Here is a 43,602-nt window from a genome sequence, read left to right as displayed (position 1 = left end):
ATAGAAGTACCAATGCTTCAGCAGAGTCTTTTAATGCGAAAATCAAAAACTTTAGATTGCAACTAAGAGGGGTAAAAGACAGAGCCTTTTTCTTATTCAGATTATCCAAACTTTTTGCATAGCCCCCAACTTTTGCGCCTGATCCACTTTTTGCCTAGCCCCAACTTTTGCGTCTGCTCCCACAAAAGTTGAGTTGTGATAACTCAAAAAAAAATCCTTTACAAAATTGTAAAGGATTTGATGTGGTTTCTCCAGGAATCGAACCAGGGACACATGGATTTTCAGTCCATTGCTCTACCAACTGAGCTAAGAAACCATTTTACTTCTTGGGTTTGAAGTTGTGCAAAAGTAAGAATAATTTTCCGATCTTGCAAATTTTATTTAAAAAAACGATTTTGAATAAAAAACCACCTTTTACAGGTGGTTTTTAGTGGTTTCTCCAGGAATCGAACCAGGGACACATGGATTTTCAGTCCATTGCTCTACCAACTGAGCTAAGAAACCAATCTTTTTACTTCGTTGTTTTAAAGTGATGCAAAAGTAGAGAGTTTTCAGATATAAAACAAGTATTAATACTACTTTTTTAAATAAAAATTAAAACTTATTGATTCTCAATTGAATTATTTTCTTGTTCTTTCCTAATTTGCTCGCTCATTTCTTCTAATACAGGCTTAATGGTACTTTCAGGTAGATCACTAATTCTAATATACATAAGACCGTCAATAGCATCATTGAAGTTGGGATCTACATTAAATGCAATTACTTTTGCATTTTGTTTAATGTATTTTTTAATCAGAACGGGTAGTCTTAATTCCGGTTCTAAGTCATCAATAATTTTATCCAATTTATTAAGGTCAGATTCCATTTCATCAAAGAACAGATTTTTATCTCTATCTCGAAGTTTTACTTTATATTCATTCCTAGGTGTAATATATTGAGCAACGGCAGAATCATAATAATTAGAACGCATAAATTCAATCATTAAAGACTTAGAGAATTCAGAGAATTTATTAGAAATGCTTACTCCTCCCATTAGAAATTTATGATCTGGATTTCTTAAACAAACATGAACTATTCCTCTCCATAGAAGAAAAAGAGGTAGTGGTTTTTGTTGATATTCCTGACAAATATATGCTCTACCCATCTCTATCACTTTTTTAAAGAATGGATGAATCTCTTGTTCGAATTCAAATAGGGAACTAGTATAGAAACCTTTGATCCCAAGCTTTTTCATAACTTCTTTCCCGAGTGCCATTCTATAGGCGCCTACCAGCTTCTCTTCCGCATTGTCCCAAAGAAAAAGATGATGATAGTGCTTATCATATTCATCTAAGTCAAAGGGTAGGTTGCTTCCTTCGCCTACTGCACGAAACGTAAGTTCTCTTTGTCTTCCTATTTCCCTCATAATAGAAGGAATTTCCTCGTAGGTGGTGAAGTAGACTTCATAGTTTCCATTACTGAAAAACATTTTATCGGTCCCTTTAAGTTTATTGATATCTATAAGAATATCTTCTTTAGGAGTTTCGTCGATGATATTTTGAACAATATTTTCTTCTCTCAGTAAAGGAAACTTGATAGATAAGTTTTGGAGGTTAATACTTTGTGCTAAGGATTTTCTTTTTTCATAATATGATTTCATCATGTATACCTTGCGTTTCAGAAATTCCCCCAATTCTTCAATGGTTTCCATTTCTTCCATAGCTTTTACACTTATGGATCTTCCAATTCTAATTTTAATGGGTTTTTCCCTTTCATTCATCATTTCGGAAGGGAGCATCAATGTTTGCAAATCCGGATGAATTTTTGCTACCTGATAAAAAATCCGGCTATTTTTGGCATGGAAGTACATAGGAATTACAGGTACTTTTGCTTTTCTTATCAACTTTAATGCTGGCTTTTCCCATTCTTTATCTAAGATTTCGCCGTAAAGATTATTTTTATTAGAAACCTCACCAGCAGGGAAAATACCTATACAGCCGCCATTTTGCAAATGTTTTAAGGATTCCCGCATACCGGATGAACTACTATAGGCTTCTTTCTTATTCTCAAAAGGGTTTACAGAAATAACAAAGGGTTCCATGGGTTTTATTTTTTCTAAAAGAAAATTACCCATTACTTTGAAATCTGGACGTACTTCCGATAAGATCTTGCACATTAAGATTCCATCAATGGCACCAAGAGGATGATTAGAAACGAGAATAAAAGGACCTGTTTTTGGAATTTTTGCAAGGTCTTCCTCAAAAGCTACATAACTTAAGTTTCTTTCTCTTACAAATGAATCGAAAAAGTCTTTTCCTTTTTTGTCCTTTAATTTATCGTATAACTTATTTACTTGATTTATTTTAGCAATACTCATTATTGCAGAAGCTATAGGATTCTTGAGAAATCCTATTTTATGCAAGCCGGAAGCTTTAATCAAATCATTTTTCGAAATTAAACCCATGTGTGTTTAGTCGCAGTTAGTTTTTATTGTGTCACCATTTGAAGTGTATTTTTTGAAATTTGTTCCAATAATACATTTTTTTGATGGTAAAATTTATCAATGTTATCTATCTTCGCATTTCTTACAGTGAATAAAGATACATTTTTTATAACTTCTGTTTTAAATACTTTTTGAAGTTCATCATTAAGCTCATTAATATTCCCAAATTTATCTTCTAAGCATAGAGCTAGGGAGATTGCTGAATTTTGCATTAATGAAACTTTTATTTTATTTTTAGATAGATATCCAAAAATTAAACTCATATGATCTTCAGCGATAAATGAAAAATCTCTTGTGGAAATTTTTAATAGAGTTTGTCCTTCTTTTAATATATAAGATTCTTCATTTTGATTTTTTTCCGAAAAGCCCACTTTTGTTCCTTCTTTTACAGGGTCCACAAATGACTTCACATAAAATGGAATGTTTTTTTGTTGAAGAGGCTGTAAGGTTTTGGGGTGAATTACACTGGCTCCGTAATAAGCCATTTCAATGGCTTCTTCATAGGAAATATTGGAGAGAAGAGATACATCTTTAAACTTTCTTGGGTCTCCTGTCATAACGCCGGGGACATCTTTCCAGATTGTCATTGCCTCTGCATTTAAACAATAGGCGAAAATAGCAGCAGAGTAATCTGAGCCTTCTCTACCTAAAGTTACTGTAAAATTATTATCATCCGAACCAATAAAACCTTGCGTTACATAGCAGGTTTCAGAGCTTAAATGAGATATAAATTCCTCAGTTTTTGTCCAGTCAACCACTCCTTCTCTATAAGAATTGTCTGTTTTTACATAATCTCTGGCATCCAACCATTGATTAGTAAACTGGATTTCGTTAAGATATTCGCTTACGATTTTAGTCGAAATCATTTCTCCACAGCTCACGACTTGATCATATACAAAATTATAATTAGGAGATTTGTTTCTTCTTAAAAAAGAATCGATATCATCGAAAAATAAATTAATTTCGGCAAAAACAGGATGGTTTTCGGGAAATAATCCTTTTGAAATTTCGATGTGTTTCTGTTTAATTGTTTCAATTTCAGTTTGATAGTTTTCTTTTTTGAAATAAAGTTCTACCACTTTTTCCAATTCATTAGTTGTTTTACCCATAGCTGAAATGACGAGCAAACATTTAGCAAATCCTTGGCTTTTCAAAACCATGGATACATTTTTTACACTTTCAGCATCCTTCACAGATGCTCCACCAAACTTGAAAATTTTCATTAAATTGTTAAAAATAAAATTGTTATATAAAAATTATATGAGTTTTTTACGGAGGTCAAAATTATACATTTACAATGAGATATGAAATAGTGAAATGAGGAGAGGAATTAAGATTTTATTAAAATTAAAAATGGATAAAAATAATCTTAGTTCATTGGGTTAATTGGGAAAAAAATTTCTTTAATATTTTTTTTATTAAGAGGAGATAAAGGTTGTACACCTTTGTATTCCAGTATTTAAAGTCTTTTATGATAATTTTTTTCTTAATGTTATAAATTTTACGAAATTTGGAGAAAACATAAAACGTACAATATGTCAGATCAATCATTGCAGACTTTAGGAGAATTTATAATTGATAAGCAAGAAGATTTTCAATATTCCACAGGGGAACTTTCTCGTCTTCTAAGTGCTATAAGGTTGGCTTCAAAGGTTGTAAATAGGGAAGTAAATAAAGCTGGAATTGCCGATATTACAGGTAAAGTTGGGAATCAAAATATTCAAGGAGAGGAACAGCAAAAATTGGATGTTCTTGCTAATGATATTTTTATTACAGCATTATCTCAAAGAGAGGTAGTTTGTGGTATTGCTTCGGAAGAGAATGACGATTTTATTGATATTAAATGCGGAGAAAATGGTCATTTAAGTAAATATGTTGTGCTCATTGATCCATTGGATGGATCTTCCAATATTGATGTGAATGTCTCAGTAGGAACTATTTTTTCAATCTATCGAAGAGTTACCGAGCCGGGAACACCTGTGCAGTTAGAAGATTTTTTGCAGAAGGGAATTAATCAAATTGCTGCAGGGTACGTAATTTATGGTTCTTCAACCATGATTGTGTATACTACAGGAAATGGGGTAAATGGATTTACACTGGATCCGTCTTTGGGAACATATTATCTTTCTCATCCCAATATGACATTTCCAAACACGGGAAAAATTTATTCTATTAATGAAGGAAATTATATCAAATTTCCACAAGGAGTAAAAAATTATTTAAAATATTGTCAAATGGAAGAAGGAGATAGACCCTATACTTCCAGATATATAGGTTCACTAGTCGCTGATTTTCATAGAAATATGTTAAAAGGAGGAATATATATATATCCATCTTATTCACAAGCTCCTAATGGAAAACTTAGGTTATTGTACGAATGTAATCCCATGGCTTTTCTAGCTGAGCAAGCTGGGGGGCGGGCGACGGATGGGTTTAGAAGAATTTTAGAAGTTGAGCCTACGGAGCTTCATCAAAGGATTCCCTTTTTCTGTGGAAGCATCGAAATGGTTGAAAAGGCAGAAGAGTTTATGCGAATCGATAGGGTAAAATAAATGAAGGCAGAATATTCAAAATATATATTACAATTTAAACGCCCGAGTGGAACATCTCGCGGCGTTTTACATGAAAAAGAAACCTTTATCCTTGAAGTTTCTGAAAATGGTAAAAAAGGAATAGGAGAATGTGCGGTTTTTAGAGGATTAAGCTTTGATGATAGATCAGATTATGAGCAAAAGCTAGAATGGGTTTGTAAAAATATCCACCTAGGATATGAGAGCCTAAAAGAGAAATTAAAAGAATATCCTTCTCTTTGGTTTGGTTATGAACAAGCTATGTCAAATTTAAAGCATGGTGTTGATCTTTATTTTCCAAGTGAATTTACTAAAGGGAATAAATCTATTAAGATTAATGGATTGATCTGGATGGGCGATTTCAATTATATGGAAGATCAAATTCATGAAAAATTAGAAAAAGGATTTAGGTGCATAAAATTGAAAATTGGTGTAGACTGGAAATCAGAATATGATATTCTTAAGAAATTAAGACGAAAATTTTCAAAAGATCAGTTAGAACTTCGGGTCGATGCTAATGGTGGATTTGATCAATCTGAAGCGAAGATTGTTTTAGAGCAGCTGTCAGAGCTTCATATTCATTCTATTGAACAGCCTATTAAAGCAGGAAATTGGAATGATATGGCAAAGTTATGTTATAATGCACCTACACCTATTGCTTTAGATGAAGAATTGATTGGAGTAATTCATCTTGATGATAAGAAAAGGCTTTTAGAAATCATAAGACCGCAATATATTATTTTAAAACCTGCTTTGATTGGCGGCTTTTCAGGAGCTGATGAATGGATTGCTCTGAGTCGGGAATATAATATTGATTGGTGGGTTACTTCAGCACTTGAAAGTAATATAGGGCTCAATGCGATAGCGCAATATACTTATGTCAAAAATAATCCTATGCCTCAAGGTTTGGGCACAGGAGGTTTATTTACCAATAATTTTGATACTCCATTGTATTTAGAAGGAGAGCGGTTATTTTTCAAAAAATAATGGTAATCTAGATGTTGACCATTTCCTAGATTACCAGTGCTTCTTGTTTGTAGATTAAATCATACTTCGTTTGCAACGAATAGTGCTTTTTTGAGATTCCTCAAAAAGTAAGATAATCTTACCTTAATTTTTTTCATTTTTTGAATTTTATTTGACCATGTTAATTCTCTAATGATTGATAAAAACAAATTGTATGCCATATTAAAATTTTTGTAATTTTTATATGACATTTTATGATGTCGTGAAAGTTTTATGTCAAATAATGTGTGTAGTATACTAAATAAAAATGTTTTTTTATTTAATAGATATTTTTTTTAAAGGATGATTTTGTTTTAGATTTTCATCAAATTATAATACCGTAATAGGGATATCAAAAAACGGACCAATTTACTTTTTATATCATGACATGGAGAAATAAATGTTTGGTTGATATGCAATAATTTTAGAACTTAATATCAAAACGACCTATAGCAAAGCATTTGGTCAATTAAAACTTTTATAAACTCTAAATTTTCCATAACTTTGCACGGATTTTTTCGTACAATACAATAAAGCGAATTCAATGGAAGAAGAAAAAAAATCACTCAATTTTATTGAGCAAATTATAAAGGATGATTTAGCAAATGGTCTGACAAGAGAGCAGATCCGTTTCCGTTTTCCTCCCGAGCCCAATGGTTATTTACATGTAGGTCATACAAAAGCGATCTGTATTAATTTTGGGTTAGGAGAAAAATATAATGCTCCCGTAAATCTTCGTTTTGATGATACAAATCCTGAAAAAGAAGAACAGGAATTTGTAGATTCTATTAAGAAAGACGTTGAATGGCTAGGGTTTAAATGGGACAAAATTTTGTATGCATCTGATTACTTCCAGCAGCTTTATGATTGGGCTGTTCAGCTGATTAAAGAAGGTAAAGCATATGTAGATGAGCAACCTTCTGAAGTGATTACTGAGCAAAGAAAAAATCCTACAGAACCTGGAGTAGAATCTCCTTATAGAAATCGTCCTATTGAAGAATCTTTAGAATTATTCGAAAAGATGAAAAATGGAGAATTTGATGAAGGATCAATGTCACTTCGGGCTAAAATTGATATGGTATCGCCTAATATGAATATGCGTGACCCTGTTATGTACAGAATTTTGAAAAGGCCACACCATAGAACGGGAACGGCATGGAAAATTTATCCTATGTATGACTGGGCTCATGGAGAATCAGACTATTTAGAGCAGGTATCACATTCTTTATGTTCATTAGAGTTTGAAAACCATAGACCTCTTTATAATTGGTATTTGGAGCAGGTTTATGATAAAACGAAAGTAGCTCCTAAGCAAAGAGAGTTCGCGAGAATGAATGTCTCTTATATGATTACCTCTAAAAGGAAATTGCAAAGATTAATTGCTGAGAATGCGGTTACTGGATGGGACGATCCTAGGATGCCTACTATTTCCGGGATGAGAAGGAAAGGATTTACGCCTGCATCCATAAGAAATTTTATTGAAAAAGTTGGGGTTGCCAAAAGAGAAAACCTGATAGAGCTTCAGTTATTAGAGTTCTGTGTTCGTGAGGATTTAAATAAAATAGCTAAACGAGTTATGGCTGTAGTAGATCCTGTTAAATTAGTGATTGAAAATTATCCTGACGGACAAGAAGAATGGTTAGAAACCGAAAATAATCCGGAGCAGGAAGACGCAGGAACAAGGAAGGTACCCTTTTCAAGAGAGTTGTATATAGAGCGGGAAGATTTTAAAGAAGAAGCCAATAATAAATTTTTTAGACTAAAGTTAGGAGGTGAAGTTCGCTTAAAATCAGCTTATATTATTAAAGCTGAAAGGGTAGAAAAGGATGAAAATGGTGAGATCACGACAATTTATGCAACTTATGACGAGAAAAGTAAGTCGGGTAGTGGTACTGAAGAAAGTTTGAGAAAAGTAAAAGGAACATTGCATTGGGTGTCTGCGAAGCATGCACTTCCTGTTGAGGTAAGAATTTATGATAAATTATTTACGGTAGAACAACCTGATGCTGAAAAGGATGTGGATTTTCTCAATTTCATAAATCCAGATTCCGTACAAGTTGTACAGGGTTTTGCTGAACCTGGATTAAAAGATGTTGAAGTTGGAGAACCACTTCAGTTTCAAAGAATTGGATATTTTACTAAAGATCAGGATTCCACAGATGATAAGTTGGTATTCAATAGAACGGTAACGTTAAAAGACTCCTATAAGCCGGAGTAAAGAAATGATTTATATCAATATAAATGAACAGGGCTTAGTCACGTAAGTCCTGTTTTTTTATGGATTTGTAAAGTGAAAAAATAAGCTTAAATTAAATATAATAGAGAATATTATTTTAAATAGCGCGGGTAATGTAAAATTTTGTGCTTTCTCTCCCTAATAAAAAAACTAAAAATAAGATTGTGAAACTAATAGGAATATATACAAATTCATTTAAGGGACTTTCTCAGGAAAGTTGGATGTTGGCATTGGTTATGCTTATCAATCGTTCTGGTTCGATGGTTTTACCCTTTCTCGGAGTTTACATGACTGATCATCTTCATTTCAGTATCGAAAATTCAGGAATTATCCTCAGTTTTTTTGGAATAGGTTCCGTTATTGGTTCTTGGCTTGGAGGAATGATAACAGATAAAATAGGAGAATATAAAGTCCAATATGTTAGTTTGTTATTGAGTGTTCCTTTATTTTGTATGATTCCCTTATTTACGACAGAAGTAGGATTGGCGAGTATTATTTTAATTCAGAGTATCGTAAGTGAGACATTTCGACCTGCCAATTCAGTAGCCATTACGAAATATGCAAAACCTGAAAATATCACAAGAGCATTTTCATTAAATCGGATGGCGGTCAATCTAGGGTTTTCAATAGGCCCGGCTTTAGGTGGGATTTTATCAGCAATTTCCTATGAATTTCTATTTTTTAGTAATGCTCTCACCGCTTTAGTAGCAGGCCTTATGTATATAAGGTTTTTCGGGAAGAGAAATAAATCAGGAGTATTAAAAGAGAAGGTAGTTAAAGAAGACATTCAGATTAACAAAGAAAAATCGCCTTATAAAGATCATAAGTTTTTAATATATTGCTTATTCTGTATGTTGTTTTCGATTTGCTTTTTTCAGTTATTTAGTACGTTAACTATCTTTTATAAAGATACAGCACATTTGAGTCAGCAGAATATAGGGTTTATTTTAGGATATAGTGGTTTTCTTATTGTATTATTGGAAATGGGTTTTGTGCAAATCGCAGAAAAGTATTTTAATCTTGCTTTTACCATGTTGATTGGAACACTTATTTGTGGAATTTCATATGCTATGTTGGCCTTTGATTATACCATGATCACACTTCTCATTTCTATGACATTACTTTGTATCGGTGAGATTTGGACATTACCTTTTGTGGCTACTATTACAGCTTTACGATCGGGTGAAAGAAATAAAGGGGCTTATATGGGATTAAATGGGATGGCATTTTCAATCTCATTCATTATTACTCCTTATATTGGAACTTTAATTGCCGAGAAATTTGGATTCAACCTTTTATGGATAGGAACGGGTATTTTAGCGACTTTTATAGCGATTAGTTTCTATTTTATCATCCCGTGGATGATTAAGAATAAAGAAGAAGTAAAGGAGGGATAATACTACATTCCTTAGATTGTGTAGAGATTTTTATTATTGGTCTTGATCTTTATTGAGAATATTTTGAATAATCATTTGGGCATGGATCCTTGAATTTTCGATAAACCAAAGGTGGGTATCTTTGCCTCCACAAACGACTCCGGCAAGATAAAGATTTTTAACATTGGTTTCCATTGTTTTCGGCGTATAAAAAGGACTCATACAATCTCCTTGAAGTTTAATACCGGATTCTTTTAAAAAATCAAAGTCTGGAAGATAGCCTGTCATGGCAAGTACAAAATCATTTTCAATTTCATGGATATCTCCATTTGGGTCTCTGAAGATTATAGAATTTTCTTTAATTTCAATGACTTCGGAATTAAAGTGAGCTTTAATACTTGCTTCTGCAATTCTATTTTCAATATCGGGCTTTACCCAATATTTGACACTTTGTGAGATTTCAGAATGGCGGATGATCATGGTGACTTCGGCTCCTTTTCGATAAGTTTCGAGAGCAGCATCGACCGCTGAATTACTTGAACCAATTATGGCGATTTTTTGTTTAGCGTAAGGGTATGGTTCTGTATAGTAGTGTTTTACTTTGGGTAAATGTTCTCCAGGAATATGCATTAAATTGGGAATATCATAGAAACCAGTAGCAATAATAACAGATTGGGCATAATATCTCGATTTTGAAGTTTTTACTGTGAATACATTATTTTCTTTGGCGACTTTTATTACTCGTTCGTAGAGATTGATATTAATTTTTTTCTGTCTTGCAATTCCTTGATAGTATTCTAATGCTTCTTGTCTGCCAGGTTTGGGATGAGTTGAAATGAAGGGGATTTCTCCTATTTCCAATTTTTCTGCGGTAGAGAAGAATCTCATATATAAAGGATAGTTGTAAAGGGAATTGACAATGGTCCCTTTTTCTATAATTAAATAGGATAAAGTATTTTTCTGGGCTTCAAGTGCACAGTTTAGACCAATTGGGCCACCTCCGATAATGAGAATATCCAAAACTTCCATACTCAAATTTAATAAAAGATTTTTTTATTATGAGTTCAATGATTATCTAGAATGAATTTTTAATGAGATATTTATAGGCATGGATATTCTAAAAAATACCTCTACCGGGTAAAGGTTAAATTATAATTCTATTTACTGAGCAATGACTTAGGAGGTGGCTCTAACCTTTGGCCTTTTGCTTATACTACAATTAATCATTCAATAAAAACAAATAAAATGATAATAAGCTGTTATTCTTTCTTATAAGAGGCTTGGTATTGCAATTGAATCCCTATAATTTGATGTTGATAGATTATTGTTTTATTCTATTTTTTTTGTATATTTTTAACAATATTGTAATAAAATGTTAAAAATATTTAAAAGAAATACTATCATCTCTAATTATGATACAAATCATAATATTTTCTTTCTTTATTCTATACCTTTGAATTGTAAGTATAAGATATTATTGTCATACATACTTATATCACACCACATCACAAAATTTAAAATTATGAAATCAATTGTTTTATTCCTCTTATTTTCGACCTATTTGGTCGTCAGTTGTAAAGGAGATATTCCAAGTTCTCAAACACCTAATAATAACCTACCAGCTAATGATAGTGCATTATTGGATATACCTAAAACGTCTTTAGATTCTTCAAATATTTCTCACCCGTCTGATACTATGCCTCCTCACGTGGATTCTATAAAAAAGAAATAGTTTTTGCAAGCTTTTTAGAATACCTAAAGACGGTTTTATTATTGAAAAAGATTAAATTTCTTAGAGTAGAAAATTTTAATACGATTCTTTTTAAGAACGAATGAGTATTTGTTCACATTGAATTTTGTTTCAGCTTTCTGTTGCTTTTTTTTCACTATTTGGTGAAAAATTGTAATAATAAATTATTTCATTTCTGCATTAACATTTGATTATAATTTACTAGGACGATTTGATAAAAATTAATCATATCAAAATCAACACATCATGCTTATCAATGAACAATTTTTAAGTTCCGTAGGAGCTGAGACAATAGAATATAATAATGGTGAATATATTTTTCATGAAGGAAATTCACCAAGGTTTTACTACTTTATATTGGAAGGTGAAGTAAAACTAAATAATTTTAATCAAGATGGGAAAGAACTGATCCTTAATATATTCACTCAAGATCAGAGTTTTGGCGAATTCTGCCTCTTCACAGAGAAATTATATACAATAGGAGCTGTAGCTATAACAAACTGTAGAATTATGAGGCTACATAAAGAATGCTTTATGGATACCTTAAAACATAATCCTCAACTCTATTTGGATCTCTGCAAAAATATCTCTGAGTGTATGGATTATCAGTATACAATGCTAAAGAATAATTCTTCACTAAATCCTAGCGAAAGAATTATGGGAATTATGCTTCATTTTAAAAGTTTTGAAGAAGATCAATTTCCTTTCTCATTTAAAATACCTTTTACCCGACAGCAATTGGCCAGTTTCACAGGATTGCGTATAGAAACGACAATTAGAACAATAAAGATAATGGAAAAAGACAAAATAGTAAAAATGAAAGATCGAAAAATTTATTTTTATGCTATTCAGTTTATTATATTTTTTACAATTCTATACTAGTCAGGGATTGTAAACCTATCATTTAATATTAATTATAAAAAAAATTAGTTATGAACACTAGAAACTCAGGAAGTCATTCTTCCCATAATTCAAATAATGAAAGATCGACCTTAGAAGAAGTGTATCAATTAGGTTACGATCACGGTTTTAATGATGCATCCGATAACGAAGATTATGATGATGATTTTTCAGATTATGAAAATTATTATGATGATTACGAAGACGATGACGAAGGAGGCTATGATGATTATGAAGATGATAATGAAGAGGACAATAATGAATATAGTACTAGAGGTAGAAGTAATAATCAAGATCAACAAAGAGACAGCCAAGGAAGATTTACTTCGGGTGGTGGATCTCGTAGAGGTTCAAGTTCAAACTCTCGAGATAGATCATCTTCGGGAGGTGGAGCATCCCGAAGAGGTAGTAGTGGTAAAGCTGAACGTACAAGAACCAATAGAATGGGAAGTGAAGCTTCTCATAGTGGTGGAAGATCTTCAGGATCCCATAACAACAGCTCACAAGGAGGAGGATCCCATTCCGGAAATAGTACTTCTAGTAGAGGAAGAGGTTCAAATTCTCAAAATGGTACATCCAGAAGAGGTTTTGCTTCTATGAGTAAGGCAGAGCGTACCAGAATTGCCCGTATGGGAGGTCAAGCTTCTCATGGAGGAGGGAGATCTGGATTTGGAGGCAGACGTAATTCATAATTCTTATTTCACGATTACCTCTTTATTGATTGATAAAGAGGTAATCTTTTAAAATCATCCAAATATTATTACATATTATGGCAACTAAAACATCAGATACAAATGCTTCCTCGTCAGTGATTAAAGATCCAAAGAAAATAATGACGGAAGGAAATACAGCAATACAAGAAAGTGAGATGAAGGATACTTCTCTTCATAAGTTCTTTATTACTACTCTTAAAGATATTTATTTTGCCGAAAGCGAAATTGTTGATGCATTGGAAAAAATGCAAAGTGCAGCTACCACAGAAGAACTGAAAGAAGCTTTTGAAGATCATCAGTTCCAGACAAAAAAGCAAATAAAGCGTTTAGAAAAAATTTTTCAACTCCTTGATGAAAAGCCTGAAAAAAAAAGAATGTGCAGCAATCAAAGGAATTATAAAGGAAGGAGAAGAAATTATAAAAGCCACTGAAGATGGCTCCATGACACGTGATGCGGCACTTATTATTGCTGCTCAGAAAGTGGAACATTATGAGATTGCTACTTATGGCGGACTTGCTCAACTTGCGATTACAATGGGACATGATAAAGTAGCAGATCTTCTAGAGCAAACTCTTCAAGAAGAAGAGGATACAGACTATGAACTCACCGAGATCGCTGAAACCTATATTAATTTCGACGCTATACACGAAAGTTAGTTTATAATAGTAAGCCATATAGAGTAGAGGGCTCTATATGGCTTATACAACTATTGACATTGAACACTTATGGATTACAGAAAAATAATAAAAATATTGAAAGAAGAGCATTTTGAAGAAGTTAAAAATGAAGGAGATTGGTTTGAAGAGGGAACTGTAATTTTTGCAAAGGAAATAAAGGAAGATATTTTTTTATTATTCATTATTCTACATGATACACCCATTGATACTATGAGGGCATTAATTGCCCATTTTGATGGCTTCAATTGTATTGGAAAGAAAGAACCTGTACAACTTATGTTTTATCTCTCTATTAAAGATGAGGAAGACTTTCATTATTTTAAAAAATATACCACTCACAAATAATATTAAAAACATGAAACATAATCCATTGACAGATAAGAAGATATAACAACTTGAATCTTCAACAACGTCAAATGAAAAGGAAATGTTAACCAGTAATCAAGGGATAAGCATTAGTGATAATCAGAATTCTTTAAAAGCAGGCAATAGAGGGCCAACCTTACTCGAAGATTTTATTTTAAGAGAAAAAATTACCCATTTCGATCATGAAAGAATTCCTGAAAGAGTTGTTCACGCACGTGGGTCTGGTGCACATGGAGTTTTTATTTTGAAGAAAAGTTTAGCAAAATATACGAAAGCAAAATTTTTATCAGAAGTAGAAAAAGAAACGCCTGTTTTTGTGAGATTTTCAACCGTTGCAAAAAGTAAAGGAAGCACTGATTTAGCGAGGGATGTAAGGGGTTTTGCGATAAAATTTTATACAGAGGAAGGGAATTATGATTTGGTGGGGAATAATATGCCGGTCTTTTTTATACAGGATGCTATGAAGTTTCCTGATCTAGTACATGCCGTAAAACCTGAACCGGATAATGAGATTCCACAAGCAGCTTCTGCCCATGATACTTTTTGGGATTTTATTTCTTTGATGCCGGAAAGCATGCATATGATCATGTGGTTGATGAGTGATAGAGCAATTCCAAGGAGTTTTAGTAGAATGGAGGGTTTTGGAGTTCACTCCTTTAAGTTTATTAATGAAGAAGGTAAAGTCCATTTTGTGAAATTTCATTTTAAGCCCAAACTAGGAGTACATTCTGTAGCTTGGGATGAAGCTCAAAGAATTTCAGGTGTAGATCCGGACTTTCATAAAAGAGACCTTTGGGAATCTATTGAAATGAAAAACTTTCCGGAATGGGATTTCGGAGTACAGTTAATTCCTGAAGAAGATGAGGACAAATTTGATTTTGACCTTTTGGATCCCACAAAAATTGTTCCTGAAGAAGAGGTTCCTGTAGAAATTGTAGGAACTCTAATTTTAAATAAAAATCCAGATAACTTTTTTGCAGAAACTGAGCAAGTTGCTTTTCATCCCGGACATCTTGTTCCTGGTATTGATTTTAGTAATGATCCGCTATTGCAAGGAAGATTGTTTTCCTATACAGATACTCAGTTATCACGATTGGGGTCTCCCAATTTTCATGAAATTCCGATTAATAAATCACTTAATACGGTTCATAATAATCAGCGGGATGGGCATATGAGACACCAAATTGTGAAAGGAAAGATTAGCTACGAACCCAATTCTATAGGGGGTGGTTGTCCGTTTCAGGCGACGATGTCCGAAGGAGGCTTTACCTCTTCTCCAGAAAGAGTATCAGGAGTAAAGATAAGAGAGAGAAATAAAAGCTTTGTAGATCATTATTCACAGGCAAAACTATTCTATAACAGTCAATCCGTCCCCGAAAAAAATCACCTTCAAAATGCTTTAATCTTTGAATTATCAAAAGTTACTATTCCGGAAATCAGAGAAAGAATGGTAGGGCAATTAAATTATATTAATAAAAAATTAGCTGAAAAAGTGGCTGAAAAAATAGGTGTAGAAGTTAAAGACGTGGAATTTCCCAATCAAAGTCTTCCGGCAGAGAGCAATCCCATTGAGTTGCAAAGTGAAGAAAGGGAGGGGCACACTCAAGTTTCGGACGCCTTAAGTATGAAAAATACAGTAAAAGATACTATTAAAGGACGAAAAATTGGTTTTATCATGACTCATGGTGCTCATGGAAAAATGGTAAATGACTTAAAAAATAAATTAGAAACGGAAGGAGCTTCAGTGGAAATTATAGCACCTAGTTTAGGGGCTGTAAAAATGGATGATGGGTCATTATTAGTTCCGAAACATTCTCTTACCAGTACGGCAAGTGTTTGCTTTGATGCTATATGTATTGTTGCTGGGGAAGATTCGGTAAAAGGACTTTTACATCCTGAGCATCAACATCTGGTTTTGCATTTTATCAACGAAGCTTATAAACATTGTAAGGCTATTTATTTCGGAAAAGCAACCGAACCTCTGTATATGAAAAGCAACGTTAGCTTAAAAACACATATAGATCCGGCCATTGTTGTTCCGGAAGATGAAAATACTTCGGATAAATTTATTGATGCTATAGCTAAACATAGAGTTTGGGAGCTTGAATCGGATAGAAATTTTCAACAGGTAAAATGAAAATTTCATCCTAAATATTAAAAATATGGAATTTCAAAAAAATCTTTTAGAATATATCAGTCAGTCTTTGATGATAGCAGGTGATACTATTGCTGTGGTAGAAAGTGTTACTTCCGGTTGTCTGCAGGTAGCTTTTTCTCAAATGCCTAATGCTTCTCTTTTTTATAAAGGAGGAATGACAGCATATGCTTTATCCGAAAAAGTACGATTACTCAATATAGATCATCACGAAGCGGAAGAATGCGACTGTGTGTCCGAAGATATAACCGAGACGATGGCTTTAAATGCTGCCCAACTTTTTGAAGCTGATTGGACTATTGCTACAACAGGCTATTGTACACCTAATCGCAGTTCATCGTATAAAATTTTTGCTTTTTTCTCATTTGCGTATAAAGGAGAAATTGTGTTAACAAAAAAGCTAGAACTTCATCCTAAAACCCAAGGTTTAGACGCTCAATTGTATTACACAGAGTTTATTTTAGGATGTTTTAAGAGTGAGGTTAATCAGTTGTTAATTTTAATATAGATAAGTCATGGAACGTAAAAATCAATATGTTCTGATTACAGAAGCTACTCAAGGGGCTGGATATGAATTGGCAAAATGGTTTGCAAAGCAAGGGTATGATTTGGTAATGGTGGCGAGAAATCATGATGAATTAAAAGTAAAAGCTGATGAATTCAAAAATTTGGGAGTTCATATAATTACGACCGCAAAAAATCTTTTTATTCCGGAAGATGTATATTCTTTATATTCAGAATTAAAGTTAAATGGAATAAGTCCTGAAATTTTAGTGAATAATGCAGGGCAAGATGTGTGTGGAAAATTTCAAGACACGGATATTTATCGTGAGATTGATATTGTGAATTTAAACATTGTTTCCGTTATTATCCTCACCCGACTATTTTTGAAAGACCGTTTATCCAAAGGATCAGGAAAGATTTTAAATCTAGTTTCTGAAGAGAGCAAAACTTCCGGATCTTGGCGTTCCGTACATCATGGCACACAAGCCTTTATTATATCGTGGTCAGAATCTATGCGTCAAGAATTGAAAGATAGCGGAATTTCAATCACTGTTCTTTTATCAGAGCTGGCAGATGCTGATTTTTTTAATGAAGTTGATATAGATATGAATGAAGATATAGATCGTGTAATCTCACTAAAAGAAGGTGTGATTAATGACTTTAATACTTTAAATATAGAGAGATGATAACATAATTTCGGGATTTAAAGATAAATTTTACCATGAGAAAATTAGAGAATAAATCAGCTCTTATCACGGGCGCCGATAGTGGAATAGGAAAGGCTGTTGCCCTGCTTTTTGCAAAGGAAGGAGCAAATATTGCTATTATTTATCATTCTAACCATGAAGATGCCGAAAAAACAAAGTCTGAAATTGAAAGTCTTGGTAGAAAATCTATTATTTTTCAAGGAGATATTAATGATTATCAATTCTGTAAAGAAACTACAAAAAAAGTTGTTTCCGAACTTTCGGGAATTGACATTTTAGTAAATAATGCAGGGGTTCAATTTCCTTCCGGCAACATTGAAGATTTAAAGGAAGAGGATATAAGAAAGACTTTTGAATCTAATATTATAGGAATGATTCTCTTAACGAAAGTTGTTTTTCCTTATTTAAAATTAGGTAACTCTGTAATTAATACTACTTCTGCAGTTGCTTATCAAGGACATCCTGAATTGTTGGACTATTCCGCAACGAAAGGTGCTGTTATTTCTTTCACACGGTCTTTGGCTTTACAAGCAAAGCCTAAGGGAATTCGAGTGAATGCGGTTGCTCCTGGACCTGTAGCGACTCCTCTTACCAAGAAAACTTTTGGAGAGAAAGAAGAGAATCCCGATAAACCACCATTAGAAAGGAATGCTTCTCCAGAAGAGGTAGCCTCAAGCTTTCTTTTTTTAGCAAGTGATGAGGCAGCCCAAATCACGGGACAGGTTATTCACCCAAATGGAGGGTTAATAGTCAACGGATAAAAATGTACACTAAATAAATTAATTATGAAAACAACAGCTTTTATTTTAGGAATTTTGAGTTTATGTACTTTAAACTCTTGCAAATGTGATTTTGAGGAAGAAGAACCCCAATATAAGTACGAAGAAAATGAAAAAAATAACAGGAAAAATATGAAATCTAAAAGTGATACCCTACATATTAAATAAATCTTTCCTAAAAAATTAAGTCATGTATAGAGATGGAGCAAGGAAAAGCATATGGCAGGAAGAAGTTAAAAGGTATTCTTCAAAAGCAGACTTTCAGCAACTTTATGATGTGATAATTGTTGGCGGAGGAATTACCGGGATTTCAACTGCCTTAAAACTTCAACAAGCGGGTAAAAAATGTATTCTTCTGGAAGCTGCAAATATGGGTTTCGGAACAACAGGTGGAACCACGGCACATTTAAATGATTTTTTCGATACAACTTATACAGAGGCTATTAAGGATTTCGGATTGAGTAATGCCAAATTATTTGCTGAAGTGGGAAAAGAAGCGATTGAAATGATCGAAACCAACATTAAGAATTTCACCATCAACTGTGACTTCGCCAAAAAGGCTGCATATCTTTTTGCTCTGAATAAAGATCAGCAAAAAAAATTGAAAGATATTGTAGAAGGAGCATCAAAAGTGGGGCATGAGATGAAATACGTTAATGAAATTCCTTTTCCGATCCCTTTTGAAGAAGCTGTAATTATTCCGGATCAAGGACAGTTTCATCCTATAAAATACTGTAGAGGCTTAGGTGATGTTTTTTTAAGCCTTGGAGGAATTATTCAGGAAGATTGTCTTTGTGAAAGTCATGATGAACATGAAGATTTTGTGATGTTGAAAACTTCAAAAGGGGAGGTTAAGGCCAAATATCTTGTATATGCCACACACATTCCACCAGGATTAAATGTTTTACATTTCACAAATGCAGCATACAGAAGTTATGCTATTGCTTTTAGTTTAAAAGATAATCATTACTCCTGGGAGCTAGGGTATGATCTTAACGAACCTTATCATTATTATCGAATTCAGGAAATAAATGGTGAAAATCTTCTGATTGCGGGAGGTGAGGATCACAAAACAGGTCATGAAGAAAATACAGGAGAGTGCTTTTCTCGATTGGAGAATTATGTACGACAACATTTTAATGTTGAAACGGCTTATTACAGTTGGTCCAGCCAATATTATGAACCTGTAGATGGATTTCCTTACATTGGTAAACTGCCGGGAAGCAACGGGAAAATATTTACGGCTACGGGATTTAGAGGAAATGGAATGATCTTCGGAACGATAAGTTCACAGATTTTAACTGATTTAATTATACTAGGAAAAAGTAAGTATGAAGAAATATTCAGCCCTTCCCGAATAAAACCTATAGCGGGATTTTCTAATTTTGTAAAAGAGGGTAGTGAAGTTGTATTTGATTTTATGAAGGATAAACTTTTTACCAAAAAAATTATTTCCCTAAGCGAAATTAAGTCAGGCGAAGCCAAAGTTATACAATACGAGGGTGAATCTTATGCTTTGTATAAAGAAACTAATGGGAAAGTTCATCTTGTAAAAAGCACCTGTCCTCATGCATTATGTGAGGTTCGTTGGAATAGTGCTGAGCTTTCTTGGGATTGTCCTTGTCATGGCTCGAGGTTTAATGTTAATGGAAAAATGTTAACAGGCCCTACCGTTAAAGGTCTTCAAAAAATCGAGGAAAATCCGGAGCCCTAAATAGCATGCATATTTTAATATAACATGTTTAATACTTATAATATTCTCCTTGTCTTTATGCTAATAAATAGACTATTAGCTTAGAATATCCACGAGTTTTTTAGTCAGATTTTTTCTTGAAAACTGTTCAATGTTTTGAATATTTTGAATATTTTGCCCCTGCCTCCAAAGCTCAAACTTTTCTAGAATAAAAATTTTAATAATTTCAAAATCGTTGTAATTAAAATGTTTACCTGCATTAGTTTCTTTTAAGATGATATCCACGTCGGCGTTAGAGGGCCCAAATGAAATAATTTGCTTTCCCGTTGCTAAATATTCAAATATTTTTCCGGGTATAATACCTTTTGAAGATTCATTCGGAAAATTGGTAATAAGCAACATATCTGACGCCTGCATTTCCTCAATTGCTTTATCATGAGAAAGATACCCTAAATTCAAAATATGATTGGCTATATTAGAATTTTCAAGAGATGTTAAAATTTTATCATCAACTCTTCCTGCAAATTTTAGAATAAAGTTTTCTGCAAACGAAGAATTAGTACGTACTAAATCTTCCAGTACTTTCCATAAATTTTCGGGATTTCTAAGCTGTTCTAGCACTCCAATATAGCTCAAAGTAAATTTTGTTTTTTCACTTTTTAGAAGTGTTTTTATTCTAGAAGAATCAGTTTCATCAAAACCGTTGGTAATACAAATTGCATTGGCTCCGGCCTTACGGAAGTTTTCTGCATCTGTATAACTTGTGGCTAAAGTAATATCTGCATGTTTGAAGACATTAAGTTCTAAATTTCGATGCTTTTTATCCGCACTCTTAGTGAGTTTTAAATGCTTGTAATATGAAATTTCTGTCCAAGGGTCCCGGAAATCTGCAATCCATTTCAAATGAGGAAATTTTGTTTTAAGATCTAAACCAATCAAATGTAATGAATGAGGGGGCCCTGAAGTTACTACAAACTCAATTTGATTTTCTTGTAGATATTGTTCTAAAAATTTCACAGAAGGTTTTACCCAAAAAACTCTTGCATCGGGAATGAAAAAATTTCCGCGTATCCAAATCGAAAGTTTTGATTTCCAACTTTGATTTTTGCCCACATCAAACTGTCCGGCTTTAAATTTTTTGTTACTTTTATTTAGTTTTTCTGCTAATTGGTAGGGTTCCCAGATCTTTGTTCTTATTATTTCAATATTTTCAGGAACATCTTTCAATAAGCTTTCATCCAGCAATGGATAGCTAGGATTTTCAGGTGTATAAATGACGGGTTTCCAACCAAAATCGGGTAAATATTTAGCAAACTTTAGCCATCTTTGAACACCAGGACCTCCCGCAGGAGGCCAGTAGTAGGTGATGATCAGTATTTTTTTCTGTTCCATGAAGCTATAAATATAGAACTTTATATTTTTTAATTATGCAGTCTCTTCTACAAGTTCTTTTTTCTTTTTGTTCATCCAGAAAATACCTAAAATGCCCAATCCTATAAACAGTCCAAAGGAAAATAAAGAAAGCCATTTACCTTTTTCAATAACTTCAGGTTCAAAAATCATTCGGATACGATGATTTCCTTCGGGAATGTGTACGGCTCGAAGGAAATAATCAGCTTTTATATAAGGAACTTCCTTTTCATCAATAAACATTTTCCAACCATGAGGATAATACACTTCAGAAAATATGGCAAGCTGTGGTGTTTTTGACTGAGATTTAAATTCCAGTTCATTAGGCTGGTATTTTGTTAAATTAATGAAAGCTGTAGAATCTGTTTCTATTTTTTTTCCAGTAAAATATTCTTTATCTGAAGCTGAAATAACTGCTGTTTTTTTATTGTCAATCAAACCTATAGACTTGATTTCTTCGTTCGGAGTATTGACAAATTTAAGGTTACTTACAAACCATGCATTTCCATTGGCATGGGGATTCGGTATGGTCTGTGGTTGTTCAGGACCTCCTACAACCCAATATTTTGCGTTTAAAAGATTAAGTAGATTAGGCACTTTTACAGAATCCATTATTTGGAAATATTCATTGATTACATCATCATATCTCCTTAATTTAACTGCATGATAACCACCAATAGAAGATTTGAAATAAGACGTATTTGTTTCACTAAATGTTCCCAAAATATTGTTGAAGATTCTGTAATGGGTTTTATCTTTTTCAGCAATGGTTTCAAGTGTTTTGTTAACATTCACATTAGCTAAAATAGATTCAAGATTGGGATTTCCTTGAACTTTTTCAGTTAAAAGATCTGAACTTTCCGTTTGAAAAGGATGTTCAGCGAAAATTTTATCAACATAATTATCATCATTTAGATAACGTTTATTTACAGTCCAAAGATCAAATAAACTGACTACTCCTATGATAATCAAGGCTATATTCTGGCTTAGCTTATGCTTTAATGTCATAAATAAAGCAACCGCAGTAATAGCAACATACATAAAAGCTTTTATTGCATCAATTTTGAATAGCTTAAACCTTTCATCAGTTAAATAATCAAGAAGAAAAGGAGGGAGATATAGTTTTTCATTCTCTGTATAAAAACCTAATAAAGGCTTTCCGAAAAGTAAAAGAATGAGTATAAGTCCTAAAGTACCACCACTTACATATAGAAGTATTTTTTGTTTGTATTCTTGAGCAAGTTGTCTGTCTGTAAAGAATCTATACAAGCCTAGCATGGCTATGAATGGAAACAATAACTCTACGACCACTAATATAGATGAAGGCGCTCTAAATTTGTTATAAAATGGAACGAAATCGATAAAGAAATCCGATAAAATAATAAAATTACTTCCCCAGGCTAATAGTATAGTTAAAATAGAAGCACTCAAAATCCAATAGCTATATTTTTTCCAAGCAAAGAAAAATCCTAAAAGAGCTAAAAAACAAACGATGGCTCCTTGGTAAGCCGGGCCGGAAGTTCCAGGTTGATCTCCCCAATAGGTCATTCCGCCAAATCCTTTTGAAATTCTGTCCATTTCTGCTTGAGAAGTCACATTATCCTGCACTAATTCTTGGACTCTATTCATCATTTCTTTCCCTTCCGGCTCTTGGCTTCCGCCGCCCATTAATCTTGGAATGAAAAGATTAAGCGTTTCTAATTTTCCATAACTCCACATCAGGATACTTTCTTTATCCATTCCGGATTTTGTTGGAGAATGGCTGTCATTTGCCAGAATTTGTTTTCCACGGACGGTTTCTTTCACATACTCTGAATTGGCCAAAATTCGTTGAGAATTCATTCCAACCCCAATAATACAAGAAGCCGCAATAATTCCTGAAGAGATTAGAAAGTGTTTTAAAGGTGTTTTTTTCTGAATAGTTCTAACTAATTCTGATAAGAATAAAAAACCTAGTGCAAGGAAAAGATAATAGGTCATCTGTGGATGATTGGCGGCTATCTGTAACCCCATAAATAATGTGGTTACAATAAATCCCCAGATATATTTTTTTCGGATGTAAACGAGTATAATTCCTGCTAAAAGAGGGGCAAAATATTCAATCGTATTGACTTTACCGTTATGCCCTGCAGCAATGATAATATAAAAATAGGTGGATAATCCAAAAAAGGTAGCCCCTAATAAAGCGTATTTCCAATTTCTCACAGCGACCATTCCCAATAGGAAAAAACCTGCAAAAAGAAGAAAAAGATAATTAACAGGTCTTGGTAGAAAATTTAAATAACTATCAATTTTTTTGATAATATCTCCTTCAAATCTACTTCCCATCTGATAGGTAGGCATTCCTCCAAACATAGAATCACTCCAATACGTTTCTTTTCCGGTATCTGCTCTATAATCGAGAAGTTCTTTTGCTCCTCCTCTGTATTGGACGATATCATGCTGGAAAAGTTGTTTTCCTGTAAATACAGGAGTAGAATATAAGAATGCTAAAACTATAAATACAACTAATGCAATTGAAATATAAATTAAGTTTTTATTTTTCGCCATATTACTGGTTATTATCTTTTATTTTTTTGCAAATTAATATCTTTTTTCATTATTATCTTTCACTTCCTCATAATCTACCGTTTCGGCATCCCAATTGATTTTTTGTTTTGGATTATTATTTGAGTTTTTGATATCCTGTTGCGGTCTATTAGGATTATTTTTATTAAGATTAAAAAGATAATTATGGAAAGTCTTAAAGAAAATCCTTTTAAGAATATTCCATACAAAATAGATAATGATGGTGGCGAGTACTAACTCAAAAATGTACTTCATAATTTTAATTTAAATCTTCAACATTATTTTGCAGAAGGATTAACCATTACAGAAGAATTGGAAACACTTTTCATAGATTGAGATTGTTTTCCATCAGAAATAGTTTCAATCTGAGTTGTTTTCACAGTAATATTCTGATTGGTGATCCATCCTGTAGCCTGGTCGAATTTAATGGTTCCGTTTTGTACCAATTCACTGCTAAGGCTATGGGTAATCTCTCCATCTTTTTTCTTTTCTGTTTTTTTAGGAATTCCTCCGGTAAGAGAAACTTCTGCTACACCATTTCCTACACTTTTTAAAATGTAGTTTGAGGTTATTTTAATTTTACCACTAGGATCTGCATTCTCACTTTTAGTCCATTTTTCTCCAATTTTCGCTCCTTTTTTAGGGATGAGAATTAAATTCTTATTTAATTGGTCTTTTAGAACTTCTGCATTGAATGTTTCTTTTAAGCTAGCAACAATACTTGCTTTTTGATTGGCTTCTTTTACAATTGTTCCTACCGCAGTAGATACTTTTGTATATACGGGCTCAAAACCTGTAATGGAGATTACATTTCCTTTATTATCCATTTTCAGGTTGAGTTTATTATTTGTCAAAGCTTTATTAATATTCCAGATCATCTTAAGATCATCTTCTTTTGGAATAGATTGCTTGGTATCAACAATTATGGTTTTACCTTGAGCACTTTGAGAGTTTCTTTTAGCTATAATATTAAGTGTGATATCATAAACATTTCCTTTGATATCATTTACCGTAGCAGACATTTCATCGGTAGACTCACTAGTGGCAGTGATTGATTTTCCTTGTGGATCTGTCATTGTTTTTACATCTCTCTGATAAGTAGTGAGTGGATACGTCTTTCCTTTTTCAAGTTTAAAAGACTGTGTGAAAACTCCTAAAGAATCTTTAATTGCCGGATTTTCTTCCACTTTTGCCACAGAATCTGCAGGAACTTCTACGGTGATTGTTTTTCCTGTTTTAGGATCAACTTTAGTCACTTTTGCTGTTTCTTTCTTACAAGAAAATAAGGCGACACATGATATAAGGGTTAATACTACTATATTTTTCATTTGATTTTTAAATTTTTACTTTACTACTGTTTTTTTATATTTTCTAGAATGTCTTGTATTGATCCCTATGAGATTTAATTTTTACATTTTATATAAATTAAATAAACATACAGATCAAGATATCCAGGTTTCTATTTTATAGATTGATAGTGGTTGACATTTTTTGTCTTACAGCCTCATATAAAATAGCTCCACAGGCTACAGAAACGTTGAGAGACTGTGTTTTTCCTTCAATAGGTAATTTTATTTTTTCGTCAGAATGATGCAATACTTCTTTAGAAATACCTGTTTCTTCATTTCCCATTACTATAGCACATGGCTCTTTAAAGTCTACGTCATAAATCAGTTTTTGTGCTTTTTCACTCGCAGCAAAAATAGAAATTCCACTTTGTTGGAGGAAGTCTACCGTATGAGCTAAATTAGCTTCTTTACAGATTTTAACATTATAAATAGCTCCTGCAGAAGTCTTAATCGCATCAGAATTAATAGGTGCAGCCCCTTTTTCAGGGATAATTACAGCATCAATCCCCACACATTCTGCTGTTCGACAAATAGCCCCAAAATTTCTCACATCCGTTAATCTATCTAAAATTAATAGAAAAGGTGTTTTTCCTTCTTCAAATAGCTGAGGTACAATGTCTTCAATTTTATGAAAAGGAACATCTGAAATAAAGGCGATAATACCTTGGTGGTTTTTTCTCGTAATACGATTTAATTTTTCTACCGGAACATAATTCGGACGGATTTTATTTTTCGATAAAATCGCTTTCAATTCTGCATAAATAGGACCTTGCAATGCATTTTGCACAAAGATCTTGTCAATTGTTTTTCCTGCTTCAATCGCTTCAATTACGGGACGAAGCCCGAAAATAAAATCGTCTTTCATTGATTTGTTTAAATTTTTATGTATAAGGTTAAATTGTAAAGCTAAGATTCAATTTATTAGAATTATAACTTATAGCTTTTAACACTTTTCTTATTATTGTTTGTTTTAATATTTCTCTCCTAAAATGGCTCTCTTTTGTGCCATTACATACCCATAGTGAAGACTTTCATGCATATTATTAAAGATAATAGCGTCCTGAACACTTTTCAAATCCATTCCAAAGCTTGTAGTATAAGGGGTATAATCTGAAAAAAAATCGTTATCATAGTCTTTCATTAAAATTTTTGAAGTTTCAGTGAGTAAAAATTCTAAATCTTCAATTTCTGACTGTTTAACATTTAAATTAGGAAGCGTTCCTTTTTTATATGTTTCGATCCAATATTTGTCAATTCTAAAAGGATTACCACTTAAATAATAATGTAAGAGCTGTTGGGTTGCCACAGTATGCGCAATATTCCAGTACATATTATTATTAAAACCATCAGGAATATGCAAAAGATCTTCATGAGATGTGTTTTGCAAAATATCCAAAAGATTTTTTCTGACTTGTTTATGGGCTTGAAAATGATAATTCATTTTACCAAATTTTTAATCTTCAAAAATAGTTTAATAAACTGGAAGTGACAATTTTTGAATAAGAGATTCCCATGAATTTTATATCTTTTTAAGAAAAAATAGGAGATTATAGATAAATGATGGCTATTCGCCTATTTTTTTACTCTATTTAAGACATTAGAATATTTAACAAATTTTAACTCAAAAATGGCATTCATTGTGTTGATTAATGCAAGTATTTATTAGAAATTTACCAATTATTATTACATTAAGCTATGTCAGATACATATCAAGCAGAAGACATTCGTCAGTTAACAGAAAAAATAAAAGAAAAAAACTATTTATTTACTCTTCTGAGACAAGAAATTAATAAAGTGATTATTGGTCAAGAATATATGATCGATCGTCTCTTGATAGGGCTTTTAGGGAATGGACATATTTTATTGGAGGGAGTGCCTGGATTGGCTAAAACATTAGCCATAAAAACGTTGTCGGAAGCTGTTCATGGTGACTTTTCAAGGATTCAGTTTACTCCGGATCTCTTGCCTGCAGATGTTGTGGGAACGATGATTTATAATATTAAGGATAATGATTTTTCAATAAAAAAAGGACCTGTTTTTGCCAATTTTGTCCTTGCAGATGAAATTAATCGGGCACCGGCAAAGGTTCAGTCTGCTCTTTTAGAAGTGATGCAAGAAAAGCAAGTTACTATTGGAGATGAGACCATGACACTTCCTAAACCTTTTTTAGTGTTAGCTACTCAAAATCCAATAGATCAGGAAGGTACCTATCTTTTACCTGAGGCACAGAGCGACCGTTTTATGTTAAAATGCACGATAGATTATCCAGGTTTTGAAGATGAAAGAACGGTCATGAGAATGGTTTCTACTTCCCATCAGCCAGTTGTTAAACCTGTAATTTCTCTTCAAGATATTCTTGATGCCAAAGAACTTATTAATCAGATTTATTTGGATGAAAAAATTGAAAAATATATTCTAGATATGGTTTTCGCTACGCGTTATCCTGAACAATATGGACTCTCTGAACTTAAAAATTATATTAGTTTTGGAGCGTCTCCTAGAGCATCTATTAATTTAGCCATTGCATCTAGAGCGTATGCATTTTTAAAAGGAAGAGCTTTTGTTATTCCGGAAGATGTAAAAGAATTGGCGAAGGATATATTAAGGCATAGAATGGGGCTAACGTTTGAGGCAGAGGCAGAAGAAATTTCTACAGAAGAAATCATTACAAGGATTTTAGCAAAAATTCAAGCGCCCTAATGAGTGAGGCATTTATTAGAAAAGCAGTCCGAGAGGATTGTGCTGAGATGCTACATTTGATCAGAGAGCTTGCTGAATATGAAAAAGCGTTACATGAAGTAACGTTAGACCTAGAGCAATTTATTGAAGATGGATTTGGAGAAGATCCCGTTTGGGGAGCTTTTGTTGCCGAGATAAATGGAGAAATTGTAGGTATTTCATTATATTATGATCGATATTCTACTTGGAAAGGAAGAAGACTATATCTTGAAGATCTGGTAGTAACAGAAAGAATGAGAGGAAAGCAGATTGGGAAAAAATTGTTTGAGGCTACATTGGAATATGGAAAATCTAAGCAATATAGCGGAATGGTTTTCCAGGTGTTAAATTGGAATGAACCGGCTATCAATTTTTATAAAAAATATAATCCAAAGTTTGATGATGAATGGTTCAATGTGTCAATAGAGCTCAAACCCTAAACTATTGTATGCAAATAAAAGATATTGTAAAAAAAGTAAAGCAAATAGAAATTCGTACCCGTAAAAAGACGGAAGCCACTTTAATGGGACAATATCATAGTGCTTTTAAAGGCCAGGGAATGACATTTTCTGAAGTTCGTCCTTATCAGTTTGGTGATGAGATTCGGAGAATCGATTGGAATAAGACTGCTCGTTTTCGTGAGCCATTTGTAAAAGTAATGGAGGAAGAAAGAGAGCTAACCATGATGTTATTGATTGATATTTCTGCTTCAATGGATTATGGAACTAAAACCCAATTAAAAAGAGAATTTGTTGCGGAAATTGCTGCTAGCTTAGGATTCTCTGCAGCAGGGAATAATGATAAAGTGGGACTGATTTTATTTGCTGATAAGGTTTATAAAGTAATACCACCGCAAAAAGGAAGAAAACATATTCTTTCCATTATTAGTAATATTTTAACGGCAGACTATATTCCCGCTGAATCTAAAATTGATAAGGCATTAGAATATATGATGGGAATTTTTAAAAGAAAATCATTGGTTTTTTTACTTTCCGATTTTGAAGATGAGTATGATGCCAAAATATTACGAGTGGCTTCCAGGAAACATAATTTATTGGGAATGAGAGTTTATGATGAAAAAGATAATGAGATTCCAGATATTGGATATACTTTATTATATGATTCTGAAACAGGAAAACAAGTTTGGGCAAATACATCTGATGTAAGATGGAGATATACATTTGCAGAAGCGCAAAAGAAGAAAATTAGAATGTTAGAAGAAGACTTTGTAAACAGTTCTGCAGGGTTTATGAATATTAATACCGGTGCAGATTATTCAAAACTATTATATAATTATTTTCAAAAAAAATAGCATTAAAATATTTTTATCACTCTTTAGATTGAGAATAATTAGAAAATTTATTACGTAAATTGAAAAAAATACTACTTATACTATGCTTATTTATCTGTGCTAATGCTTTTTCACAGATACTTTCCTCCAATCTTGAAAAAAAGACGATTGCGTTGGGAGAGCTGGATCATTTTATTATAAGAATTGATAATATTGGTGATCAACAAGTAATAGCTGCTCCTAAAAATGAGTTGCTTCCTTTCCATTTTGAAGAAACCAAAGACAGTATTGGGCAAAACCAAAATATGTATGAGCGAAAAATTGAGTTTGCCGTTTTTGAAGAAGGAAAGTTCACTATTCCGGAATTAGAATTTAAAGTGGGAGACAGGATTTTTAAAACCATTTCTTATGAAGTGGATGTTATTAATACAGCTCAAAAAGGAGACCAAATCACTGATATTATGAACAATAAAGAAGTGAAGTTGGAAGCCCAAGATTATTGGGAGCTATATAAATTCTATATTTTAGCTGCCATTGCCATTATTGCACTTATTATTGCTATTATCATATTTGTAAAATGGGGTAGAAAAGCTAAAGAATCCCCAATTGTAGCAACCAACCAAACTTTAAAAGAGTTAGATAGTCTTAAAAAGAAAAAGTATATTGAGGGAGGAAACTATCGTTTATTTTATATAGAATTGATTGAGATATCTAGAAAATTTATTACAAAACAATATCATTTACCTGCCGAAGTACTTCTTACGGATGATCTTATTGATGTCATGAAAAAAAATAATACCATTTCAGAAGAAAATGAGAAAGTAATAGAAGATGTTTTTTTAAGAGGTGACATGGTTAAGTTTGCGAAAACATTTCCAAACCAAGAAGTAATGGAAAAAGATTTTACGGATATCAAAGCATTTGTAAAAAGATCTTCCAAAGATTTAGAATTTGAAAACTTAAGAAAGGATGTTTAATTTTGAGTTTTACAGCCCCTGGTTTCTGTTACTTTTTTTACTATTTATACCTCTTTTATTTAGAGATATAAGTAAAAAGAAAGTAAAAGGTATAAAAGTTCCTACTGTTAAAAATATGAACAGTAATGGAAATATTCGGTTGGTTCTTTTTCTACTTACCCTTTCAAAATATATTATTCTTTCTGCCCTTATTGTGGCGATGGCCAGGCCAAGAACCTTTACGATTTCACAAGATAGAGATGATACGAAAGGGGTTGATATTATGCTTTCTATCGATGTTTCATTGAGTATGCTTTCTCGAGATTTAACCCCAGATCGTATTTCGGCACTGAAAGATATAGCTGTAAAATTTGTTCAAAAACGTCCCAATGATAGAATTGGTGTAGTGGCATACGCTGCAGAAGCATTTACGAAGGTGCCAGTTACATCCGATCATGAAGTTGTTATTGATGAGATTAAGCATTTAAGTTCTGCTGGCTTGGAACCAGGAACAGCTATTGGTGAAGGACTTTCTGTGGCTGTAAATCATTTAATAAAAAGTAAAGCAAAAAGTAAAGTCATCATTTTAATGACTGATGGAGTAAGTAATATACAGAATGCAATACCACCACAAGTTGCTGCTGAATTGGCAAAAAATAATAATATAAGAGTATATTCAATTGGTATAGGAACGAACGGATATGCATTGATGCCAACATCGCAAGATATTTTTGGAGATTTGATTTTTACAGAAACAGAAGTTACTATCGATGAAAATACGCTTAGAGAGGTTGCACAAGAGACAGGGGGAAAATATTTTAGAGCAACTTCGAATAGTAGCTTGGAAGAAATTTATAATGAAATTAATCAGTTGGAAAAATCGGATGTGAAAGTTTCCAAGCTATATAATTATGAAGAATATTTTAAATTTTTCTTGTGGATTGCTTTAGCCATGTTAATTATTGATGCATTATTAAGATGGGTAATTTATAAAATTTTAAGCTGATGGATTGGTATTTAGGAAATTATTGGTGTTTATTATTATTGCTATTTTTACCCTTACTAGCTTCTTTTTTAATTCGTTATCTAAAATGGAAAAAAAAGAAACAAGAGATCTTTGCGGATAATAAATTTCATGAAGACCTTTTTGAGAAAAAATCAAATTTCACAAAGTTTTTTCCTGCTTTATATCTTTTAGCAACCTTGTTTTTGATATTCTCTATTATTGATCTTTTAAATGGTTCAGAAGAGATAAAGACGAATCAACGATTGAATAATGTAATTTTCATGTTGGATGTTTCCAATTCAATGAATACGGAAGATATTAATCCGAGTCGTTTAAATGAGGCCAAAAATCTCATGATCAATGCGATGCAGAAAATGAAAAATGATAAAGTAGGGATCGTAATATTTGCAGGACAGGCTACTTCTATTATGCCTTTGACTACAGATTATAATTCGGCAGAGACCTACATTAATGCTATTGAGACTAACACAATGCAGATTCAAGGGACTGATTTTTTAAAAGGAATGCAAATTGCAGCCGATAAATTTAAAAATGTAAGTAAGGGCTCTAGAAAAGTGGTATTATTAAGCGATGGAGAAGATAATGAAGGGAATGATAATGCAGCAATAAAATTAGCCAATAAAGAAGGAATTACAATTGTTTCAGTGGGGATAGGCTCTGATGAAGGGGGGCCGGTTCCAGAATATGTTTTTGGACAACTCATGGGATATAAATCCAATATTAATGGAGAAACAGTGATTTCTAAAAGACAGACCGATGCTCTTAAAAGTATGGCAACCTCCACAGGAGGCTCGTACATAGATGGGAACAATATGACTGAAGCTCCTGAAAAAATTATAGAAGCTCTTAATAAAAAAGCATCATCTTCAGAAACTTTAGTAAGGTCTCAAAATGCCAAGCATTATTATCAGTATTTCTTGGCTTTTTCTCTATTTTTCTTTATTTTAATTTATATTTTTAATCCTAAAAGAGATTTTAATGTTTAATTTAATATGTTGCATTCATGCTACTTTAACCCAATTTTAACAAATAAAACTCTGTTTATTAACATATAAAGGAATAATTTTGCACTTAATGAATACTAAAATCATTTTTTTGTCGTTAGTGGTTACTTGCATGTTCTCTAGTTTTTTATTCGGGCAGAAAAACTATAGGACTCTTATATATGAAGGTAATCAAAAATTTAATGGTAAAGACTATGATGGAGCGTCTTCGAAATATATGGAAGCCATAGAATCTAATGCGAAGGATTTTAATGCCCATTATAATTTGGGAAATGCATTGTATAAGAATAAAAAATATGCTGAGGCGAAAGCAGAATTTGAAAAAGCACAAAAGCTTTCACAAAACCTTCCCGATAAGGCTGCTGCTCTTCATAATTTGGGAAATGCATATATGCAAATGAACCAACCTGAAAAGGCTGCAGATTATTATAAGCAATCTCTTAAGCAAAGTCCAGGTAATGAGTCGACCAGGAAAAATTATGAAATTGCAAAGCTGAAAGAAAAAGAAAATCAGCAGAAAAAAGATCAGCAAAAAAACTCTGGTAAGGGGAATAATAAAGATCAACAAAAGGGTGATCAAAAAGATGACTCTAAGGATCAAAAACAAGATCAGGGAAATAATCAGGAAAACCAAGGAAAAGGACAAGGTGATGATTCTGATCAGAATAAGAAAAATGAAGGAACAATTCCTAAAGATCTTGAAAAAGCAATTTTAGAGAAAGTAAGTGATAAAGAAAAAGAAACTGCCAGAAGAATTTTAAATAAAAATTCTTATTCAATGCCCGAGAGCAATGAGAAAGATTGGTGATGCAGTACAAATTAAACTCCATATTATTCTTTTTAGTATCTGTAATTTCTTACGGACAGGTTAATTTTTCCATAACTCCTGACAAAAATAATTATAATGGGAAAGATATTATTAATCTTACGATTGTTCTTGAAATAAACGGAACAGAATTTAGTCGTCAAACGCCATTACGTTCTCCTGATTTATCAAAATTTAATATTATTGGGACGGGTTCAATGAATAATGAATTTGAAGACCCGGAAACCAATATTGCTATTTCACAATATGTAACAAGAATTGCTTTAGAGCCAAAACAAAAGGGCAAAGTAAAAATAGGTTCGTTTCTGGTGACGATTAATAATAAAGTTTACAAAACAGAACCGTTTGAAGTATTTGTAAAAGAAATAGATAAAAAATTAGTAGCGAATAACAATATTTCAAATGACGTCTATCTGAATATGGAAATCGAAGATCGTGAGGTTTATCAGGACCAACCTACGATTGCTGTTTTAAAGGTGTATTCTAGAAATATGGACAACTTTAGAAAGATTAAGAATATTAATCTTCCGGAACAGGAAAATATTAATGTTTATCCGGTGAGCTTTACAAAGTCCGATATATCACCTCCAAGCTATGGAGGAACTATGGCTTCACAGATCTTAGCTATTTTTATGGTGTTCCCTAATGAGGATGGATATGTTGAGGTTCCCCCGGTATCTGCATCGGTTAATACTTATAGTACTAAGAATAAAATCATTTCAAATAAGATTAAGCTGAATGTAAAAAAACTTCCTGAAGGAGCTCCTGCAAGCTTTAAAAATGCTGTGGGGAATTTTAATGTTTCCATATATAAAAGTTCTAAGGAAAAAATTGAGGCGAAAAAACCTGTAAATGTGATAATAAAGGTTACTGGAGAGGGAAACTTAACTCATATGGTATTACCTAAGATTGCTGAATCTCCCAACTATAAAGTATTCAATCCAAAAATAACATCTAAAGTATCACCAGGAAGTAAAGGTATTAAAGGGGAGGTTTTAGCCAACTATGTCGTTATTCCCAATAAAGATGGAGCTATTTCTATTGAAACAACAAAATTTTCGTTTTTCAATCCTGAAAATAAAGAATATGTTAATTTAGGTAAAAAGACATTACAATTGGATGTTCTTTCTCATAAGGAAGTAATAGAGTCTCGTACTACTGTGGAAACGGTAAATGAATATACCAATAATTTCTTAGAAACGGTGAATACTCCAGTTCTGAAGACTACCTCATTTAAGGTTAAAGAAAAAGATAAATTTCATTGGAGTATACTTTTAACAAATATTGCGATATTATTGGGTATATTTGTTATCTATTTATTATTTAAGAAGTGGCAAAAAAAACGAAATTTAGTTAAAGAAAATTCACAGTCAAAATCTTTAGGGTCTGTAGCAGAGACAGAAAATGAAATTAGAAGAACACTAGAGGCTGATGTGAATGATTATTTTAGTTATTTAGAAAACCTTAAAAATACGGGGGATTATCAAAAATTCTTTCTAATCGTGGAAGAGTTGGATTTAGAAGTTAGAAATCAATACGTTAAAGGTTCCAAAGAAGAGTTTGCTCACTTTCTTGCAGAATATAAAGGGATTGCTTTAAGTGAAGATTATCTGAACTTTTCACAAAAAATTCAAATAGAAAAGTATTCTCCTGTTAAATCTGCGGAAGGGATTGAGGAACTTTTAAAAGTGATTGTTAATTTGTACTCTCGGATTAGCAAATAGTTAATTTATTTTCATATTTTTGCGAAATTATTAAATACAAATTGATGGAGATTTTTAATAACTTTTCTATAAAAGAAATTGTAACATGTTTTATGGTTCTTTTTGCTGTGATCGATATTATTGGATCTGTTCCTATTGTTGTGAGTTTACAGCAGAAGTTTGGAAAAATCGAAGCAGGAAAAGCTTCTCTCACAGCTGGAGCTATTATGCTTATTTTTCTTTTTGTAGGAAACAAAATTCTTAAATTAATTGGTGTTGATGTTAATTCTTTTGCAATTGCGGGGGCTTTTGTTATTTTCATTATTGCATTGGAAATGATATTGGGCATTGAAATTAACAAATCCACAGAAGCTAAATCTGCCTCAATTGTTCCTATCGCTTTTCCTTTAGTTGCAGGAGCAGGTACTTTAACTACCACACTTTCCCTTAGAGCTGAATTTCATGATATTAATATTATTTTAGGAATTATTCTCAATACAATTTTTGTATATTTGGTGCTGAAATCGGCGAAATGGTTGGAGCAAAAAATGGGAGATGGAACATTATCTATTTTACAAAAAGTGTTTGGAATCGTTCTTTTAGCTATTTCAATTAAATTATTTACCGCAAATTTTGCCCAATTGGTGCAAACTTATATTAATTTTTAAAAATTATGCAAAAGTTTTATAAAGTATTTTTAATACTGTTTATTGTTTTTATAGCTGTTAATCTGTATGCTTTAGACTGGAGTTCAGAAGTTTTATCAGAAGATAATCTAAAGTTTGTATTTTCTATTGCTTCGGCAGTGATTGGTTTGATCTTACTTTTTGTTTTAGATACTTGGAGTAGGATTGGTGTAAAAAAGAAATAAACTCAATATTATATAAAATATAATCTCTTTCAAATAGTTTGGAAGAGATTTTTTTGTATAATGTGGTCTTAAGCCTGATTAACTGATGGTGTTCTTGTATAATTAAATTATTGTAAATCAGTGTTTTATTGTGTGCGTTTATTATTGTCTTAAAAAAAATATATCTTAGTTTTATAAAAAGATATAATTTGATGAAAAATAAAAACATTAAGAGGTTATCAACTGAAAAGCAAAATGAAGGGTAATCTCAAATATAACTTCTATAAATATTTCAAGGTCCAAAAATACTTCTAATGTATTTCTATATTAAAGAAGAAATTGTTGTAAAGCATAATATATATTGTTTAACGGAGGTAAAGGATTGTTTATAACAATTAAAGGATCACTAGATTTTTTAGGACAGCTTCAGATTTTAATTCTGTTTCCATCCATTCTTTTTCAGGAATACTTTGCGCTGTAATTCCCCCTCCAATAAATGAATGTATCGAATCTTGATACAGTTTTGCACATCTAAGGTTTACAAAAAACTGAATATAATCTTCTGTTTCAACTTTTATATATCCGGCATATAATTCGCGAGGAAACTTTTCAAAGGCCTTAATATTTTCTATGCAAAAATCTTTTGGGATTCCACATACCGCAGGAGTGGGGTGGAGTTGATGGATTATATTTTCTAAATCTTTCGGTTTTATTATTATTTTGAAATCCGTTCTGAGGTGCTTAATATTACCGGAAATATGATCATATGTGCTAGAGATTTGCAGATCCTCTGAATAGTTTTTAAGGATATTCTTAATATATTCTGATACAGGCTTTTGTTCTTCTTTTTCTTTTTCAGACCAAGATTCTGAAATAGGAAGAGTACCTGCAAGGCTCATTGTTTCAAATTCATAGGTGTTTTTATTGAATTTCCCTAATACTTCAGAAAATGCACCTATCCATGCATTTTTTCCATCATTAAAAAAGTACCTAAAAGCATTGGGATAAGCATTACATAGGTTTTTGAAACTTTCTTTTAGATCAACAAGAATAAAGTCTTTGAAAATTTTTCTTCTGGAATAAACTAACTTTGGGAGATTATGATCAACAATAACTTGTATTATATGCTCTAGTGTATGTAAATATTCATTTTTGGTTTCTTCAACAAAATGGTTTTCAGTGGTTGGTAAATGCTTATTGGTGATTATCAATTCCTCAAATTCTGTAGAATCAATTTCAATAATATTTCCTTTAAAATTAAGTTGAGTTAATCCATCAAAAGAATAAAATGTGATTGATTTTTTATATGTATTTTCATCTATTGAATAGAGCTTTTCATTGAAAGGGAATTTGAAATAAATCATAGGGTATTACTTGTACAAAAGTATTATTCAGGGCTGGTAGATTTTAAGTCTATTTTCTTTCTACAAAGGTATTATTAGTCTTGAAAAGGTCAAAATCAAAAGAATGAATTTTTTAGCCTAAATCTTTATATTCTAATTCTAATATACTAAAGATAGTTCACTTCTTGAAAAAATTATTTTGAAAGAATATTATTTGTCATTGTGGTATGGCTAATCAGCTGTCCCTCTTCATCGCGAATTTCAATTTCTGAAACATGTATTGTTTTTCCTTTTCTAATAAATCTAGCAGTACCTGTAATGATTCCATCTTTTTTGCTTCTTAAATGATTGGAATTGATATTAGTTCCCACGCCATAATACGAGCTTACATCAATAAATATATTGGATAGGCTGGATCCCATTGTTTCCGCTAATACACAGCTTGCCCCTCCATGCAAAATTCCAAATGGTTGATGTACTTTAGGCTGAACAGGCATTGTAGCAGTCAGAGTTTCATTTTCTATGTCGACATCAATAAATTTTATTTCTAAAGTTTTTGGCAAAGTGACCTCTTCACCCCAGCTATTGAGAAAATAAAGTATTTCTTCTTTTGTTAAATTTTTCATTTGATATAGATCTATTTTAGGTATTAAAGTATGTTACCATGAGCGCTGAAATTCTTTCATTATGGTAAAAGATTAATCAAGACTAATAGTAAGTCAATACTTATTCTTCAATCGTGTTCTTCATAAAATTGGGATTCCAATTGGCTGGTACTTTAGGTACAATATTGTTGTTTACGTAATACTCTTGAATTTCTTTCATGATTTCAGGAAAAGAAACGGATGCAATCCTTTCATAAGGAATAGTGTATCCTAAGTAGATAATCTTTTTATTAAAATCTCCTGCAGCAAGAACGATAGGTACTTTTGCGGTTAAAGCCATATGATAGAATCCTTTTCTCCATTTTGGAACCCAACTTCTTGTACCCTCAGGGGTAATGACTAAACTAAAGTCATCTTTTTCAAATTGTTTTGCCACAAAATTGATAAGATCGTTTTTCTGACTTCTATCGATACCAATTCCACCAAGTCCTTTCACAATACCACCATACCAAGCTTTTGTATGGGTATCTTTAATAATCACTTTTAAAGATTTTCCTAAACTCCAATAAGCAAAATTTCCCAAGGTGTATTCTACGTTATGAGTATGGGGTGCTACAACAAGGATACATCTGTTGAGATTGTTTATATCACCTTGCAAAACAACTTTCCATCCCATTAATTTGAGCATTAATTTGCCAATTAGTTTTTTCATAAAAATCGTATTATAAATAAAAAAGTATAACCACAACTTTGGCTATACTTTACAAATATATTGAAATATTATCGCTCCTAAAACAAACCGCTGATGAAATCTGCGATTTTTATTGCAATTTCTAATGCTACTTGTACCATTTTACTAAGTTTTGATTTGGGTTATTAATTTGTGACTAAGATAAGGTAATTTAATGGAAAACTAGCCATTATAATTAAATATTTTAGTTTTTTTGAGAGTAGAAGAGTGTGAATTTCAAACAATTGCCCTCCATTCACACCTTCCTGCCACTCTCTGCAGTTAATTATTTAGTTTTTATGGAAATTTCTTTTTTACCTTCTTTAATTTGAATATCTACATCGCCTTTCGTTTTCTCAATATCGGTTTTCATAGAGTCAATTACTTTTTTGGCCTGAGATTTTGGAACTTTTTTTCCATTGATAATAATACTATCTTTATCATCAGAATTATATTCAATGGTAGATCCATTTACAGTGATTTTATTTTTTTCAATTTTAATGTTTTTATTGTTACCATTTTCATCTTCGTCATCATCATTAACTCCATTTCCATCTAAATCTCCATTGAAATCAATAATATCTTTTCTTGCAGGAATTACAACCATATTTTCAGGAATAACCAATTCATAATCTATTCTATAGTCTCTGAATCTATGAGCATACGGATATTTTATGTAATTAGGAAGCATCACTTTATTTCCGGATATTTCTACAGGTACATTCACTTGAAGCGGTATATTATATCCTTTTGCTTCTTTCTTAATAATAAGATAAGGACTTTTTACATTTGGTTTTCTAGTCACATCAACATAAACATAATCTTTTTCAAATACAGATTGCTTATCTGAATATAGATCATCTTCATATCCTGTAAAGCTTTGTGGAACAGTTATTTGTTTTACGTCAACATATAAACTATCAGAATTGGTATTAATAGAAATCTCTTCGGTATCTTCTTTATGACCTTTCAAAAACATTTCTTTTTTTGCCATACTTACTCCAAAATATGTAGATACTGAAATTAGACCTAAGAACAATGCTCCTAATACCCAACCTGTATTTCTTAATTTTGTTTTTGGAGAAATTAATTTAATACTGAGTAATGCAAATAGTATCGCGGGAATTAAACTTCCTAAAATAATCATAGCCATAATAACATATTTCATTCCATCGTTGTCGAAATAGAAATTCATATGACTTATAGGAGGAAAATCATTATTGCCCATGAATCCAAATACTACAAATACTCCAATTAAGCATGAGAAGGAAATTAATCCGAAAATACCCCCTAAAATATATCTAACAGCATTCCAAATTCCACTGCCCGCATTGTTGATGTAAGGCTTATTTTCTATATAAATTTCTCCAACTCTTTGAGTAGATTCATTAGCAAATTGAACTAATTTATTAGATTCACTTTTAAGATTATCGAAATTCATAGGTTTTCCCTTCATTTTCAAAAAATCAGCTGCTGACTCTGCTTTTGGCAATACAATCCAAAGGATAACATAGAGTAATCCTATTAAGGAAGAGGAAATGGCAGCGGTAAAGATCCCTAGTATAAATACACCCAACCAAATAGCTCTCATAGCTGTAATATCCATTCCTACATAGTGAGCTAATCCTGCGCAAACACCTGCGATTTTTTGTCTTTCAGGGTCGCGGAATAATTGTTTTTTATCTGTATAATTAGTACCCGAATTTGTTTTTTTAGAATTGTTTTTTTCAGAATAATAAGCTTCTTCTTGTTCTTCTATTTTTTCAGGAGTACCAATCTGGTTAATTACCTTTTCAACATCGGTATCATTGATTACTTCACGTTTACCTAGCGAATCTCTGAAAATTTCAACCATTCTGATTTCTATGTCATGCATTACCTCATCTGCTTCAGAAACATCTAATGAGCTTCTAAGAGCATTCAGATAGTCGCTGAGCTTTATATATGCGTGTTCTTCTATGGTAAAAGAAAAACCTGCGAGTCCTATTGAGAGTGTCTTGTTCATAGCTTTGTTTTTAAATTTTTTGAGTAATTTGGTTTACTGAATCCGTTAATTCATTCCAGGTATTTTGGAGTTCATCTAAAAACAGTTTTCCTTTTTCTGTTATTTGATAGTACTTTCTAGGGGGGCCTCCTGTGGACTCTTCCCATCTGTAAGAAAGAAATTCTCCATTTTTTAATCTTGTTAAAAGAGGGTATAGTGTACCTTCTACCACATCTAGTTTTCCCTTTTTAAGCTCATCTATGAGGTCGGAAACATACATTTCACGAAGATTGATGAGACTTAAAATACAGAATTCCAGAATTCCTTTTCGCATTTGCGCTTTGGTATTTTCAGTATTCATCTTTAATAAAGTTTTGTTAATTAGTTATATATTGGTTTAGAATAATGTTCCTAGCTAGTTGAACGTATTCTAATCTTACATTACAAAGATATATAATTAAAATGGTATTATGCAATACAAAGTAGTGTTTTTTTTGAAATAATGAATTAATGTGTTGTAAATCAGTTGTATAAATTTTGTTGAAAAATGGGGTCTCTAGATAATTGATGATAATTTTATCAAAAATATCATACTTTTGATGGTGATTTGTATTTTTATGCAATTATTTTATAGTAAATATATCATATGAACGCTCAATTGTATGTAAAGAGAAAATGAAGCGCATTTTATGAGTAACTTATATAATGATGGGTAGAATAGTAAGCTAAAGAAACTGAAAAATCGAATAATAATATAGATACGAATGAAAATACAAAAGGAAGTAGATTTTATTTTGGCTGTAGATGCCTTGAAAAATGTACAAAGAAGAAACTTTAATGCGGATGATAATAGGAGAGAGAATACTGCAGAGCACTCATGGCAGATTATTATTTTAGCTCAAATTCTTTTTCCTTATGCGAAAAATAGAGAAGATATTGATCTTCTTCGAGTGATCAGAATGCTTTCTATTCATGATTTAGTAGAAATAGAAGCGGGCGATACTTTTTTGTTTGATGAAAAAGCAATGGTGGGAAAATTTGAGCGAGAAAAATTATCGGCTCAAAATATTTTTGGAATTCTTGATGAACCGCTGCGTTCAGATTTCTTTAATCTTTGGTTGGAATTTGAAGAAGAGAAAACTGCTGATGCCGTTTTTGCATGTTCAATAGATAGGATTATGCCATTTATTCTAAATTCACATACTTCAGGAAAAAGCTGGACGGAGGCTGGAGTGACTGAAAAACAAATTAGAAATATGCTTGAAAATGCAATCGGTCGAGCATCAGATGAAATGGGAGAGGCCTTTGAGCTGTTATTAAATAAAAGTCTTGAAACTGAAAAAGTCTTGAAATAATATAAAAGAAAATGAGTTTTGGCAAGTAAAATTGCCAAAACTCGTCACTATATTTATAGTATTTGGATTGGTTTCTTCAATTCATCAATGGCTACAAAAGTAAAGTCTCCTACAATGGCTCTTTCTCTTTCATAGGAATACATTTGTTCAGTATAGATTTCTACATTTACTTTCATACTGGTTTTTCCTACATATACCACTTTTCCGATCAACTCTATTATAGTCCCGGCCGGAATAGGTTTTTTGAAATCAATTTTATCACTGCTTACAGTAACAACTCTTTTTCTAGCGAATCGGGTAGCAGTAATGAATGCAACTTCATCCATTAATTGCATGGCAGTCCCTCCGAAAAGAGTATCATAATGGTTGGTTGTATTAGGGAAAACGGCTTTAAAAATTCTAGTTTCTGATGATGTAATTCTTTCTTCAGTAGTCATATTTCATTATTAATTAAAACGAAATGAAATAGTATTGAGATAACAGACCGGAGAGACACGGATAACCCTCTTAGAATTATATCAAATCAATTAACTTCAGATCGCGAAAGTTTTTTGTTTAAAGAAAAAGGCAGGTCTCCTGACTTATGACATCTTTGATCTCCTTCCCATGATAAACACAGTGGATATATTTGATCAAGATTTTTTGTCACTTACAGTTGCGCGACAGTTCGTGATTTTCACACGATTCCCATTTAATCTACAGCTAAGCAGAGCCAATTTCCGGAAAGCAAGTTGCTTTCGGTACAAAAGTAATAAATATTAATGAATTATTCAGGATTATTGAAAATGATTTGATTGATTACTTTTCCTTCTTTTATTGTCCAAAGGGTGGTGTATCTATTTTCACCAGATCCATTAATCATATAAAGAAAAATATGATCATTATCAATAGCAGTAACTCCTATATTGTTGAAATCCATGGTAGGCTGAAACATATTTTTAATAGCTTCTCTTACAAATACAGAACCTCTTTCGGGTTGTTGTACTCTAATCGATTTAATTTCAGTCATATTTTCCGGTAATTCATTGCTAATTCCCCAAGGTTTAATTTTGTCAATAGTAAGAATTTTTCCGGAAGCATCTTTTTCCTGTTTACGGTATCCTGCGTTAGAAGGGTAGATATCAATAATAACTTTAGTCCTTTGATTAGTCGGTATTTTGGGATTGGTATTATCTGTGAAAATAAGAGATTTCCCATTTTTAGATTTAGAAGGAGTGAATTGAGGTAATTGATCAATAAAGGCAATTCGATCTTTATTTACCATCCCTTCCTTATTGAGTGTATCGTATCTTACAAAAGGTTTTTCAGTCTCATTTTTTTCCGGGTACTTTATCCATATCCACTCTGTTTCTCCAGGAGCTGGTTTTACGTAAACAAATACATCGCCTCTCCGCATACGGATCTTATCTATAATTTTTCTATAATTATCCTTGGGAACACGCACCATTGCATAGCCTTCTTCAGCTTTTACAACTCCAAATGGAACTTTGGTTTGTCCCTGTACAATAGGAAAGGAAAAGAAACTCAATGAAGATAATAAGAAAAGCTTTTGTAAGATAGTCATTACTCTAATAGATTTGTAATTCAAAGATATTAAATTAAATGCTTTTTGGACGATAATTGTTGGAGTAAATCATCTATTGGATTGAATCTATGGAGAAATAGTGACTATCCATTGGTAATGTTAGTAAGAATAAGTTTTTGCTGAAAACTGTTCACTGAAAGAAACAAAAGAGTTTTTTTCATAGAGTAATTTTTTAATTCAAACTAAATTACGAAAAATGGATTGTATTTATTTAAAAAAGAGAATGTTATTCAACACTCTCTTCACTTATTTATAGGTGACACTATCTCGTAAAGTGTGTAAGTTAAAAAGTTAGGCTTGGATTTATAATCTGAGCCTTTTTTCAAAAATAAGCATAAATTGGTTGAGAACAATACCCCAATTTCGAATAGGCATGGTCCATTT

43 protein-coding genes, 2 tRNA genes, 1 pseudogene and 1 riboswitch are annotated in these 43,602 nt (G+C 32.2%); of the genes and pseudogenes, 28 read left to right on the top strand and 18 right to left on the bottom strand.

The window, feature by feature from the left end; genetic code table 11:
• Positions 1-122, top strand: a pseudogene (locus tag CHRY9293_RS18895) (ISAon1 family transposase); the annotation flags it as partial.
• Positions 123-243: 121 nt separating this feature from the next.
• Here the strand turns inward: CHRY9293_RS18895 and CHRY9293_RS14500 are convergent.
• The 4 genes from CHRY9293_RS14500 to CHRY9293_RS14485 all read right to left on the bottom strand — a co-directional run bounded on the left by CHRY9293_RS14500 (position 244) and on the right by CHRY9293_RS14485 (position 3,705).
• Positions 244-316: transfer RNA gene (locus CHRY9293_RS14500), tRNA-Phe, on the bottom strand.
• A 115-nt stretch (positions 317-431) separates the two neighbouring features.
• Positions 432-504, bottom strand: a tRNA-Phe gene (locus tag CHRY9293_RS14495).
• Between the two features lie 97 nt (positions 505-601).
• Positions 602-2,443 (bottom strand): lysophospholipid acyltransferase family protein, encoded by a 1,842-nt coding sequence (locus tag CHRY9293_RS14490; RefSeq protein WP_162033632.1) that lies wholly within the window; start codon positions 2,441-2,443, stop codon positions 602-604.
• A 23-nt stretch (positions 2,444-2,466) separates the two neighbouring features.
• The gene (locus tag CHRY9293_RS14485) at positions 2,467-3,705 is read right to left on the bottom strand and encodes an aspartate kinase (RefSeq protein ID WP_162033631.1); all 1,239 of its coding nucleotides are present in this window, start codon (positions 3,703-3,705) and stop codon (positions 2,467-2,469) included.
• A 312-nt stretch (positions 3,706-4,017) separates the two neighbouring features.
• Between CHRY9293_RS14485 and fbp the strand changes: the two genes are divergently transcribed.
• From fbp to CHRY9293_RS14465, 4 genes are all read left to right on the top strand, one after another.
• A complete protein-coding gene (fbp, locus tag CHRY9293_RS14480) occupies positions 4,018-5,034 on the top strand; it encodes a class 1 fructose-bisphosphatase (RefSeq protein ID WP_162033630.1) in 1,017 nt (338 codons plus the stop codon).
• On the top strand, positions 5,035-6,039 hold the full coding sequence (locus CHRY9293_RS14475) for an o-succinylbenzoate synthase (RefSeq protein ID WP_162033629.1): 1,005 nt from the start codon (positions 5,035-5,037) through the stop codon (positions 6,037-6,039). It abuts the gene before it with no gap.
• Positions 6,040-6,601: 562 nt separating this feature from the next.
• Positions 6,602-8,275, top strand: coding sequence for a glutamine--tRNA ligase/YqeY domain fusion protein (locus tag CHRY9293_RS14470; protein WP_162033628.1), 1,674 nt, complete (start codon positions 6,602-6,604; stop codon positions 8,273-8,275).
• A 239-nt stretch (positions 8,276-8,514) separates the two neighbouring features.
• Entirely contained in the window at positions 8,515-9,690 is a 1,176-nt protein-coding gene (locus CHRY9293_RS14465) for an MFS transporter (protein WP_162033636.1), read from the top strand.
• A 33-nt stretch (positions 9,691-9,723) separates the two neighbouring features.
• On the opposite strand, the gene CHRY9293_RS14460 is transcribed toward CHRY9293_RS14465, so the two are convergent.
• A complete protein-coding gene (locus CHRY9293_RS14460) occupies positions 9,724-10,698 on the bottom strand; it encodes a YpdA family putative bacillithiol disulfide reductase (RefSeq protein WP_162033627.1) in 975 nt (324 codons plus the stop codon).
• Positions 10,699-11,191: 493 nt separating this feature from the next.
• Between CHRY9293_RS14460 and CHRY9293_RS14455 the strand changes: the two genes are divergently transcribed.
• The 12 genes from CHRY9293_RS14455 to CHRY9293_RS14405 all read left to right on the top strand — a co-directional run bounded on the left by CHRY9293_RS14455 (position 11,192) and on the right by CHRY9293_RS14405 (position 19,935).
• Positions 11,192-11,401: a hypothetical protein gene (locus CHRY9293_RS14455; RefSeq protein ID WP_162033626.1), complete on the top strand. Its 210-nt coding sequence runs from the start codon at positions 11,192-11,194 to the stop codon at positions 11,399-11,401.
• Positions 11,402-11,665: 264 nt separating this feature from the next.
• On the top strand, positions 11,666-12,301 hold the full coding sequence (locus tag CHRY9293_RS14450) for a Crp/Fnr family transcriptional regulator (RefSeq protein WP_162033625.1): 636 nt from the start codon (positions 11,666-11,668) through the stop codon (positions 12,299-12,301).
• Between the two features lie 50 nt (positions 12,302-12,351).
• Positions 12,352-13,011: a KGG domain-containing protein gene (locus tag CHRY9293_RS14445; RefSeq protein ID WP_162033624.1), complete on the top strand. Its 660-nt coding sequence runs from the start codon at positions 12,352-12,354 to the stop codon at positions 13,009-13,011.
• A 77-nt stretch (positions 13,012-13,088) separates the two neighbouring features.
• Positions 13,089-13,463 carry a YciE/YciF ferroxidase family protein gene (locus CHRY9293_RS18845; protein WP_238476828.1) on the top strand — a complete coding sequence of 125 codons (375 nt, stop codon included), beginning with the start codon at positions 13,089-13,091 and terminating at the stop codon, positions 13,461-13,463.
• Entirely contained in the window at positions 13,384-13,689 is a 306-nt protein-coding gene (locus CHRY9293_RS18840) for a YciE/YciF ferroxidase family protein (RefSeq protein ID WP_238476827.1), read from the top strand. Before CHRY9293_RS18845 ends, CHRY9293_RS18840 begins: the two co-directional genes overlap by 80 nt.
• A gap of 69 nt (positions 13,690-13,758) precedes the next feature.
• The gene (locus CHRY9293_RS14435) at positions 13,759-14,055 is read left to right on the top strand and encodes a hypothetical protein (protein WP_162033623.1); all 297 of its coding nucleotides are present in this window, start codon (positions 13,759-13,761) and stop codon (positions 14,053-14,055) included.
• 82 nt (positions 14,056-14,137) lie between these two features.
• On the top strand, positions 14,138-16,213 hold the full coding sequence (locus tag CHRY9293_RS14430) for a catalase (RefSeq protein ID WP_162033622.1): 2,076 nt from the start codon (positions 14,138-14,140) through the stop codon (positions 16,211-16,213).
• A gap of 25 nt (positions 16,214-16,238) precedes the next feature.
• A complete protein-coding gene (locus CHRY9293_RS14425; protein ID WP_162033621.1) occupies positions 16,239-16,739 on the top strand; it encodes a CinA family protein in 501 nt (166 codons plus the stop codon).
• A gap of 7 nt (positions 16,740-16,746) precedes the next feature.
• Positions 16,747-17,421, top strand: a complete 675-nt coding sequence (locus CHRY9293_RS14420; protein ID WP_228455547.1) for an SDR family NAD(P)-dependent oxidoreductase — start codon at positions 16,747-16,749, stop codon at positions 17,419-17,421.
• A 35-nt stretch (positions 17,422-17,456) separates the two neighbouring features.
• The gene (locus CHRY9293_RS14415; RefSeq protein ID WP_162033620.1) at positions 17,457-18,203 is read left to right on the top strand and encodes an SDR family oxidoreductase; all 747 of its coding nucleotides are present in this window, start codon (positions 17,457-17,459) and stop codon (positions 18,201-18,203) included.
• A gap of 24 nt (positions 18,204-18,227) precedes the next feature.
• Positions 18,228-18,389: a hypothetical protein gene (locus tag CHRY9293_RS14410; protein ID WP_162033619.1), complete on the top strand. Its 162-nt coding sequence runs from the start codon at positions 18,228-18,230 to the stop codon at positions 18,387-18,389.
• Positions 18,390-18,411: 22 nt separating this feature from the next.
• Positions 18,412-19,935: an FAD-dependent oxidoreductase gene (locus tag CHRY9293_RS14405; protein ID WP_162033618.1), complete on the top strand. Its 1,524-nt coding sequence runs from the start codon at positions 18,412-18,414 to the stop codon at positions 19,933-19,935.
• A gap of 75 nt (positions 19,936-20,010) precedes the next feature.
• On the opposite strand, the gene CHRY9293_RS14400 is transcribed toward CHRY9293_RS14405, so the two are convergent.
• From CHRY9293_RS14400 to CHRY9293_RS14375, 6 genes are all read right to left on the bottom strand, one after another.
• Positions 20,011-21,306, bottom strand: a complete 1,296-nt coding sequence (locus tag CHRY9293_RS14400) for a glycosyltransferase family protein (RefSeq protein ID WP_162033617.1) — start codon at positions 21,304-21,306, stop codon at positions 20,011-20,013.
• Between the two features lie 33 nt (positions 21,307-21,339).
• Complete coding sequence (locus CHRY9293_RS14395) at positions 21,340-23,874, bottom strand: YfhO family protein (RefSeq protein WP_162033616.1); 2,535 nt, start codon at positions 23,872-23,874, stop codon at positions 21,340-21,342.
• A 33-nt stretch (positions 23,875-23,907) separates the two neighbouring features.
• Entirely contained in the window at positions 23,908-24,147 is a 240-nt protein-coding gene (locus CHRY9293_RS14390) for a hypothetical protein (RefSeq protein WP_185153222.1), read from the bottom strand.
• A 23-nt stretch (positions 24,148-24,170) separates the two neighbouring features.
• Complete coding sequence (locus CHRY9293_RS14385; RefSeq protein WP_162033615.1) at positions 24,171-25,220, bottom strand: DUF6263 family protein; 1,050 nt, start codon at positions 25,218-25,220, stop codon at positions 24,171-24,173.
• A gap of 136 nt (positions 25,221-25,356) precedes the next feature.
• On the bottom strand, positions 25,357-26,106 hold the full coding sequence (gene rlmB, locus CHRY9293_RS14380) for a 23S rRNA (guanosine(2251)-2'-O)-methyltransferase RlmB (protein WP_162033614.1): 750 nt from the start codon (positions 26,104-26,106) through the stop codon (positions 25,357-25,359).
• Between the two features lie 105 nt (positions 26,107-26,211).
• Entirely contained in the window at positions 26,212-26,682 is a 471-nt protein-coding gene (locus CHRY9293_RS14375) for a DinB family protein (RefSeq protein ID WP_162033613.1), read from the bottom strand.
• A gap of 254 nt (positions 26,683-26,936) precedes the next feature.
• On the opposite strand from CHRY9293_RS14375, the gene CHRY9293_RS14370 reads away from it, so the two are divergent.
• The 10 genes from CHRY9293_RS14370 (at position 26,937) to CHRY9293_RS14325 (ending at position 35,637) form a co-directional block, all read left to right on the top strand.
• Complete coding sequence (locus tag CHRY9293_RS14370; RefSeq protein ID WP_122546620.1) at positions 26,937-27,941, top strand: AAA family ATPase; 1,005 nt, start codon at positions 26,937-26,939, stop codon at positions 27,939-27,941.
• The gene (locus CHRY9293_RS14365; RefSeq protein WP_162033612.1) at positions 27,941-28,399 is read left to right on the top strand and encodes a GNAT family N-acetyltransferase; all 459 of its coding nucleotides are present in this window, start codon (positions 27,941-27,943) and stop codon (positions 28,397-28,399) included. Before CHRY9293_RS14370 ends, CHRY9293_RS14365 begins: the two co-directional genes overlap by 1 nt.
• Positions 28,400-28,407: 8 nt before the next feature.
• Positions 28,408-29,271: a DUF58 domain-containing protein gene (locus CHRY9293_RS14360; RefSeq protein ID WP_162033611.1), complete on the top strand. Its 864-nt coding sequence runs from the start codon at positions 28,408-28,410 to the stop codon at positions 29,269-29,271.
• A gap of 59 nt (positions 29,272-29,330) precedes the next feature.
• Entirely contained in the window at positions 29,331-30,227 is an 897-nt protein-coding gene (locus tag CHRY9293_RS14355) for a hypothetical protein (protein ID WP_162033610.1), read from the top strand.
• Positions 30,220-31,212, top strand: coding sequence for a VWA domain-containing protein (locus CHRY9293_RS14350; RefSeq protein WP_162033609.1), 993 nt, complete (start codon positions 30,220-30,222; stop codon positions 31,210-31,212). Before CHRY9293_RS14355 ends, CHRY9293_RS14350 begins: the two co-directional genes overlap by 8 nt.
• Complete coding sequence (locus CHRY9293_RS14345) at positions 31,212-32,219, top strand: vWA domain-containing protein (protein ID WP_162033608.1); 1,008 nt, start codon at positions 31,212-31,214, stop codon at positions 32,217-32,219. The genes CHRY9293_RS14350 and CHRY9293_RS14345 overlap by 1 nt, the downstream gene beginning before the upstream one ends.
• Positions 32,220-32,307: 88 nt before the next feature.
• On the top strand, positions 32,308-33,045 hold the full coding sequence (locus tag CHRY9293_RS14340; protein ID WP_162033607.1) for a tetratricopeptide repeat protein: 738 nt from the start codon (positions 32,308-32,310) through the stop codon (positions 33,043-33,045).
• Positions 33,045-34,787 (top strand): BatD family protein, encoded by a 1,743-nt coding sequence (locus CHRY9293_RS14335; protein WP_162033606.1) that lies wholly within the window; start codon positions 33,045-33,047, stop codon positions 34,785-34,787. Before CHRY9293_RS14340 ends, CHRY9293_RS14335 begins: the two co-directional genes overlap by 1 nt.
• Before the next feature lie 44 nt (positions 34,788-34,831).
• On the top strand, positions 34,832-35,434 hold the full coding sequence (locus CHRY9293_RS14330) for a MarC family protein (protein ID WP_122546627.1): 603 nt from the start codon (positions 34,832-34,834) through the stop codon (positions 35,432-35,434).
• Positions 35,435-35,439: 5 nt separating this feature from the next.
• Entirely contained in the window at positions 35,440-35,637 is a 198-nt protein-coding gene (locus CHRY9293_RS14325) for a hypothetical protein (protein ID WP_122635985.1), read from the top strand.
• Between the two features lie 374 nt (positions 35,638-36,011).
• Here the strand turns inward: CHRY9293_RS14325 and CHRY9293_RS14320 are convergent, their stop codons facing one another.
• The 5 genes from CHRY9293_RS14320 to CHRY9293_RS14300 all read right to left on the bottom strand — a co-directional run bounded on the left by CHRY9293_RS14320 (position 36,012) and on the right by CHRY9293_RS14300 (position 40,639).
• Entirely contained in the window at positions 36,012-36,980 is a 969-nt protein-coding gene (locus CHRY9293_RS14320) for a chorismate-binding protein (RefSeq protein ID WP_162033605.1), read from the bottom strand.
• A 173-nt stretch (positions 36,981-37,153) separates the two neighbouring features.
• Entirely contained in the window at positions 37,154-37,585 is a 432-nt protein-coding gene (locus CHRY9293_RS14315; protein ID WP_162033604.1) for a PaaI family thioesterase, read from the bottom strand.
• A gap of 100 nt (positions 37,586-37,685) precedes the next feature.
• Entirely contained in the window at positions 37,686-38,276 is a 591-nt protein-coding gene (locus tag CHRY9293_RS14310) for a 1-acyl-sn-glycerol-3-phosphate acyltransferase (RefSeq protein ID WP_162033603.1), read from the bottom strand.
• Between the two features lie 304 nt (positions 38,277-38,580).
• On the bottom strand, positions 38,581-40,299 hold the full coding sequence (locus CHRY9293_RS14305) for a PspC domain-containing protein (protein ID WP_162033602.1): 1,719 nt from the start codon (positions 40,297-40,299) through the stop codon (positions 38,581-38,583).
• Between the two features lie 10 nt (positions 40,300-40,309).
• Entirely contained in the window at positions 40,310-40,639 is a 330-nt protein-coding gene (locus tag CHRY9293_RS14300; protein WP_122546633.1) for a PadR family transcriptional regulator, read from the bottom strand.
• Positions 40,640-41,042: 403 nt separating this feature from the next.
• Between CHRY9293_RS14300 and CHRY9293_RS14295 the strand changes: the two genes are divergently transcribed.
• Entirely contained in the window at positions 41,043-41,633 is a 591-nt protein-coding gene (locus CHRY9293_RS14295) for an HD domain-containing protein (protein WP_162033601.1), read from the top strand.
• Positions 41,634-41,686: 53 nt separating this feature from the next.
• Here CHRY9293_RS14295 and CHRY9293_RS14290 read toward each other — a convergent pair whose 3' ends face one another.
• Positions 41,687-42,070, bottom strand: a complete 384-nt coding sequence (locus tag CHRY9293_RS14290) for an acyl-CoA thioesterase (protein ID WP_122635992.1) — start codon at positions 42,068-42,070, stop codon at positions 41,687-41,689.
• A 112-nt stretch (positions 42,071-42,182) separates the two neighbouring features.
• A riboswitch (cobalamin riboswitch) is annotated at positions 42,183-42,365 on the bottom strand.
• A 34-nt stretch (positions 42,366-42,399) separates the two neighbouring features.
• Positions 42,400-43,221, bottom strand: coding sequence for a hypothetical protein (locus CHRY9293_RS14285; RefSeq protein ID WP_228455546.1), 822 nt, complete (start codon positions 43,219-43,221; stop codon positions 42,400-42,402).
• Positions 43,222-43,602: the final 381 nt, after the last annotated feature.

Origin of the sequence: Chryseobacterium potabilaquae (assembly GCF_902728265.1) — a bacterium.
Taxonomy (GTDB): domain Bacteria; phylum Bacteroidota; class Bacteroidia; order Flavobacteriales; family Weeksellaceae; genus Chryseobacterium; species Chryseobacterium potabilaquae.
The sequence above is the reverse complement of the archived record's forward strand: the minus strand, read 5'-3'. Positions and strand labels throughout refer to the sequence as shown.

Excerpts from the sequence above, each read along its gene's own strand:
- CHRY9293_RS14395 (WP_162033616.1), bottom strand. The coding sequence starts at position 23,874 with ATGGCGAAAAATAAAAACTTAATTTATATTTCAATTGCATTAGTTGTA.
- CHRY9293_RS14460 (WP_162033627.1), bottom strand. The coding sequence starts at position 10,698 with ATGGAAGTTTTGGATATTCTCATTATCGGAGGTGGCCCAATTGGTCTA.
- CHRY9293_RS14360 (WP_162033611.1), top strand. The coding sequence starts at position 28,408 with ATGCAAATAAAAGATATTGTAAAAAAAGTAAAGCAAATAGAAATTCGT.
- CHRY9293_RS14305 (WP_162033602.1), bottom strand. The coding sequence starts at position 40,299 with ATGAACAAGACACTCTCAATAGGACTCGCAGGTTTTTCTTTTACCATA.
- CHRY9293_RS14345 (WP_162033608.1), top strand. The coding sequence starts at position 31,212 with ATGGATTGGTATTTAGGAAATTATTGGTGTTTATTATTATTGCTATTT.
- CHRY9293_RS14490 (WP_162033632.1), bottom strand. The coding sequence starts at position 2,443 with ATGGGTTTAATTTCGAAAAATGATTTGATTAAAGCTTCCGGCTTGCAT.
- CHRY9293_RS14300 (WP_122546633.1), bottom strand. The coding sequence starts at position 40,639 with ATGAATACTGAAAATACCAAAGCGCAAATGCGAAAAGGAATTCTGGAA.
- CHRY9293_RS14340 (WP_162033607.1), top strand. The coding sequence starts at position 32,308 with ATGAATACTAAAATCATTTTTTTGTCGTTAGTGGTTACTTGCATGTTC.
- CHRY9293_RS14475 (WP_162033629.1), top strand. The coding sequence starts at position 5,035 with ATGAAGGCAGAATATTCAAAATATATATTACAATTTAAACGCCCGAGT.
- CHRY9293_RS14330 (WP_122546627.1), top strand. The coding sequence starts at position 34,832 with ATGGAGATTTTTAATAACTTTTCTATAAAAGAAATTGTAACATGTTTT.
- CHRY9293_RS14470 (WP_162033628.1), top strand. The coding sequence starts at position 6,602 with ATGGAAGAAGAAAAAAAATCACTCAATTTTATTGAGCAAATTATAAAG.
- CHRY9293_RS18845 (WP_238476828.1), top strand. The coding sequence starts at position 13,089 with ATGGCAACTAAAACATCAGATACAAATGCTTCCTCGTCAGTGATTAAA.
- rlmB (WP_162033614.1), bottom strand. The coding sequence starts at position 26,106 with ATGAAAGACGATTTTATTTTCGGGCTTCGTCCCGTAATTGAAGCGATT.
- CHRY9293_RS14405 (WP_162033618.1), top strand. The coding sequence starts at position 18,412 with ATGTATAGAGATGGAGCAAGGAAAAGCATATGGCAGGAAGAAGTTAAA.
- CHRY9293_RS14450 (WP_162033625.1), top strand. The coding sequence starts at position 11,666 with ATGCTTATCAATGAACAATTTTTAAGTTCCGTAGGAGCTGAGACAATA.
- CHRY9293_RS14410 (WP_162033619.1), top strand. The coding sequence starts at position 18,228 with ATGAAAACAACAGCTTTTATTTTAGGAATTTTGAGTTTATGTACTTTA.
- CHRY9293_RS14455 (WP_162033626.1), top strand. The coding sequence starts at position 11,192 with ATGAAATCAATTGTTTTATTCCTCTTATTTTCGACCTATTTGGTCGTC.
- CHRY9293_RS14375 (WP_162033613.1), bottom strand. The coding sequence starts at position 26,682 with ATGAATTATCATTTTCAAGCCCATAAACAAGTCAGAAAAAATCTTTTG.
- CHRY9293_RS14445 (WP_162033624.1), top strand. The coding sequence starts at position 12,352 with ATGAACACTAGAAACTCAGGAAGTCATTCTTCCCATAATTCAAATAAT.
- CHRY9293_RS14335 (WP_162033606.1), top strand. The coding sequence starts at position 33,045 with ATGCAGTACAAATTAAACTCCATATTATTCTTTTTAGTATCTGTAATT.
- CHRY9293_RS14430 (WP_162033622.1), top strand. The coding sequence starts at position 14,138 with ATGTTAACCAGTAATCAAGGGATAAGCATTAGTGATAATCAGAATTCT.
- CHRY9293_RS14425 (WP_162033621.1), top strand. The coding sequence starts at position 16,239 with ATGGAATTTCAAAAAAATCTTTTAGAATATATCAGTCAGTCTTTGATG.
- CHRY9293_RS14290 (WP_122635992.1), bottom strand. The coding sequence starts at position 42,070 with ATGACTACTGAAGAAAGAATTACATCATCAGAAACTAGAATTTTTAAA.
- CHRY9293_RS14400 (WP_162033617.1), bottom strand. The coding sequence starts at position 21,306 with ATGGAACAGAAAAAAATACTGATCATCACCTACTACTGGCCTCCTGCG.
- CHRY9293_RS14385 (WP_162033615.1), bottom strand. The coding sequence starts at position 25,220 with ATGAAAAATATAGTAGTATTAACCCTTATATCATGTGTCGCCTTATTT.
- CHRY9293_RS14295 (WP_162033601.1), top strand. The coding sequence starts at position 41,043 with ATGAAAATACAAAAGGAAGTAGATTTTATTTTGGCTGTAGATGCCTTG.
- CHRY9293_RS14465 (WP_162033636.1), top strand. The coding sequence starts at position 8,515 with ATGTTGGCATTGGTTATGCTTATCAATCGTTCTGGTTCGATGGTTTTA.
- CHRY9293_RS14420 (WP_228455547.1), top strand. The coding sequence starts at position 16,747 with ATGGAACGTAAAAATCAATATGTTCTGATTACAGAAGCTACTCAAGGG.
- CHRY9293_RS14315 (WP_162033604.1), bottom strand. The coding sequence starts at position 37,585 with ATGAAAAATTTAACAAAAGAAGAAATACTTTATTTTCTCAATAGCTGG.
- CHRY9293_RS14435 (WP_162033623.1), top strand. The coding sequence starts at position 13,759 with ATGGATTACAGAAAAATAATAAAAATATTGAAAGAAGAGCATTTTGAA.
- CHRY9293_RS14390 (WP_185153222.1), bottom strand. The coding sequence starts at position 24,147 with ATGAAGTACATTTTTGAGTTAGTACTCGCCACCATCATTATCTATTTT.
- fbp (WP_162033630.1), top strand. The coding sequence starts at position 4,018 with ATGTCAGATCAATCATTGCAGACTTTAGGAGAATTTATAATTGATAAG.
- CHRY9293_RS18840 (WP_238476827.1), top strand. The coding sequence starts at position 13,384 with ATGAAAAGCCTGAAAAAAAAAGAATGTGCAGCAATCAAAGGAATTATA.
- CHRY9293_RS14320 (WP_162033605.1), bottom strand. The coding sequence starts at position 36,980 with ATGATTTATTTCAAATTCCCTTTCAATGAAAAGCTCTATTCAATAGAT.
- CHRY9293_RS14365 (WP_162033612.1), top strand. The coding sequence starts at position 27,941 with ATGAGTGAGGCATTTATTAGAAAAGCAGTCCGAGAGGATTGTGCTGAG.
- CHRY9293_RS14310 (WP_162033603.1), bottom strand. The coding sequence starts at position 38,276 with ATGAAAAAACTAATTGGCAAATTAATGCTCAAATTAATGGGATGGAAA.
- CHRY9293_RS14350 (WP_162033609.1), top strand. The coding sequence starts at position 30,220 with ATGTTTAATTTTGAGTTTTACAGCCCCTGGTTTCTGTTACTTTTTTTA.
- CHRY9293_RS14485 (WP_162033631.1), bottom strand. The coding sequence starts at position 3,705 with ATGAAAATTTTCAAGTTTGGTGGAGCATCTGTGAAGGATGCTGAAAGT.
- CHRY9293_RS14325 (WP_122635985.1), top strand. The coding sequence starts at position 35,440 with ATGCAAAAGTTTTATAAAGTATTTTTAATACTGTTTATTGTTTTTATA.
- CHRY9293_RS14415 (WP_162033620.1), top strand. The coding sequence starts at position 17,457 with ATGAGAAAATTAGAGAATAAATCAGCTCTTATCACGGGCGCCGATAGT.
- CHRY9293_RS14370 (WP_122546620.1), top strand. The coding sequence starts at position 26,937 with ATGTCAGATACATATCAAGCAGAAGACATTCGTCAGTTAACAGAAAAA.